Source organism: Burkholderia sp. PU8-34 (assembly GCF_053427725.1).
The window spans coordinates 335,237-390,621 of the sequence record NZ_JBSAXC010000006.1; the positions used below are offsets into that span (position 1 = coordinate 335,237).

At 65.6% G+C, this 55,385-nt stretch carries 57 protein-coding genes and 1 tRNA gene; 37 read left to right on the top strand and 21 right to left on the bottom strand.

Features of this window, described 5'->3' with window-relative positions:
- Positions 1-2 precede the first annotated feature (2 nt).
- The 11 genes from ACV22Z_RS17690 to ACV22Z_RS17740 form a co-directional block, all read right to left on the bottom strand.
- Complete coding sequence (locus ACV22Z_RS17690) at positions 3-1,895, bottom strand: ArnT family glycosyltransferase (protein ID WP_448077572.1); 1,893 nt, start codon at positions 1,893-1,895, stop codon at positions 3-5.
- 227 nt (positions 1,896-2,122) lie between these two features.
- Positions 2,123-2,884: an SDR family oxidoreductase gene (locus tag ACV22Z_RS17695; RefSeq protein WP_448077636.1), complete on the bottom strand. Its 762-nt coding sequence runs from the start codon at positions 2,882-2,884 to the stop codon at positions 2,123-2,125.
- Positions 2,885-2,898: 14 nt separating this feature from the next.
- Complete coding sequence (locus tag ACV22Z_RS17700) at positions 2,899-3,480, bottom strand: LOG family protein (RefSeq protein WP_448077573.1); 582 nt, start codon at positions 3,478-3,480, stop codon at positions 2,899-2,901.
- Complete coding sequence (locus tag ACV22Z_RS17705; protein WP_448077574.1) at positions 3,477-4,220, bottom strand: TetR/AcrR family transcriptional regulator; 744 nt, start codon at positions 4,218-4,220, stop codon at positions 3,477-3,479. Before ACV22Z_RS17705 ends, ACV22Z_RS17700 begins: the two co-directional genes overlap by 4 nt.
- Before the next feature lie 314 nt (positions 4,221-4,534).
- Complete coding sequence (locus ACV22Z_RS17710) at positions 4,535-5,071, bottom strand: diacylglycerol kinase (protein WP_448077637.1); 537 nt, start codon at positions 5,069-5,071, stop codon at positions 4,535-4,537.
- Positions 5,072-5,082: 11 nt separating this feature from the next.
- The gene (locus ACV22Z_RS17715) at positions 5,083-6,117 is read right to left on the bottom strand and encodes a glycosyltransferase family 4 protein (RefSeq protein ID WP_448077575.1); all 1,035 of its coding nucleotides are present in this window, start codon (positions 6,115-6,117) and stop codon (positions 5,083-5,085) included.
- 26 nt (positions 6,118-6,143) lie between these two features.
- Positions 6,144-7,079 carry a UDP-2,3-diacylglucosamine diphosphatase gene (locus tag ACV22Z_RS17720; RefSeq protein WP_448077576.1) on the bottom strand — a complete coding sequence of 312 codons (936 nt, stop codon included), beginning with the start codon at positions 7,077-7,079 and terminating at the stop codon, positions 6,144-6,146.
- A 203-nt stretch (positions 7,080-7,282) separates the two neighbouring features.
- Positions 7,283-7,792 (bottom strand): RDD family protein, encoded by a 510-nt coding sequence (locus ACV22Z_RS17725; RefSeq protein ID WP_448077577.1) that lies wholly within the window; start codon positions 7,790-7,792, stop codon positions 7,283-7,285.
- Positions 7,793-7,798: 6 nt separating this feature from the next.
- Entirely contained in the window at positions 7,799-8,551 is a 753-nt protein-coding gene (locus ACV22Z_RS17730) for a DUF3106 domain-containing protein (RefSeq protein WP_448077578.1), read from the bottom strand.
- Between the two features lie 28 nt (positions 8,552-8,579).
- Positions 8,580-9,008, bottom strand: coding sequence for a DUF3619 family protein (locus ACV22Z_RS17735; protein ID WP_448077579.1), 429 nt, complete (start codon positions 9,006-9,008; stop codon positions 8,580-8,582).
- Positions 9,005-9,568, bottom strand: coding sequence for an RNA polymerase sigma factor (locus tag ACV22Z_RS17740; protein WP_448077580.1), 564 nt, complete (start codon positions 9,566-9,568; stop codon positions 9,005-9,007). The genes ACV22Z_RS17735 and ACV22Z_RS17740 overlap by 4 nt, the downstream gene beginning before the upstream one ends.
- 352 nt (positions 9,569-9,920) lie before the next feature.
- Between ACV22Z_RS17740 and ACV22Z_RS17745 the strand changes: the two genes are divergently transcribed.
- The 6 genes from ACV22Z_RS17745 (at position 9,921) to ACV22Z_RS17770 (ending at position 16,931) form a co-directional block, all read left to right on the top strand.
- On the top strand, positions 9,921-11,684 hold the full coding sequence (locus tag ACV22Z_RS17745; RefSeq protein ID WP_448077581.1) for an acetolactate synthase 3 catalytic subunit: 1,764 nt from the start codon (positions 9,921-9,923) through the stop codon (positions 11,682-11,684).
- Between the two features lie 112 nt (positions 11,685-11,796).
- Entirely contained in the window at positions 11,797-12,288 is a 492-nt protein-coding gene (gene ilvN, locus ACV22Z_RS17750) for an acetolactate synthase small subunit (RefSeq protein ID WP_006750445.1), read from the top strand.
- A 94-nt stretch (positions 12,289-12,382) separates the two neighbouring features.
- On the top strand, positions 12,383-13,399 hold the full coding sequence (gene ilvC / locus ACV22Z_RS17755) for a ketol-acid reductoisomerase (protein WP_448077582.1): 1,017 nt from the start codon (positions 12,383-12,385) through the stop codon (positions 13,397-13,399).
- Between the two features lie 127 nt (positions 13,400-13,526).
- Positions 13,527-14,171, top strand: coding sequence for a phosphatidylserine decarboxylase (locus ACV22Z_RS17760; protein ID WP_448077583.1), 645 nt, complete (start codon positions 13,527-13,529; stop codon positions 14,169-14,171).
- 15 nt (positions 14,172-14,186) lie between these two features.
- Positions 14,187-15,059: a CDP-diacylglycerol--serine O-phosphatidyltransferase gene (gene pssA, locus ACV22Z_RS17765; protein ID WP_448077584.1), complete on the top strand. Its 873-nt coding sequence runs from the start codon at positions 14,187-14,189 to the stop codon at positions 15,057-15,059.
- A gap of 327 nt (positions 15,060-15,386) precedes the next feature.
- The gene (locus ACV22Z_RS17770; protein WP_448077585.1) at positions 15,387-16,931 is read left to right on the top strand and encodes a 2-isopropylmalate synthase; all 1,545 of its coding nucleotides are present in this window, start codon (positions 15,387-15,389) and stop codon (positions 16,929-16,931) included.
- 100 nt (positions 16,932-17,031) lie between these two features.
- Here the strand turns inward: ACV22Z_RS17770 and ACV22Z_RS17775 are convergent, their stop codons facing one another.
- Entirely contained in the window at positions 17,032-17,532 is a 501-nt protein-coding gene (locus ACV22Z_RS17775; RefSeq protein ID WP_448077586.1) for a hypothetical protein, read from the bottom strand.
- A 214-nt stretch (positions 17,533-17,746) separates the two neighbouring features.
- Here ACV22Z_RS17775 and ACV22Z_RS17780 point away from each other — a divergent pair, with 214 nt between their 5' ends.
- Together ACV22Z_RS17780 and rpsO are read left to right on the top strand one after the other, a co-directional pair.
- Positions 17,747-19,006 (top strand): branched-chain amino acid ABC transporter substrate-binding protein, encoded by a 1,260-nt coding sequence (locus ACV22Z_RS17780; protein WP_448077587.1) that lies wholly within the window; start codon positions 17,747-17,749, stop codon positions 19,004-19,006.
- 118 nt (positions 19,007-19,124) lie between these two features.
- The gene (gene rpsO, locus ACV22Z_RS17785) at positions 19,125-19,394 is read left to right on the top strand and encodes a 30S ribosomal protein S15 (protein ID WP_006398792.1); all 270 of its coding nucleotides are present in this window, start codon (positions 19,125-19,127) and stop codon (positions 19,392-19,394) included.
- A gap of 15 nt (positions 19,395-19,409) precedes the next feature.
- On the opposite strand, the gene ACV22Z_RS17790 is transcribed toward rpsO, so the two are convergent.
- Positions 19,410-19,694 carry a hypothetical protein gene (locus tag ACV22Z_RS17790; RefSeq protein WP_448077588.1) on the bottom strand — a complete coding sequence of 95 codons (285 nt, stop codon included), beginning with the start codon at positions 19,692-19,694 and terminating at the stop codon, positions 19,410-19,412.
- Between ACV22Z_RS17790 and pnp the strand changes: the two genes are divergently transcribed.
- The 26 genes from pnp to ACV22Z_RS17920 all read left to right on the top strand — a co-directional run bounded on the left by pnp (position 19,687) and on the right by ACV22Z_RS17920 (position 44,598).
- Positions 19,687-21,828: a polyribonucleotide nucleotidyltransferase gene (pnp, locus tag ACV22Z_RS17795; RefSeq protein WP_448077589.1), complete on the top strand. Its 2,142-nt coding sequence runs from the start codon at positions 19,687-19,689 to the stop codon at positions 21,826-21,828. The two genes, ACV22Z_RS17790 and pnp, sit on opposite strands and share 8 nt — an antisense overlap.
- A 186-nt stretch (positions 21,829-22,014) precedes the next feature.
- Entirely contained in the window at positions 22,015-23,034 is a 1,020-nt protein-coding gene (locus tag ACV22Z_RS17800; protein ID WP_448077590.1) for an NAD(P)H-quinone oxidoreductase, read from the top strand.
- A gap of 119 nt (positions 23,035-23,153) precedes the next feature.
- The gene (tpiA, locus tag ACV22Z_RS17805; protein WP_448077591.1) at positions 23,154-23,909 is read left to right on the top strand and encodes a triose-phosphate isomerase; all 756 of its coding nucleotides are present in this window, start codon (positions 23,154-23,156) and stop codon (positions 23,907-23,909) included.
- 73 nt (positions 23,910-23,982) lie between these two features.
- The gene (gene secG, locus ACV22Z_RS17810; protein WP_448077592.1) at positions 23,983-24,360 is read left to right on the top strand and encodes a preprotein translocase subunit SecG; all 378 of its coding nucleotides are present in this window, start codon (positions 23,983-23,985) and stop codon (positions 24,358-24,360) included.
- 111 nt (positions 24,361-24,471) lie between these two features.
- A tRNA-Leu gene (locus tag ACV22Z_RS17815) sits at positions 24,472-24,556 on the top strand.
- 154 nt (positions 24,557-24,710) lie between these two features.
- The gene (locus ACV22Z_RS17820; protein ID WP_010091191.1) at positions 24,711-25,070 is read left to right on the top strand and encodes an NADH-quinone oxidoreductase subunit A; all 360 of its coding nucleotides are present in this window, start codon (positions 24,711-24,713) and stop codon (positions 25,068-25,070) included.
- A gap of 62 nt (positions 25,071-25,132) precedes the next feature.
- A complete protein-coding gene (locus ACV22Z_RS17825) occupies positions 25,133-25,612 on the top strand; it encodes a NuoB/complex I 20 kDa subunit family protein (protein WP_006398799.1) in 480 nt (159 codons plus the stop codon).
- Positions 25,613-25,633: 21 nt separating this feature from the next.
- The gene (locus ACV22Z_RS17830) at positions 25,634-26,236 is read left to right on the top strand and encodes an NADH-quinone oxidoreductase subunit C (protein ID WP_448077593.1); all 603 of its coding nucleotides are present in this window, start codon (positions 25,634-25,636) and stop codon (positions 26,234-26,236) included.
- A 9-nt stretch (positions 26,237-26,245) separates the two neighbouring features.
- Positions 26,246-27,499, top strand: coding sequence for an NADH-quinone oxidoreductase subunit D (locus ACV22Z_RS17835; protein ID WP_448077594.1), 1,254 nt, complete (start codon positions 26,246-26,248; stop codon positions 27,497-27,499).
- Positions 27,500-27,677: 178 nt separating this feature from the next.
- Entirely contained in the window at positions 27,678-28,163 is a 486-nt protein-coding gene (nuoE, locus tag ACV22Z_RS17840) for an NADH-quinone oxidoreductase subunit NuoE (protein ID WP_059537343.1), read from the top strand.
- Complete coding sequence (gene nuoF, locus ACV22Z_RS17845; RefSeq protein WP_448077595.1) at positions 28,160-29,482, top strand: NADH-quinone oxidoreductase subunit NuoF; 1,323 nt, start codon at positions 28,160-28,162, stop codon at positions 29,480-29,482. The genes nuoE and nuoF overlap by 4 nt, the downstream gene beginning before the upstream one ends.
- 85 nt (positions 29,483-29,567) lie before the next feature.
- Entirely contained in the window at positions 29,568-31,898 is a 2,331-nt protein-coding gene (gene nuoG / locus ACV22Z_RS17850; RefSeq protein WP_448077596.1) for an NADH-quinone oxidoreductase subunit NuoG, read from the top strand.
- The gene (gene nuoH / locus ACV22Z_RS17855) at positions 31,899-32,966 is read left to right on the top strand and encodes an NADH-quinone oxidoreductase subunit NuoH (protein WP_448077597.1); all 1,068 of its coding nucleotides are present in this window, start codon (positions 31,899-31,901) and stop codon (positions 32,964-32,966) included.
- Positions 32,967-32,981: 15 nt separating this feature from the next.
- Positions 32,982-33,470, top strand: coding sequence for an NADH-quinone oxidoreductase subunit NuoI (nuoI, locus tag ACV22Z_RS17860; protein WP_321788816.1), 489 nt, complete (start codon positions 32,982-32,984; stop codon positions 33,468-33,470).
- 115 nt (positions 33,471-33,585) lie between these two features.
- Complete coding sequence (locus ACV22Z_RS17865; RefSeq protein ID WP_448077598.1) at positions 33,586-34,239, top strand: NADH-quinone oxidoreductase subunit J; 654 nt, start codon at positions 33,586-33,588, stop codon at positions 34,237-34,239.
- A gap of 17 nt (positions 34,240-34,256) precedes the next feature.
- A complete protein-coding gene (gene nuoK, locus ACV22Z_RS17870) occupies positions 34,257-34,562 on the top strand; it encodes an NADH-quinone oxidoreductase subunit NuoK (protein WP_004185739.1) in 306 nt (101 codons plus the stop codon).
- Between the two features lie 17 nt (positions 34,563-34,579).
- Positions 34,580-36,634 carry an NADH-quinone oxidoreductase subunit L gene (gene nuoL, locus ACV22Z_RS17875; protein ID WP_448077599.1) on the top strand — a complete coding sequence of 685 codons (2,055 nt, stop codon included), beginning with the start codon at positions 34,580-34,582 and terminating at the stop codon, positions 36,632-36,634.
- 17 nt (positions 36,635-36,651) lie between these two features.
- On the top strand, positions 36,652-38,142 hold the full coding sequence (locus ACV22Z_RS17880) for an NADH-quinone oxidoreductase subunit M (RefSeq protein ID WP_448077600.1): 1,491 nt from the start codon (positions 36,652-36,654) through the stop codon (positions 38,140-38,142).
- Between the two features lie 36 nt (positions 38,143-38,178).
- Positions 38,179-39,633, top strand: a complete 1,455-nt coding sequence (nuoN, locus tag ACV22Z_RS17885) for an NADH-quinone oxidoreductase subunit NuoN (protein WP_448077638.1) — start codon at positions 38,179-38,181, stop codon at positions 39,631-39,633.
- A complete protein-coding gene (locus ACV22Z_RS17890) occupies positions 39,633-39,929 on the top strand; it encodes a DUF2818 family protein (RefSeq protein WP_448077601.1) in 297 nt (98 codons plus the stop codon). The genes nuoN and ACV22Z_RS17890 overlap by 1 nt, the downstream gene beginning before the upstream one ends.
- A gap of 50 nt (positions 39,930-39,979) precedes the next feature.
- Positions 39,980-40,570 carry an NUDIX domain-containing protein gene (locus ACV22Z_RS17895; RefSeq protein WP_448077602.1) on the top strand — a complete coding sequence of 197 codons (591 nt, stop codon included), beginning with the start codon at positions 39,980-39,982 and terminating at the stop codon, positions 40,568-40,570.
- A gap of 136 nt (positions 40,571-40,706) precedes the next feature.
- A complete protein-coding gene (locus ACV22Z_RS17900; RefSeq protein WP_448077603.1) occupies positions 40,707-41,132 on the top strand; it encodes a DUF1178 family protein in 426 nt (141 codons plus the stop codon).
- Positions 41,133-41,186: 54 nt separating this feature from the next.
- Positions 41,187-42,383 carry an acyl-CoA dehydrogenase family protein gene (locus tag ACV22Z_RS17905; protein ID WP_448077604.1) on the top strand — a complete coding sequence of 399 codons (1,197 nt, stop codon included), beginning with the start codon at positions 41,187-41,189 and terminating at the stop codon, positions 42,381-42,383.
- A 106-nt stretch (positions 42,384-42,489) separates the two neighbouring features.
- On the top strand, positions 42,490-43,623 hold the full coding sequence (locus ACV22Z_RS17910) for an acyl-CoA dehydrogenase family protein (RefSeq protein WP_448077605.1): 1,134 nt from the start codon (positions 42,490-42,492) through the stop codon (positions 43,621-43,623).
- Positions 43,624-43,660: 37 nt separating this feature from the next.
- Positions 43,661-44,122, top strand: coding sequence for a MaoC family dehydratase (locus tag ACV22Z_RS17915; RefSeq protein WP_448077606.1), 462 nt, complete (start codon positions 43,661-43,663; stop codon positions 44,120-44,122).
- Positions 44,119-44,598, top strand: a complete 480-nt coding sequence (locus ACV22Z_RS17920; RefSeq protein ID WP_448077607.1) for a MaoC family dehydratase — start codon at positions 44,119-44,121, stop codon at positions 44,596-44,598. The genes ACV22Z_RS17915 and ACV22Z_RS17920 overlap by 4 nt, the downstream gene beginning before the upstream one ends.
- A gap of 96 nt (positions 44,599-44,694) precedes the next feature.
- Here the strand turns inward: ACV22Z_RS17920 and ACV22Z_RS17925 are convergent, their stop codons facing one another.
- The 5 genes from ACV22Z_RS17925 to ACV22Z_RS17945 form a co-directional block, all read right to left on the bottom strand.
- The gene (locus tag ACV22Z_RS17925; RefSeq protein WP_448077639.1) at positions 44,695-45,387 is read right to left on the bottom strand and encodes a glutathione binding-like protein; all 693 of its coding nucleotides are present in this window, start codon (positions 45,385-45,387) and stop codon (positions 44,695-44,697) included.
- A gap of 103 nt (positions 45,388-45,490) precedes the next feature.
- Complete coding sequence (locus ACV22Z_RS17930) at positions 45,491-46,708, bottom strand: acyl-CoA dehydrogenase family protein (protein WP_448077608.1); 1,218 nt, start codon at positions 46,706-46,708, stop codon at positions 45,491-45,493.
- A 48-nt stretch (positions 46,709-46,756) separates the two neighbouring features.
- Positions 46,757-47,926 carry a phosphotransferase gene (locus tag ACV22Z_RS17935; protein ID WP_448077609.1) on the bottom strand — a complete coding sequence of 390 codons (1,170 nt, stop codon included), beginning with the start codon at positions 47,924-47,926 and terminating at the stop codon, positions 46,757-46,759.
- Between the two features lie 350 nt (positions 47,927-48,276).
- A complete protein-coding gene (locus tag ACV22Z_RS17940; protein ID WP_448077610.1) occupies positions 48,277-48,993 on the bottom strand; it encodes a histidine phosphatase family protein in 717 nt (238 codons plus the stop codon).
- 6 nt (positions 48,994-48,999) lie between these two features.
- On the bottom strand, positions 49,000-49,791 hold the full coding sequence (locus tag ACV22Z_RS17945) for an oxepin-CoA hydrolase, alternative type (RefSeq protein ID WP_448077611.1): 792 nt from the start codon (positions 49,789-49,791) through the stop codon (positions 49,000-49,002).
- A 201-nt stretch (positions 49,792-49,992) separates the two neighbouring features.
- Here ACV22Z_RS17945 and ACV22Z_RS17950 point away from each other — a divergent pair, with 201 nt between their 5' ends.
- Positions 49,993-50,649: a glutathione S-transferase family protein gene (locus ACV22Z_RS17950; RefSeq protein WP_448077612.1), complete on the top strand. Its 657-nt coding sequence runs from the start codon at positions 49,993-49,995 to the stop codon at positions 50,647-50,649.
- Between the two features lie 137 nt (positions 50,650-50,786).
- On the opposite strand, the gene ACV22Z_RS17955 is transcribed toward ACV22Z_RS17950, so the two are convergent.
- Both ACV22Z_RS17955 and ACV22Z_RS17960 read right to left on the bottom strand, forming a co-directional pair.
- On the bottom strand, positions 50,787-51,959 hold the full coding sequence (locus ACV22Z_RS17955; protein ID WP_448077613.1) for a pyridoxal phosphate-dependent aminotransferase: 1,173 nt from the start codon (positions 51,957-51,959) through the stop codon (positions 50,787-50,789).
- A 34-nt stretch (positions 51,960-51,993) separates the two neighbouring features.
- Positions 51,994-52,491 carry a putative toxin-antitoxin system toxin component, PIN family gene (locus tag ACV22Z_RS17960; RefSeq protein ID WP_448077614.1) on the bottom strand — a complete coding sequence of 166 codons (498 nt, stop codon included), beginning with the start codon at positions 52,489-52,491 and terminating at the stop codon, positions 51,994-51,996.
- A gap of 57 nt (positions 52,492-52,548) precedes the next feature.
- Here ACV22Z_RS17960 and yaaA point away from each other — a divergent pair, with 57 nt between their 5' ends.
- Entirely contained in the window at positions 52,549-53,331 is a 783-nt protein-coding gene (gene yaaA / locus ACV22Z_RS17965; protein WP_448077615.1) for a peroxide stress protein YaaA, read from the top strand.
- Positions 53,332-53,469: 138 nt separating this feature from the next.
- A complete protein-coding gene (locus tag ACV22Z_RS17970; RefSeq protein WP_448077616.1) occupies positions 53,470-54,624 on the top strand; it encodes a M14 family metallopeptidase in 1,155 nt (384 codons plus the stop codon).
- Between the two features lie 79 nt (positions 54,625-54,703).
- Here ACV22Z_RS17970 and ACV22Z_RS17975 read toward each other — a convergent pair whose 3' ends face one another.
- Complete coding sequence (locus tag ACV22Z_RS17975) at positions 54,704-55,360, bottom strand: BspC domain-containing protein (protein ID WP_448077617.1); 657 nt, start codon at positions 55,358-55,360, stop codon at positions 54,704-54,706.
- Positions 55,361-55,385 lie beyond the last annotated feature (25 nt).

A 55,385-nucleotide genomic window follows, 5' to 3' on the forward strand; every position in this document is an offset into this window, starting at 1 on the left:
GGTCAATGCAGGTGCTGCTCGGGCGTGCGCATGTACACGCGCAGCAATTCCTCGTCGTCGCCGGGGCGCGCGCCCGACCAGAACAGCTGCCATTCGCTGCCGGGCTTCGGGTCGACCGCGCGCACGCCCTGGACGATCATCCACGTGCAGCGCGTCGTCTTCGCATTCGAGATCGGCGTGTGCTGGATGCCGGAGAAGTAGTACAGCATCGGCGCTTCCGATTCGCCGAGCCCGTGGAGGCTCGCCATGCAGTCGCCGTCGTTCCATTCGAGCGCGAGGTGCGTGTTCAGGTCGTCGAACACCGAGCGATAGCTCTTCGCGACATCGAGCCACGGCAGCAGCAGCGTATAGACGAGTCCCCACGCGACGAGTGCACCCGCGGCCCACGACAACGCGCCGCGCCAGCGGCCCGTCGTGCGCAGCGTCGGCAGCAGCCAGAGCCAGCCGATCGTCAGCGCGAGCGCGCCGAGCACGAAGCCGGGTTCGATCGGCAGCGTCCAGTCGAGCGGCAGCCAGCGGCCGAGCGGCGCGAGCCGCGCACGAGACGCGGCCGGATCGGCCATCACCGACCAGATCGTCCACGCGAGCACGATGAAGGTGCCGAACAGTGCGCGGCTCAGGTAGTCCCAGCCGGTGTGCAGCGCGCGCGGCAGGCGGTCGATTGCCTGCGCGGCGACCAGCGCGAGCGGCGCGATGAACGGCAGGATGTAGAGCTGGCGCGACGTCGCGGACATCTGCAGCACGAGCAGCCCGACACCGGCAAACACGACCGGCAGCGCGATGCGCGGCGCGCGCCAGTCGCGCCATGCGCCGCGCGCGAGCGCAACGATCGCGAGCGGCGCGACCGGGAAGCCGACGGTCAGGAATACGCGCAGGATGTACAGCGGCTTGTCGTTTTCGGCGCCGAGCTCGGGCACGGAGAAGCCGAAGAAGCGGCCGAAGTTGTTATCCCAGAACCATGCGAGAAACAGCGTCTCCGAGCGCAGGAACAGCGCCGTCGGCCAGATGATCGCGAACGGCGCGAACACGAGCGCGGCGACGCCGAGCGCGCGCGCGAACGCACGGGTACGGCAGGCGGGGTACAACACCAGCACGGCGACGAGCGTGGCCGCGAACACGAGCGGCACGAACAGTCCCTTCGTCATCAGCGCGATGCCGACGCCTGCGCCGAACATCGGCGCGGCCCAGCGGTTCAGCGGCTGCGCCGGCAGCCCGAGCTGCACCTGTCGTGCGCGGGCCCGGTGCAGGATCACGAGTTCGAGCAGGCCGCAAAAGCCGATCGCCGTGCCGGCGAACAGCGCGACGTCCGTCATCATGTCGTGTACGTGCTTGATCACGACGAGGCTGCTCGCGCACAGCGCGACCGGCCCGATCACCTTCGCGTCGAACCAGCCGGCCGCGCCGCTCGCAATGCGCGCCGCGCGGGCCGTGAAGCCGAACGCGAGCACGGCGAACAGCGCGCTCGCGAGCCGCGCCGCGTCGTGCAGCGGCAGCACGCGCTGCAGCAGCCATGCGAGGCTCGTCGCGACCCACGCGTAGAGCGGCGGCTTTTCCATGAACGGCTGGCCGGCATTGGTGGGCACGACGAAATCGCCGGTCTCGAGCATGTGCTGGATGATCCCGAACGTATAGGTTTCGTCCTGTTTCCACGGGTCGTGACCGAGCACGCCGGGCAGCACGTACGCGCAGAGCACGGCGGCGACCAGCAGCCAGACGCGCCAGCCGAGCCGCTCGGCGCGGCTGCGCGCAGGCGTCGCCGCGGCGGCGCCGGCCGCGGCAGGCGTGCCGCCGGCACGAAGGGAGGCGGAAAGGGCGGCTTCGGTGCTCGAATGGACGTGCTGAGCCGTGGCGGGCACGGACGTGCGTCGCCGGCTGGGCGCTGCGGTTCCCTGCATGGAAAAGATCTCTGGTCACGCCGGCCGGACGGCATGGGCCAGGCCGATTGGGGGCCACACTTCGGCGGCGGAGGACAGGCGGCGGCGCCGGCTGTCGTGAACGATGGCCGCTAGTAAATCACGGATTTGTTACGGGTGTTTACGAAAACTGTCGCGGAATTGTGGAGATTTGTGGTGGCTTGATCAAGTGTTGCTCGGATGCAACACTTTGGGCGGAAACGGCCGGGTTACCGGCCGCCGCCGACGTCGAGGAGCGCGCCCGTCGTGTACGACGCGGCGTCGCTGAGCAGCCAGACGATCGCCTCGGCAATTTCATGCGCTTCGCCCGCGCGGCCGAGCGGCGTCTGCGCGCCGAGGCGGGCGGCGCGCCCCGGCTGGCCGCCGCTTGCATGGATCTCGGTCTCGATCAGGCCCGGCCGCACTGCATTGACGCGCACGCCGTGCGGGCCGAGCTCCTTCGCGAGGCCGATCGTCAGCGCATCGACCGCACCCTTCGAGCCTGCATAGTCGACGTATTCGTTCGGCGAGCCGAGCCGCGCGGCGATCGACGACACGTTGACGATCGCGCCGCCGCGGCCGCCGCGATCGGTCGACAGGCGGCGCGCGGCTTCCCGCGCGCACAGGTACGCGCCGAGCACGTTCGTGTCGAACATCCGCTGCAGCCGCTCGAGCGGCATGTCGGCGAGCGGCAGCGACGGTGCGACGATGCCCGCGTTGCTAACGAGCGCGTCGAGCCGGCCGAGCGTCGCAGTGACGGTGTCGAACATCGCGATGACGTCCGCTTCGTTCGATACGTCGCCTGCCACGACGCAGGCGCGGCCGCCCGCGCTGCGCACGGCATCGGCCGTCGCGAGCGCCGCCGCCGCATCGCGCGCGTAGTTGATGCCGACGTCCCAGCCGCGCGCGGCCGCGAGCACGGCGGTCGCACGGCCGATGCCGCGGCTCGCGCCGGTGATGAGGACGACTTTGCGTTCGGACGGTTCGGTCATCGCACGGGGCGCGATCATTCCGTTTCGTCGGGCGCCCACTTGTCGCGCGCGGGCGGCTGGTAGCGGCGCAGGCGTTCGATCAGCGCAGTCGGGTCGGCGTCGATGCACAGTGCATCGAAATAGGCCGGCCGCATGAAGCCTTCGTCGACCGTATGCCTGAGCAGCGCGATCAGCGGATCGTAGAACGCATCGATGTTGTAGAGCGCGACCGGCTTGCGGTGATAGCCGAGCTGCGCCCACGTGTAGACCTCGAAGAACTCCTCGAGCGTGCCGGCGCCGCCGGGCATTGCGACGAACCCGTCGGCGAGGTCGGCCATCATCTTCTTGCGGTGATGCATGTCGGGCACGACGTGCAGTTCCGACAGGCCCGTGTGGCCGACTTCCTTGTCGACGAGCAGTTCGGGGATCACGCCGACGGCACGGCCGCCGGCCGCCATCACTTCGTCGGCGATCGTGCCCATCAGCCCGACGCGGCCGCCGCCATAGACCAGCGTGAGATCCGCCGCGACGAGCGCGCGGCCGAATGCGCGCGCGGCTTCCGCGTAGACGGGCCGCACGCCGGGCGACGACCCGCAATAGACGCATACAGCCTTCATTGCTTCGCGTCCTTCGCCGTGGCCGCGCCGCCGGCTGCGCGCGGCGAACCGTCGCGCGGCGGCAGGTAGTCGTAGAACTCGCGCTTCGGCAGCTTGCCGGATGCGAGGTCGTCGAAGATCTGCCGCGAGCGGCCGCGCAGGTACGGCGCCATCACGGAAATCACGTGCATGCTGACCTGGTGCAGTTCCTCGCGGATCGCATCCTGGTCGTTGTACTTGCGCGGGTGCATCACGTACTGGTACGACAGCCAGTAGGTCGAGATCACGGCCATGTTGGTTGCGATCACCTCGATCTCGGCGGGCGTCGCGACCATCTCGGCATCGGAGACGAGCAGCTCGCACATGTCGCGCGCGAAGCGCACCTTGTGGCTGATGATCTGCTTGAAATGCGTCTCGAGCGTGCGGTTGCGCGCGAGCAGGTCGTTGAGGTCTCGATACAGGAAGCGGTACGTCCACATGAAGTCGGCCATGTACTGCAGGTACGACCATGTCTCGTCGATTGTCGGACGGTGATCTTCGGGAAAGCGCAGGCGCTTTTCGATCGCCTGCTCGAACTGCGCGAAGATGCTGTTGATGATGTCGTCCTTGTTGCGGAAATGGTAGTACAGGTTGCCTGGACTGATTTCCATTTCCTCGGCGATCGTCGTCGTGGTGACGTTCGGTTCGCCGATCTCGTTGAAGAGTTTCAACGACAACTCGAGAATCCGTTCGCGCGTGCGGCGGGGAGGTTTCGCTTCCATGTCGTCCGGCCCTGTGAGTGCCGGACTGGCGGGCGCTGCAATCGATGCTGCGTGATTCGTCCGGCGCGGGTTACTGTTCTATGTCTAGCGGACGATTATAAACCGGGGTTTTGCCGGCCCGGGTGCATTTCCGCATCGGGGCATACCCGGCGACGATGCGCTGCCGCATCGGACGCCTGCGGCTGTTCGCGCTGAAGGCGCTGAAGGCGCTGAAGGCGCTGAAGGCGCTGAAGGCGCTGAAGGTGCTGAAGGTGCTGAAGGTGCTGAAGGTGCTGAAGGTGCTGAAGGTGCTGAAGGTGCGAAAGGGGCCTGGCCTAGTAGCCGAGCCAGCGCGCGACGACCGGGCCGAGCACGAAGCCCCACGTCGTCACGCACGCGAACAGGGCGACCGTCACCGCCGCACTGCCGAGATCCTTCGCGCGCTTCGACAACTCGTGGCGCTCGAGCGAGATGCGGTCGATCGCGGCCTCGACGCTCGAGTTCAGCAGCTCGACGATCAGCACCAGCAGCACCGACGCGATCAACAGCGCGCGCGACGCGGCCGGCACCGGCGCGAACGCGCCGATCGGCAGCATCAGCGCGGCGAGCGTGAGCTCCTGGCGGAACGCGCTTTCCTCGCGGATCGCCACCTTGAAGCCGTTCAGCGAATGCTTGAGCGCATACCAGGCACGCGTGAGGCCGCGATTGCGCTTGTACGGGTTCGGCGCCAGCGGCGCGAGCGGATCGTCGGGGCCGAGCGGCTCGTGCGGGCCCGCGTCCGCGTGATGCGCAGCGTCGTCCTCGTCGAACGGCGCGTGCCGTTGCGCGCGTGTGGCGGCAGACAGTGTCCGGTCGTGCGGGTCTCGTTTCAGCGGGTCTCGTTTCAAACGGCAGCACCTTCGGGAGTCGTGTAGGCGTCCTTCGGCAGCGGCTGCAGATGCGATGCGAACTGTTCGGATGCCGCGCGCCACGAGAAGCGTTCGGCCCACTCGCGGGCCGTCGTGCGCTCGATCTTCAGCGCTTCGAGGCAGGCCTCCTGCAGGTCCTCGTGCATCGCGCCCGCGGTACCGTCGGCGAGCACGTCGATCGGCCCGGTGACCGGGTACGCGGCGACCGGCGTGCCGCATGCGAGCGCTTCGAGCAGCACGAGGCCGAACGTGTCGGTGCGGCTCGGGAACACGAACACGTCCGCGGCCGCGTACACCTTCGCGAGTTCGGCCTGCGACAGCACGCCGAGGTAGTTCGCTTCCGGATAGCGCGATTTCAGTTCCGCGAGCGCGGGGCCTTCGCCCGCGACCCACTTCGAGCCGGGCAGGTCGAGCCGCAGGAACGCCTCGACGTTCTTTTCGATCGCGACGCGCCCGACGTACAGGAAGATCGGCCGGGCGGTGTTGAGGACCTTGGATTCCATGGGACGGAAGATATCGAGATCCACGCCGCGTGTCCACAGCACGACGTTCGTGAAGCCGTACTGCTCGAGGTCGTGCTTGACGACCGGGGTCGGCGCCATCACCGCGCGCGACGGGCCGTGGAACCAGTGCAGGAAGCGATAGGTCGCGGCCAGCGGAATGCCGAAGCGGGCCTGCACGTATTCCGGGAAGCGCGTGTGATACGCAGTCGTGAACGGCAGCTTGCGCGCGCGCGCATAGCGGCGCGCGGCGAGGCCGAGCGGCCCTTCGGTCGCGATGTGCAGCGCATCGGGCGCGAACGCGTCGATCCGCGCGCGCAGCTTGCGGTACGGCAGGATCGACAGGCGGATTTCCGGGTAGGTCGGGCAGGGCACCGTGCGGAATTCCTGCGGCGTCAGCAGTTCGACGCGGTGGCCGAGCGCGGAGAGTTCGCGGGTCGTGCTCTTCAGCGTGCGCACGACGCCGTTGACCTGCGGTTCCCACGCGTCGGTGACGATCATGATCTTCATCGCGGCATGTGTCCTGTAAGTGTGAGTCAGGCGGTGGCTTTGGTCTTGCGCGATGCGGATTCGGACGGCGTGCGCATCACCGTCCAGTAGACGACCTTCAGCTCGCCCTCCATCGTTTCGACGAGCGCGGACAGGCTTTCGACCCAGTCGCCGTCGTTGCAGTACAGCACGCCGTCGATGTCGCGGATCTCCGCCTTGTGGATGTGGCCGCACACGACGCCGTCGCAGCCGCGCCGGCGTGCCTCGTCGGTCATCACGGTCTCGAACTGCGAGATGAAGTTGACCGCGTTCTTCACCTGGTGCTTCAGGTACTGCGACAGCGACCAGTACTGGAAGCCGAGGCGGCTGCGGATGCGGTTGAACCAGCGGTTCAGCACGAGGATCAGCGTGTACAGCGTGTCGCCGAGATAGGCGAGCCACTTCGCATGTTGGATCACGCCGTCGAACAGGTCGCCGTGCACGATCCACAGGCGCTTGCCCGCGAGCGTCGTGTGGAATGCCTCGCCGCGTACCTGGATGTCGCCGAACGCGAGGTCGCAGAACTGCCGCGCGCCTTCGTCGTGGTTGCCGGGGATGTAGACGACCTGCGTGCCCTTGCGCGCCTTGCGCAGGATCTTCTGCACGACGTCGTTGTGCGCCTGCGGCCAGTACCAGCCTTTCTTCAGCTGCCAGCCGTCGATGATGTCGCCGACGAGATACAGGTATTCCGAGTCGTTGTGGCGCAGGAAGTCGAGCAGGTACGGCGCCTGGCAGCCGCTCGAGCCGAGGTGGATGTCGGACAGCCAGATGGTGCGGTAGCGATGGGCGGACGGTTCGTGGTCGTCGTGCTGCCTCGCGTGCGCGGCAGGCGGGTCTTGCGCGGCGAGGGCGTCGGCCGCGGCCGGGCCGGACAGGAAAGCGGTGGCGGCGCGGGCGCCGAGAGGGTGACGAAACAGGGAGGTCGCAGACGATTTCTGGCCCATGCATGACTCGCGCCGGTTGACATTACCGGCATTCCGCCATGCGGGCGTGACTGTGCCATGACAGTCACGAGACGTTCTTATTACCGCGTGCAAACCGCGTTCAGGGGCGAATTTTCAGGTGCCGCGGCACGGCGGGCCGGATCGGTCTGCGAGCGTCGAAACCGCTGGCCGCCGGCGTGCGCGTGGCACGGGCGATGCGGGGGTCAGCGCGGCAGCGCGACGATGCGGGTGCGCGCGAGCAGGTCGTGCGCGAACTGGCGCGCAGGGTGCAGCCGCGCGGCACCGGCCCAGACGGCGATCCACGCGCCGGCCAGCGCCAGCGTGACGGGCACCGACAGTCCGGCGAGCGGATGCAGCGCGAGCGGGGGCAGGAACCACAGCCAGCCGAGCACGTAGCGCACGAGCGCATGCGCGGCGGTCAGCGGCCGGCCGGCGGCCGATTCGATCCGCAGGCGCCATGTCTTCATCGGCAGCGTCTGGCCGCCGTGGGTCCAGAACCAGACGAAGTACGCGCCGACGACGAGTGCGATCCACGCGGCAAGCAGGTTGTGATGGACGAGGCCGTTGCGCTGCCGGGTCGCGAGGCTGAACGCGAGGCCGGCGAAGAACACGACGCCGAACAGCAGCACGCCCTCGTACAGCATCGCGGCGAGGCGCCGCCGGACGGACGGCGGGGCGGTGAGCACGGGCGGGTGCGCGGGGGCGTGCGGCACGGCCGCTCAGGATCCCTTGAACAACGACGGCGCGTCGGCGGGCGACACGGGCGTCACCGCGGCCGGCGCCGGCGCGCTGCCGGCGGTGGACGAAGCGACGGCCGGCGGCGCGCCGGCGCTGCTCGACGCGGCCTGCTGCGACACAACGTTCGGGTTGCTGGCCGGATGGTCGTGCGCGTTGACGAGGCGGCGGACGTCACGGTCGCTCTTGGCGGTCGGCGGCGCGCTGACGACGGATGGCCGGCGGCGGCGCTCGGCGGCCGCGAGGCGCTCCTTCTGCTCCTCGGGCAGCTGCTGGTAGGCCTTCCACGCGCGCTCGCGCGCCTGCGCGGACAGCCCGGTCGCGACCTGGTAGTTTTCGCGCGCGACGCGGCGCTGATCGGGAGTCATCTTGACCCATTCGGTCATGCGCTCCTGCAGGCGCTTCTGCGCATCAGGCGTCATTTTCGGGAAGCGCGACGCGATCTTCAGCCATTTCCGCTTGCGGGCGTCGCTGAACGAATCCCATTGGTCGGCGAACGGCGCGAGCGCGACGTGCTGCGCAGGCGACAGGCGTGCCCACGACAGCGGGCCGCTCGCCGCGGGGAGCGGCGCGAGATCGGTGGAGAGCGCGATGGCGGCGGACGCGATGGCGGGCGCGCCGGTCGCGGCAGCGACCGCCGCGGGTTCCGGGTGAAAGCGCGAATACGTGGCGACGTAGGCGACGGCGATCGCGATCACGCATCCGAAGAATACGGCCAGGCCGTGTTTCTGACTCACCCGTGCGGTCCCCTCGTTGCGTATTGGTTTAGTGGGCGTGCGAAAGATACGCGTTGAACCCGTGATCGAGATAGGCGTTGAGCGGCAGGTCGTCGCTGAGCATCGCCGCATCGATATCGGCCAGCTCGGCGGTGCGCTGCATGTCTTCCCAGTACGCGATGCCGACGAGCCCTGCGAGCAGCAGCGCGAGCGGCCACGCGCGCAGCAGGCGGCGCGCGAACGATGCCGGCGGGCGGGCAGGCGTGCGGACCGGCCCGTAGGCACCGGCCGCGCCGGCCAATGCGGGCACGAACACCGGCGCCGTCGCGGGCTCGGGTTTCTTGCGCGCGAGCGCGGCCCGGCGGGCGGCAGCCAGCCGGTCGGTGGTGGCGGCGGGCAGCGCGGCGGAACGCTCGTCGAGCGCGCGGCGCACCTTCAGCGCGAATTCGAGTTCTCGGTTTTCGGGAGCGGAGCTCATAGCGTGATTCCTTTGGCCTTGAGCGCGTGTGCCAGCGTGTGGGTGGCTCGCGAGCAATGCGTCTTGACGCTGCCTTCGGAGCACCCCATTGCGGCGGCAGTCTCGGCGACATCCATATCTTCCCAATAACGCATCAGGAACGCTTCCCGTTGACGCGCCGGAAGCTTCTGGATTTCCTCGTCGATCAGGGCCAGAACCTGCTCCCGTTCGAGCTGGTGCTCGCTGCTCTCGACGCCCGGCGTATGGTCCGCCGATTCGAGCGTCTCGAGGGGGTCGAAGTCTTCGTCGTCCGTATTGTTGAGCGACGAAAAAAGCGTGACCCAGGTGTTGCGCACCTTCTGCCGGCGGAACCAGTCGTGGATCGTGTTCTGCAGGATACGCTGGAACAGCAGCGGCAACTCCGCGGCCGGGCGGTCGCCGTATTTTTCCGCCAGCTTGATCATCGCGTCCTGCACGATGTCGAGCGACGCGTCGTCGTCGCGCACCGCGTACGCGGCCTGCTTGAACGCGCGCCTTTCGACGCCCGCCAGAAAGTCGGCGAGTTCCTTGTCTGATGCCATTCCGTGAAGGTATGCGCTGCGGACTGCGGCGTGAAGAGGGGTCGAAAAATTTCGTAAAACCCGCGGATGCTAACAAATTTTCGCGATGCTTGACACCGGGGCCGGATCGGCACGTTGCGCGCGAGCCGCGGGACGCGTGCGCGGCCGGGCGTCGATGGTGCGCTGCGGGACATTTCACTTGACGGCGTTCGCTCGACCCGCTATCGTCGTCCGTTCGCAACATAAGTGATGGTCTCATTTGAGGCTGGCCCAAGAAGCCCGCCCTTCAAACTGGACGCGCCGCTTGAACCCGAGCCACAAGCCCGGCAGAGAGCACCCGATCAATTTTTTGCCGAAAATTCGAAAGGTCAAAATGAACATGCCCAGCGCGGAATTCTCCACGTCGGAACCCCTTTCCCCTCCCGATAGCGACTCGATCGGCGCCACCGTGCTCATGAAGGCACTGGCCGACGAAAACGTCGAATTCATCTGGGGCTACCCCGGCGGCTCGGTACTCTACATCTACGACGAGCTGTACAAGCAGGACAAGATTCAGCACGTGCTGGTGCGCCATGAACAGGCGGCCGTGCACGCAGCCGACGCGTATGCGCGTTCCACCGGCAATGTCGGCGTCTGTCTCGTGACGTCCGGCCCCGGCGTCACCAACGCGGTGACCGGCATCGCGACGGCCTATATGGATTCGATCCCGATGGTCGTGATCAGCGGCCAGGTGCCGACTGCGGCGATCGGCCAGGATGCGTTCCAGGAGTGCGACACGGTCGGCATCACGCGTCCGTGCGTGAAGCACAACTTCCTCGTGAAGGACGTGCGCGAACTCGCGGAAACCGTCAAGAAGGCGTTCTACATCGCGCGCACCGGCCGCCCGGGCCCGGTGCTGATCGACATCCCGAAGGACATCTCGAAGACGCCGTGCGAGTACGTGCCGGTCAAGAGCGTGTCGCTGCGCTCGTACAACCCGGTCACGAAAGGCCACTCGGGCCAGATCCGCAAGGCCGTGTCGCTGCTGCTGTCGGCGAAGCGCCCGTATATCTACACCGGCGGCGGCATCATCCTCGCCGACGCGTCGCGCGAGCTGAACCAGTTCGCGGACCTGCTCGGCTACCCCGTCACCAACACGCTGATGGGCCTCGGCGGCTATCGCGCGTCGGACAAGAAGTTCCTCGGCATGCTCGGCATGCACGGCACCTACGAAGCGAACATGGCAATGCAGCACTGCGATGTGCTGATCGCGATCGGCGCCCGCTTCGACGACCGCGTGATCGGCGACCCGGCGCACTTCGCGTCGCGTCCGCGCAAGATCATCCACATCGACATCGACCCGTCGTCGATCTCGAAGCGCGTGAAGGTCGATATCCCGATCGTCGGCGACGTGAAGGAAGTGCTGAAAGAGCTGATCGAGCAGCTGCAGACGGCCGAGCACGGCCCGGACACCGAGGCGCTCGCGCAATGGTGGAAGGACATCGAGGAGTGGCGTGCGAAGGACTGCCTGAAGTACGACCGTGAAAGCGAGATCATCAAGCCGCAATACGTGGTCGAGAAGGCGTGGGAGCTGACGGACGGCAACGCGTTCGTGTGTTCCGACGTCGGCCAGCACCAGATGTGGGCCGCGCAGTTCTACCGCTTCAACAAGCCGCGCCGCTGGATCAATTCGGGCGGCCTCGGCACGATGGGCTTCGGCCTGCCGGCGGCGATGGGCGTCAAGATGGCGCACCCGGACGACGACGTGCTGTGCATCACGGGCGAAGGCTCGATCCAGATGTGCATCCAGGAGCTGTCGACCTGCCTGCAGTACGACACGCCGGTGAAGATCATTTCGCTGAACAACCGCTACCTCGGCATGGTCCGCCAGTGGCAGCAGATCGAATACAGCAAGCGCTATTCGCATTCGTACATGGATGCGCTGCCGGATTTCGTGAAGCTCGCCGAGGCATACGGCCACGTCGGCATGCGTATCGAAAAGACTGCGGACGTCGAGCCGGCGCTGAAGGAAGCGCTGCGCCTGAAGGATCGCACCGTGTTTCTCGACTTCCAGACCGATCCGACCGAAAACGTCTGGCCGATGGTCCAGGCCGGCAAGGGCATCACCGAGATGCTGCTCGGATCGGAAGACCTGTAACGGCGCGACGCGCGCCCGGTGCGCGGGCGGCCGCCTTCACGAAGGGCGGCACGGCACGCGGCGGTGCGCGGCGCAGGCTAATCGACACGGACATATTCTGGAAGAAGCGAACATGAGACACATCATTTCCGTCCTGCTGGAAAACGAACCGGGCGCGCTGTCGCGCGTGGTCGGTCTGTTCTCCGCACGCGGCTACAACATCGAAACCTTGACGGTGGCGCCGACCGAAGACCAATCGCTGTCGCGGCTCACCATCGTTTCCATCGGCTCCGACGACGTGATCGAACAGATCACGAAGCATCTGAACCGCCTGATCGAGGTGGTGAAAGTGGTGGACCTGACCGACGGTGCACACATCGAACGCGAGCTGATGCTGATCAAGGTACGTGCAGTGGGCAAGGAGCGCGAAGAAATGAAGCGGATGTCGGACATTTTCCGCGGCCGCATCATCGACGTGACCGAAAAGACCTACACGATCGAATTGACGGGCGCGAGCGACAAGCTCGACGCATTCATCCAGGGGCTGGACGCGAGCGCGATCCTCGAGACCGTGCGCACCGGCAGCTCCGGCATCGGACGCGGCGAGCGCATCCTGAAGGTGTGATGCCAGAGAGGCACGCCGGGTGCGCCGTCATGTCCCGGCCCGCAGTACTCAATCGAACGAATTTTTGAATATCTGAATTAGCGAAGGAACAATCATGAACGTTTTCTACGACAAAGACGCCGATCTCTCCCTCATCAAGGGCAAGCAAGTCACGATCATCGGCTACGGCTCGCAAGGCCACGCACATGCGCTGAACCTGAAGGACAGCGGCGTGAACGTGACGGTCGGCCTGCGCAAGGGCGGCGCGTCGTGGAGCAAGGCCGAGAACGCCGGCCTCGCGGTGAAGGAAGTCGCCGAAGCCGTGAAGGGCGCCGACGTCGTGATGATGCTGCTGCCGGACGAGCAGATCGCCGACGTGTACGCGAAAGAAGTGCACGCGAACATCAAGCAGGGCGCAGCGCTCGCATTCGCGCACGGCTTCAACGTCCACTACGGCCAGGTGATCCCGCGCGCGGACCTCGACGTGATCATGATCGCGCCGAAGGCACCGGGCCACACCGTGCGCGGCACGTACTCGCAAGGTGGCGGCGTGCCGCACCTGATCGCGGTTGCACAGAACAAGTCGGGCGCGGCACGCGACATCGCGCTGTCGTACGCAGCGGCGAACGGCGGCGGCCGTGCCGGCATCATCGAAACGAACTTCCGTGAAGAGACCGAAACCGACCTGTTCGGCGAGCAGGCCGTGCTGTGCGGCGGTACCGTCGAGCTGATCAAGGCTGGCTTCGAGACGCTGGTCGAGGCAGGCTACGCGCCGGAAATGGCGTACTTCGAGTGCCTGCACGAGCTGAAGCTGATCGTCGATCTGATCTACGAAGGCGGCATCGCGAACATGAACTACTCGATCTCGAACAACGCCGAATACGGCGAGTACGTGACGGGCCCGCGTGTCGTCACGGAAGAGACGAAGAAGGCAATGAAGCAGTGCCTGACCGACATCCAGACCGGCGAATACGCGAAGAGCTTCATCCTCGAGAACAAGGCCGGCGCGCCGACGCTGCAGTCGCGCCGCCGCCTGACGGCCGAGCACCAGATCGAGCAGGTCGGTGCGAAGCTGCGCGCGATGATGCCGTGGATCGCGAAGAACAAGCTCGTCGACCAGTCGAAGAACTAAGCTCCGCGTGCTGTTCCGGCCCTTCGAGTGGAGGGTCGGTATCAAAAAGCCGTCCGAAGGCAGCAGTGCCCCGGGCGGCTTTTGCTATGCTACGGGCTTTGCAATTCACCGAATACAGAACGAATCCATGAACTATCCTCATCCGATCATCGCGCGCGAAGGCTGGCCGTTCATCGCGATTGCAGCTGTCGTCGCGCTGTTGATCCATGCCGTCGGGGGCTTCGGCTTCGCGTGGCCGTTCTGGCTGCTGGTCGTCTTCGTCGTCCAGTTCTTCCGCGACCCGCAGCGCCCGATCCCGGCGCAGCAGAACGCCGTGCTGTGCCCGGCCGACGGCCGCATCGTCGCGGTCGAGACCACCCAGGACCCGTACGCGAACCGCGAAGCGCTGAAGATCAGCGTGTTCATGAACGTCTTCAACGTTCACTCGCAGCGTTCGCCGGTCGACGGCGCGGTGACCAAGGTCGAGTATTTCCCGGGCGCGTTCCTGAACGCGGCGATCGACAAGGCGTCGACCGAGAACGAGCGCAATGCGGTCGTGATCCAGACGGCGAGCGGCAAGACCGTCACCGCGGTGCAGATCGCCGGCCTCGTCGCGCGCCGCATCCTGTGCTACGTGCGGGCCGGCGAGCCGCTGTCGCGCGGCCAGCGCTACGGCTTCATCCGCTTCGGTTCGCGCGTCGACGTGTACCTGCCGCTCGGCAGCCGCGCGAAGGTGTCGATCGGCGAGAAGGTCTACGCGTCGTCGACGATCCTCGCCGAGCTGGAACTGTAAGCGGCGGGGCGCACGATGGCCGCATTCAAACCGCGCCGGCCGCGCAACGGCAACACCCAGGTGCCGCGGCCGTTCCGCCGCAACAAGTCGATCACGCCGGATCCCGCGCCGCTCGAAGGCCGCCGCGTCGCGCGCCAGCAGTTCCTGAGGACGCGCGGCATCTACCTGCTGCCGAACGCATTCACGACCGCCGCGCTGTTCTGCGGGTTCTTCGCGGTCGTGCAGGCGATGAACGTGCGCTTCGAGATCGCCGCGATCGCGATCTTCGCGGCGATGGTGCTCGACGGGATGGACGGGCGGGTCGCACGGATGACGCACACGCAAAGCGCATTCGGCGAGCAGTTCGACAGCCTGTCCGACATGGTGTCGTTCGGCGTCGCGCCGGCGCTCGTGATGTACGAATGGGTGCTGAAGGATCTCGGCCGCTGGGGCTGGCTCGCCGCGTTCGTCTACTGCTCGGGCGCCGCGCTGCGTCTCGCGCGCTTCAACACGAACATCGGCGTCGTCGACAAGCGCTTCTTCCAGGGGCTGCCGAGCCCGGCCGCCGCGGCGCTGATCGCCGGCTTCGTGTGGCTCGCGACCGACAACCGCGTGCCGATGAAGCTCGGCTGGCTGCCGTGGGTGGCGTTCGTGCTGACCATCTATGCCGGCGTCACGATGGTGTCGAACGCGCCGTTCTACAGCGGCAAGGCGCTCGACGTGCGCCATCGCGTGCCGTTCGCGGCGACCCTGCTGGTCGTCGTCGCGTTCGTGCTGGTGTCGTCCGATCCGCCGCTGATGCTGTTCTGCCTGTTCGTGCTGTACGGGCTGTCCGGCTACGTGTTCTGGGCCTACATGGCGGTGCGCGGGCGCCCGAATCCGGCACGCTCGTCGCAGCGCGAGCATTGACGCGTAATGCTGCGTGCAATGCGCGCCTGAGCGGCGGCCTGCGGGCCGCCGTTTTTTATTTGCCCCTTTTTTGATGCGCGCTTCGCGTGTCGTCCGGGTGTCGTCCGATTGCGCGCCCCGCGGAATGCCGCTATAGTCGTCGGCATGACTGCGTTTTCCCGCCTCTCCCTCCTTCTAGCCGGTGCGCCGCTACGCGCGCTAGCGCTAGCGCGCCTGCCGCGCTGATCGTTTTCGCCCCCCGTCCAGGCTCGTCTGTCGTTCAGCGTCGCCAGCGGTGGCGCAAACCCGTCTCGTTGTACCCCCGAACAAAGAGCCTTGGAGCCCCCCATGACAGACAAGCTGATCATTTTCGATACGACGTTGCGTGACGGCGAGCAGTCGCCCGGCGCGTCGATGACGAAGGAAGAGAAAATCCGGATCGCGAAGCACCTCGAACGGATGAAGGTCGACGTGATCGAGGCTGGCTTCGCGGCCAGCTCGAACGGCGATTTCGACGCGATCCACACGATCGCGGGCCTCGTGAAGGACAGCACGATCTGCTCGCTGGCGCGGGCCAACGACAAGGACATCCAGCGCGCGGCCGACGCGCTGAAGCCGGCCGAGAGCTTCCGGATCCACACGTTCATCGCGACGTCGCCGCTGCACATGGAGAAGAAGCTGCGGATGACGCCCGACCAGGTGTTCGAGCAGGCGCGTCTCGCGGTGCGCTTCGCGCGCAAGTTCACCGACGACGTCGAATTCTCGCCGGAAGACGGCAGCCGCTCCGACATGGACTTCCTGTGCCGCGTGCTGGAAGCCGTGATCGCCGAAGGCGCGACGACGATCAACATCGCCGACACGGTCGGCTACGGCGTGCCGGAGCTGTACGGCAACCTCGTGAAGACGCTGCGCGAGCGCATTCCGAACTCGGACAAGGCGATCTTCTCGGTGCATTGCCACAACGACCTCGGGATGGCGGTCGCGAACTCGCTCGCCGGCGTGAAGATCGGCGGTGCGCGCCAGGTCGAATGCACGATCAACGGTCTCGGCGAGCGCGCGGGCAACACGTCGCTCGAGGAAATCGTGATGGCGGTGAAGACCCGCAAGGACTACTTCGGTCTCGACGTCGGCATCGACACGACGCAGATCGTGCCGACGTCGAAGCTCGTGTCGCAGATCACCGGTTTCGTCGTGCAGCCGAACAAGGCGGTGGTCGGCGCGAACGCGTTCGCGCATGCGTCGGGCATCCACCAGGACGGCGTGCTGAAGGCGCGCGACACGTACGAGATCATGCGCGCGGAAGACGTGGGCTGGACCGCGAACAAGATCGTGCTCGGCAAGCTGTCGGGCCGCAATGCGTTCAAGCAGCGTCTGCAGGAGCTCGGCATCGCGCTCGACAGCGAAGCCGACCTGAACGCCGCGTTCATGCGCTTCAAGGACCTGGCCGACCGCAAGGCGGAGATCTTCGACGAGGACATCATCGCGATCGTGTCCGAGGAAGCGGCGCAAGCGGCCGAGCAGGAGCACTTCAAGTTCGTGTCGCTCGCGCAGCATTCGGAGACGGGTGAGCAGCCGCATGCGAAGGTCGTGTTCGCGGTCGAAGGCAAGGAAGTGACCGGCGAGGCGCGCGGCAACGGCCCGGTCGATGCGACGCTCAATGCGATCGAAAGCGAAGTCGGCAGCGGCTCCGAGCTGCTGCTGTACTCGGTCAACGCGATCACGACCGGCACGCAGGCGCAGGGCGAAGTGACCGTGCGCCTGTCGAAGAGCGGGCGGATCGTCAATGGCGTCGGCACCGATCCGGACATCGTCGCGGCGTCCGCGAAGGCTTACATCGCAGCGCTGAACAAGTTGCACGCGAAGGACGACAAGGTGAATCCGCAGCGCTCGTAAGCGCAGCGCGCACGATCAAAACGCCCCGGGCGGCTCGCGGCTGCCCGGGGCGTTTTTCGTGGGCCGCTCATTTGGCGGCCGGCGCAATGCGGCCGCGATTTCAGAACAGATTGCGGCGGTCAGGATCGTGCAGCGGGTCGGGCGTTTTCTGCGTGAGCCGCAGGATGCCCTGGCTGTCGAAGTAGAAGCTGTACATCATGTACCAGACGTTGTCCTCGAGGTAGCGGTAGGTCCACGCCTCGCGCTTCATCAGCGGGAAGTACGATGTCTCGACCGGGCGCCCGAAATTGACGAGCACGTCGGTCTTCGTCCATTTGCCGATCTCCGCGCGATAGAACTCGCTCGGCTGCAGCACCTGGCGCACGTTGACGATCTTGCCGGATCCGTCGACGTCGGCTGCGACCGTGACCTCGCCCATCGGCTGGGTCGGCCACATCAGGCGCTTGCCGCCGCCGGGCAGATCGTAGATCTCGCGCGGCGGCCCCATGCGTGCGACGATCGCCGACTGGTCCTGGCCAGCCTGATATTGCTGCCACGGCTGCGCGCAACCGGCGAAGAGCGCCGCAGTGCAGGCGAGCAGCACCGGGAGACGAATACGCATGGGGTTCTCCAGAAGACACGGGGATACGGTTGTTGTATCACGGACCGCGCACGCCGGCACATTGGCCCGAAAAAATCGGTGCGGGATCGCCGGCGGGCCCGCGCGCTTGCCCGCACGGGGCCGGCAAGCCTATGATCCGCGCGTCTCAAGTAAATTTCTCACGCAAATTTCTCACGCAGATTTCTCACGCAGATTCGGGAGGGCGGGAAAAACGATGCAGGTCTGGAAGCGTTGCGCGCTCGCATTGAGCGCAGGGTGGCTGCTCGCGACGTCCGCGTTCGCGGCGGGCGAGCCGGTGCGGATCGCACTGATCGAGGGGATGTCCGGCCCGTTCGCGAACGCGGGCGCTGCGGTCGAGCGCAACCTGCGGTTCGGCATCGAGCGGGTCAACGCGGCCGGTGGCGTGAAGCTTGGCGACGGCGTGCATCCGCTCGAGCTCGTCGTGCTCGACAGCAAGGGCAGCCCCGAAGAGGCGCTGGTCCAGCTGCGCGCGGCGGCGGACCGGCACATCGGCTTCGTCGCGCAGGGCAACAGCTCGGCGGTCGCGACCGCGCTCGTCATGGCGCTGGACAAGCAGAACGCGCGCAATCCGGACGCGCAGATGCTGTTCCTCAATTACTCGGCCGACGACCCGGCGCTGACCGGCGCGCGCTGCAGCTTCTGGCACTTCCGCTTCGACGCGCACGCGGGAATGCGGATGGCGGCGCTCGCCGACGTGATGGCGCGCGACCGCGCGCTGCGCAAGGTCTATCTGCTGAACCAGGACTACAGCTTCGGCCACGACGTCAGCACGCTCGCGCGGCAGGCGCTGGCGGCGCGGCGGCCCGACGTCGCGGTGGTCGGCGACGAGTTCCATCCGATCGGGCGGATCAAGGATTTCGCGCCGTACGTCGCGAAGATCCGTGCGAGCGGCGCGGACGCGGTCGTGACGGGCAACTGGGGCAACGACCTGACGCTGCTCGTGAAGGCCGCGCGCGAGCAGGGGCTGAACGCGAAGTTCTACACGTTCTACGGCAACAGTCTCGGCGCGCCGGCGGCGCTCGGCGACGCGGGCGTCGGGCGCGTGGTCGCCGTCGCGGACTGGCATCCGAACGCGGGCGGCGCGAAGTCGGATGCGTTCTACCGAGCGTTCCGGACCCGTTTCCCGTCCGCGCAGGACGATTATCCGGTGCTGCGGATGAGCCTGATGATCGAGATGCTCGCGGCCGCGATGAACCGCACGGGTTCGGCCGATCCGGTGGCGGTTGCGCGCGCGCTCGAAGGGCTGTCGTTCGACAACGGTTTCCATCCGTCCCGGATGCGCGCGCAGGACCATCAGCTGATCCAGCCCCTTTACGTGATCGACATGGACAAGGCCGGCGCGCCCGGCGTGCGCTTCGACAACGAGGGTTCCGGCTACGGCTTTCGCACGGCACTGGCGGTGCCGCCGCAACAGACGGAGATGCCGTCCACCTGCTCGATGACGCGCCCGTGACAAACCGGTTCGGCATGGCGCAGACTTGTGTTACAATGCCGCCCGGTTGTAAGTCAGGTTGTAAATCACGGCACGGCCATTCTTCCGTGTCCGCCTGTTCAGTTAGAAAGGAAATCAAATGTCTGTCGCAGATATCAAGAAGTCGGAAGTCGTTGCTCAGTTCGCCCGTGGCACCAATGACACGGGTTCGCCCGAAGTCCAGGTCGCGCTGCTGACCGCGCGCATCGTTGAACTGACGGGTCACTTCAAGACCCACGCGAAGGATCACCACAGCCGCCGCGGCCTGCTGCGCATGGTGAGCCGCCGCCGCAAGCTGCTCGACTACCTCAAGGGCAAGGATGCCGACCGTTACCGCGCGCTGATCGAGAAGCTGGGTCTGCGTAAGTAATCGGCGCGATTGCCGTCAGCAAGATGCCTGTGTCAGTGCGCTGATACAGGCATTTTGTTTTTGCGCGGTGCGTAGCGTCACGCGCACCGCGGGCTGCCAGGCCATTTTGCGCCGGGCTGCCCGAACGGTCGATACCGGGGTCAGGATTTGTGTCATTCCAGCGCGCCGCTCGCGCGAGCGCTGCGCTGGAATGGCATAAAAAACACACCTTGCTCCGGGTGAATCGGCCGGGACGCCGCCGCATCGGTTTGCCGGCGCGGCGAATGTTATGAACGAATCGAAAGGAGCAACCATGTCCATGTTCAACAAGGTCGTGAAGGAATTCCAGTGGGGCCAGCACAAGGTGCGCCTCGAAACCGGTGAAATCGCGCGCCAGGCAAGCGGTGCCGTGATCGTCGACGTCGAAGACACCGTCGTGCTCGCGACCGTCGTCGGCGCGAAGTCGGCGAAGCCGGGCCAGGATTTCTTCCCGCTGACCGTCGACTACATCGAAAAGACCTACTCGGCCGGCAAGATCCCGGGCGGCTTCTTCCGCCGCGAAGGCCGTCCGTCGGAGCATGAGACGCTGACGTCGCGCCTGATCGACCGTCCGCTGCGCCCGCTGTTCCCGGAAGGCTTCTACAACGAAGTGCAGGTCGTGATCCACGTGCTGTCCGTGAACCCGGAAATCCCGGCGGACATCCCGGCGCTGATCGGCGCGTCGGCTGCGCTCGCCGTGTCGGGCCTGCCGTTCAACGGCCCGGTCGGTGCCGCCCGCGTCGCCTACATCGACAATGCCTACGTGCTGAACCCGACGCGTGACCAGATCAAGGCGTCGAGCCTCGATCTCGTCGTTGCGGGTACGGAGCGCGCGGTGCTGATGGTCGAGTCGGAAGCCGACCAGTTGTCGGAAGACGTGATGCTGGGCGCGGTCGTGTTCGGCCACGAGCAGATGCAGGTGGCGATCGACGCGATCCACGAACTGGTGCGCGAAGGCGGCAAGCCCGAGTGGGACTGGCAGCCGGCGCCGAAGAACGAGGCGCTGATTGCCCGCGTGACCGAGCTGGCGCAGAACGACCTGCTCGCCGCTTACCAGCTCCGCGACAAGCAGGCCCGCTCGACGAAGCTGAAGGAAGTCTACGCGGCGACTTCGGCGAAGCTCGAGGAAGACGCGCAGGCGGCCGGTACGGCCGCGGCCGACAAGGCCACCGTCGGCAACGTCCTGTTCGACATCGAGGCGAAGATCGTCCGTTCGCAGATCCTGAACGGCGAGCCGCGCATCGACGGTCGCGACACGCGCACCGTGCGCCCGATCGAGATCCGCACGGGCGTGCTGCCGCGCACCCACGGCTCGGCGCTGTTCACGCGTGGCGAGACGCAGGCGCTCGTCGTCGCGACGCTCGGCACGAAGGGTGACGAGCAGATCATCGACGCACTCGAAGGCGAATACCGCGAGCGCTTCATGCTCCACTACAACATGCCCCCGTTCGCGACCGGCGAAACGGGCCGCGTCGGCTCGCCGAAGCGCCGCGAAATCGGCCACGGCCGCCTCGCGAAGCGCGCGCTGGTCAAGTGCCTGCCGAGCGCTGACGAATTCGGCTACTCGATCCGCGTCGTGTCGGAAATCACCGAATCGAACGGCTCGTCGTCGATGGCATCGGTGTGCGGCGGCTGCCTCGCGCTGATGGACGCCGGCGTGCCGATGAAGGCGCACGTCGCGGGCATCGCGATGGGCCTGATCCTCGAAGGCAACAAGTTCGCGGTGCTGACCGACATCCTCGGCGACGAAGATCACCTCGGCGACATGGACTTCAAGGTTGCGGGCACCGAGCAAGGCGTGACCGCGCTGCAGATGGACATCAAGATCCAGGGCATCACGAAGGAAATCATGCAGGTCGCGCTCGCGCAGGCGAAGGAAGGCCGCATGCACATCCTCGGCAAGATGACGTCGGCAGTGGCGGGTGCGAACACGCAGCTGTCGGAATTCGCGCCGCGCATGATCACGATCAAGATCAACCCGGAAAAGATCCGCGACGTGATCGGCAAGGGCGGTTCGGTGATCCGCGCGCTGACCGAAGAAACCGGCACGACGATCGACATCTCGGATGACGGCGTCGTGACGATCGCGAGCACGAACAGCGAAGGCATGGCCGAAGCGAAGAAGCGCATCGAGAACATCACGGCCGAGATCGAAGTCGGTCAGGTGTACGAGGGCACGGTGCTGAAGCTGCTCGATTTCGGCGCGATCGTGAACCTGCTGCCGGGCAAGGACGGCCTGCTGCACATCTCGGAAATCGTCAACGAGCGTGTGAAGGACATCAACGACTACCTGAAGGAAGGCCAGCAGGTCAAGGTCAAGGTGATCCAGACGGACGAGAAGGGTCGCGTGCGCCTGTCGGCGAAGGCGCTGCTGAACGAGGCAGCGTCGCAATCGGATACGCCGCCGCAGCAGTAAGCGAGCGGACGTACGAACGGCCGGCAGCGCGAAAGCGCGCCGGCCGTTTTTTCTGTAGGATCGGCACGCGCGTAGCAGGCGCACGCAGTAAACGCGCAGCAGGTGCGAGCAGCAAGCCGGCCGCGCCCGTGCTGTCAGCGCCGCGTATTCGGCGCGCAATCCGATCCCGTTTCTGGAGCCACGCACATGAAAGCCATCGAAATTACCGAATTCGGCGCCCCCGACGTCCTGAAGCTCGGCGAGCGTCCGCGCCCCGAGCCGCAGCGCGGCGAAGTGCTGATCAAGGTGGCGGCGTCCGGCGTCAATCGTCCGGACGTGTTCCAGCGCAAGGGCGCGTATGCGCCGCCGCCGGGCGCGTCGGACCTGCCGGGCCTCGAGGTCGCGGGCGAGATCGTCGGCGGCGACCTGTCCGATGCCGCGCTCAATCCGTTCGGCCTGAAGCTGGGCGACCGCGTGTGCGCACTGCTCGCGGGCGGGGGCTACGCGGAATACGCGGTCGCGCCGCTGCCGCAATGCCTGCCGGTGCCGGACGGCCTGACCGACATCGAGGCCGCGTCGCTGCCGGAGACGTTCTTTACGGTGTGGAGCAACGTGTTCGACCGCGCGCAACTCGGCGCGGGCGAAGGCGGTGCGCAGGAAACGCTGCTCGTGCAGGGTGGCTCGAGCGGCATCGGCGTGACGGCGATCCAGATCGCGCATGCGCTCGGTTTCCGCGTGTTCGCGACGGCCGGCAATGCGGACAAGTGCCGCGCGTGCGAGGCGCTCGGCGCTGAACGCGCGATCAACTACAAGACCGAGGATTTCGTCGAAGTCGTGAAGTCGCTGACGCACAATCGTGGCGTTGACGTGATTCTCGACATGGTCGCGGGCGCGTACGTGCCGCGCGAGCTTTCCGCGCTCGCGGACGGCGGTCGCCTCGTGCTGATCGCGCTGCTTGGCGGCGCGAAGGCCGAGATCAACCTGAACGAGATCCTGCGCCGCCGGCTGACGGTGACCGGCTCGACGCTGCGGCCGCGCCCGGTGGAGTTCAAGGCGCGCATCGCCGCGCAGCTGAAGGCGCGCGTGTGGCCGCTGATCGGCGAGGGCCGCATCAAGCCCGTGATCTACCGCGTGCTGCCGGCCGCGGAAGCCGCGCACGCGCATGCGCTGATGGAAAGCGGCGAGCATATCGGCAAGATCATGCTCGATTGGGGTGCGAACACCTGATGGCGACGCTTGACATCCGCGGTTTGACCGGTTCCTGCACGGCGCAGTAAAATCGCGGGTTTGCTTCGCCGGATCAAACCTGACGGCCGGTTTCCGGCCCGTCGATGACGAGACAAACGATGTCGAAACAGAGAACAAAGCGTGTGATCGGCAACTGGAAGATGCACGGCCGGCTGGCCGGCAACCAGGCATTGCTGAACGAAGTGGTGCAGGGCGCAGATTCGGTGCCGGCGGAAACGGCGATCGGCGTGTGCGTGCCGTTCCCGTATCTCGCGCAGGTTCAGGGCCAGCTCGACGGCGGCCGCGTCGCCTGGGGCGCGCAGGACGTGTCCGCGCACGAACAGGGTGCGTACACGGGCGAGGTTGCCGCGGCGATGGTCGCGGAATTCGGCGCGCGCTATGCGATCGTCGGGCACTCGGAGCGTCGCGCGTATCACGGCGAGCGCAGCGAGACGGTCGCGGCGAAGACGCAGCGTGCGCTCGCGGCCGGGCTCACGCCTGTCGTGTGCGTCGGCGAGACGCTCGACGAGCGCGAGGCGGGGGCGACCGAGCAGGTCGTCGGCGCCCAGCTCGATGCGGTGCTGTCCGTGCTGTCGACGGACGAGGCCGTGCGTATCGTCGTCGCATACGAGCCGGTCTGGGCGATCGGCACCGGCAAGAGCGCGACGTCGGCGCAGGCGCAGCAGGTGCATGCGTTCCTGCGCGCACGGCTCGCGGCCAAGGGCGCGGCCGACGTGTCGGTGCTGTATGGCGGCAGCGTGAAGCCGGACAATGCGGAAGAGCTGTTTGCGCAGCCGGACATCGACGGTGGCCTGATCGGCGGCGCGTCGCTGAAGGCGGAAGATTTTCTGGCGATCTGCCGGGCCGCGCGCTGAGCGGGCCGGGATCGAATCGAACCATGATGGCTGCCGGCGCGAGCCGGTCGCCTGATCCAATCGGGTGGATGTGATGCTGTATTTGAAAACGCTGATTATTGTGGTGCAGGTGCTGTCTGCGCTCGGTGTGATTGGTCTCGTGCTGCTTCAGCACGGCAAAGGCGCCGACATGGGTGCCGCGTTCGGCAGCGGTGCGTCGGGCAGCCTGTTCGGTGCGACGGGCTCGGCGAACTTCCTGTCGCGCACGACTGCGGTGCTGGCAACGATCTTTTTCGTCGCGACGCTCGCGCTGACGTACCTCGGTTCGTACAAGTCGCAGCCGTCGGCCGGCGTGCTCGGCGCGGCAGCAACCGCACCGGCGTCGGCGCCCGCCGCGTCCGCGCCCGCCGTTGCAGCCTCCGCGGCAGCAGGCTCGGCTGCGAGCGCGCCGGGCCAGGACGTCCCGAAATAAAAAGTTAGAATTTTTGCGTTTGTGCGTTGAACAATTCTGGCAGTCAGGTTAGAATTTAATTCTTGAAGCGATTCGCGGGAAACAGTAGTTACCACCCGAGTTGCATGCAGTGCCGACGTGGTGAAATTGGTAGACACGCTATCTTGAGGGGGTAGTGGCGAAAGCTGTGCGAGTTCGAGTCTCGCCGTCGGCACCAAAGTTACTCAATGCCAGCCGCTTCTAGTGGCTGGCATTTTTCATTTGTGGGGTACGCTTGCGGTTGTCTTGCGATCGCAGGTAGTCCGAAATGATTCCTTCCGCCGGATAGTGTTATTCTCCGGACGCTCAGAACTAACCGATAGAGGATTGCCTTGAACCTCGCAGCCTATTACCCCGTCTTGTTGTTCCTCCTTGTGGGCACTGGTTTAGGTATAGCGCTGGTCAGTATCGGCAAGCTTCTCGGTCCCAACAGGCCCGACGTCGAAAAGAACGCGCCATACGAATGCGGCTTCGAAGCCTTCGAAGACGCGCGGATGAAGTTCGACGTCCGGTACTATCTCGTCGCCATCCTGTTCATCATCTTCGATCTCGAAACCGCGTTCCTGTTTCCGTGGGGCGTCGCGCTGCGCGACATCGGCTGGCCCGGTTTCATCGCAATGATGATTTTTCTGCTCGAATTCCTGCTGGGCTTCGCCTACATCTGGAAGAAAGGCGGCCTCGACTGGGAGTGATGGGTTAATCGCCGGTTTGCATGGGTGGCCACGCTCGGTCGCCCGTCTGGAGTGGAAAGCAAATGAGTATCGAAGGGGTCTTGAAGGAAGGGTTTGTCACCACCACGGCTGACAAGCTGATCAACTGGACGCGTACGGGCTCCCTGTGGCCGATGACGTTCGGGCTTGCGTGTTGCGCGGTCGAGATGATGCATGCGGGCGCGGCCCGCTACGATCTGGACCGGTTCGGGGTCGTGTTCCGTCCGAGCCCGCGCCAGTCGGACGTGATGATCGTCGCCGGCACGCTGTGCAACAAGATGGCGCCCGCGCTGCGTCGCGTCTACGACCAGATGGCCGAGCCGCGCTGGGTGATCTCGATGGGGTCGTGCGCAAACGGCGGCGGCTACTACCACTACTCGTATTCGGTGGTTCGCGGCTGCGATCGCATCGTGCCGGTCGACGTCTACGTGCCGGGCTGTCCGCCGACGGCCGAGGCGCTGGTCTACGGCGTGATCCAGCTGCAGGCGAAGATCCGCCGCACCAATACCATCGCCCGTCAATAAAGCCCCGAGCGTCCCCTCAATATGGCAAGCAAAATCGAGACCCTCAAGGCGAACCTCGAAGCCGCGCTCGGCGCGCGCGTGGTGAGCCTCACCGAAGCAATCGGTGAACTGACGCTCGTCGTGAAGGCGAGCGATTACCTCGAAGTCGCGAAGACGCTGCGCGACGATCGCAAGCTCGGCTTCGAGCAGCTGATCGACCTGTGCGGCATCGACTACCAGACGTACGGCGACGGCGCGTACGACGGCCCGCGTTTCGCGGCCGTGTCGCACCTGCTGTCGGTGACGAACAACTGGCGCCTGCGCGTGCGTGTGTTCGCGCCGGACGACGATCTGCCGATCGTGCCGTCGCTCGTCGATATCTGGACCTCCGCGAACTGGTACGAGCGCGAAGCGTTCGACCTGTATGGCATCGTGTTCGAAGGCCATCCGGACCTGCGCCGCCTCCTGACCGACTACGGCTTCATCGGCCATCCGTTCCGCAAGGACTTCCCGGTGTCGGGCTACGTCGAAATGCGCTACGACCCGGAAGAGAAGCGGGTCGTCTACCAGCCGGTCACGATCGAGCCGCGCGAAATCACGCCGCGCGTGATCCGCGAGGATCGCTATGGCGGTCTGAAACATTAAGAGGGCGTCATGGCAGAGATCAAGAACTACACGCTCAACTTCGGCCCGCAGCACCCGGCAGCGCACGGCGTGCTGCGCCTCGTGCTCGAGCTCGACGGCGAAGTCATCCAGCGTGCCGATCCGCACATCGGGCTGCTGCACCGCGCGACCGAGAAGCTCGCGGAATCCAAGACCTTCATCCAGTCCGTGCCGTACATGGACCGTCTCGACTACGTGTCGATGATGGTCAACGAGCACGGCTACGTGCTCGCGATCGAGAAGCTGCTCGGCATCGACGTGCCGGAGCGTGCGCAATACATCCGCGTGCTGTTCGACGAAATCACGCGCGTGCTGAACCACCTGATGTGGATCGGCGCGCACGCGCTCGACGTCGGCGCGATGGCGGTGTTCCTGTACGCGTTCCGCGAGCGCGAAGACCTGATGGACGTGTACGAAGCGGTGTCCGGCGCCCGGATGCACGCGGCGTATTACCGTCCGGGCGGCGTCTACCGCGATCTGCCTGACGCAATGCCGCAATACAAGGCGTCGAAGATTCGCAACGAGAAGGCGCTCGCGAAGATGAACGAAGCGCGCCAGGGCTCGGTGCTCGACTTCATCGACGATTTCTTCACGCGCTTCCCGAAGTGCGTCGACGAATACGAAACGCTGCTGACCGACAACCGGATCTGGAAGCAGCGTCTGGTCGGGATCGGCGTCGTCAGCCCGGAACGTGCGCTGCAGATGGGCCTGACGGGCCCGATGCTGCGCGGCTCGGGCATCGCGTGGGACCTGCGCAAGAAGCAGCCGTACGAAGTGTACGACCGCCTCGACTTCGACATCCCGGTCGGCGTGAATGGCGACTGCTACGACCGCTACCTGGTGCGTGTCGAGGAAATGCGTCAATCGGTCCGCATCGCGAAACAATGTATTGAGTGGCTCCGCAAGAATCCGGGCCCCGTGATGACGGACAATCACAAGGTTGCGCCGCCGTCGCGCGTCGGCATGAAGACCAACATGGAGGACTTGATTCACCATTTCAAGCTCTTCACCGAAGGTTTTCACGTGCCGGAAGGCGAGGCGTATGCGGCTGTCGAACACCCGAAGGGCGAATTCGGCATCTATCTCGTGTCGGACGGCGCGAACAAGCCGTACCGCCTGAAGATCCGCGCACCGGGCTTCGCGCATCTGGCGTCGCTCGACGAAATGGCGCGCGGCCACATGATCGCCGATGCCGTCACGATCATCGGTACGCAGGACATCGTGTTCGGCGAAATCGATCGCTGACGGTTGCGCCGCCCGCCGGCCGGGCGGCGAGCAGTAAGTCACACGCGAAGTCACATGCGGTATGCGCTGAACCGGCGCGGCTTCGCAAGCTGTCAACAGTGAGCGCCAGGTCTGCCGTCCACGCACTTCGTGCGGCAGGTTGTTCGTTCGGTAGGAATTGAAAGAGTCGTGTCTGAAAATGATCTCAGCTGAAGGCCTGAAGGAAATCGATCGAGCGTTGACGAAGTATCCCGCCGATCAGAAACAGTCCGCCGTGATGTCGGCGCTGGCCGTTGCTCAGGAAGAGCATGGCTGGCTGTCGCCCGAACTGATGCAGTTCGTCGCGGACTATCTCGGCATGCCGGCCGTTGCCGTGCAGGAAGTCGCGACGTTCTACACGATGTACGAGCTCAAGCCGGTCGGCAAGCACAAGATCACGCTCTGCACGAACCTGCCGTGCCAGCTTGGCCCGCACGGCGGCGCGGAAGCGACCGCCGACTACCTGAAACAGAAGCTCGGCATCGACTTCGGCGAAACCACGCCGGACGGCAAGTTCACGCTGAAGGAAGGCGAATGCATGGGCGCGTGCGGCGATGCGCCGGTGCTGCTGGTGAACAATCACAAAATGTGCAGCTTCATGAGCCGCGAGAAGATCGACCAGCTGCTTGAGGAGCTCTCGAAATGACGTCCCTCCACGACCGTCACATCAAACCGCTGATCCTCGCTGGTCTGAACGGCGAGAACTGGCATCTCGAAGACTACGTTGCGCGCGGCGGCTACAAGCAGCTGCGCCGCATTCTCGAAGAAAAGATTTCGCCCGAGCAGGTGATCGCCGACGTCAAGGCGTCGGGCCTGCGCGGCCGCGGCGGTGCGGGCTTCCCGACCGGCCTGAAGTGGAGCTTCATGCCGCGTCAGTTCCCGGGGCAGAAGTACCTCGTCTGCAACTCGGACGAAGGCGAGCCGGGCACGTTCAAGGATCGCGACATCCTGCGCTGGAACCCGCACGCGCTGATCGAGGGCATGGCCATCGGCGCGTACGCGATGGGCATCACCGTCGGCTACAACTACATCCACGGCGAGATCTTCGAAGTGTATCGACGCTTCGAGGCCGCGCTGGATGAAGCGCGCGCGGCCGGGTTCCTCGGCGACAACATCATGGGCTCGGAATTCTCGTTCCAGCTGCACGCGCACCACGGTTACGGCGCGTACATCTGCGGCGAGGAAACGGCGCTGCTCGAGTCGCTCGAAGGCAAGAAGGGCCAGCCGCGCTTCAAGCCGCCGTTCCCGGCGAGCTTCGGCGTGTATGGCAAGCCGACCACGATCAACAACACCGAGACGTTCGCCGCGGTGCCGTTCCTGCTGACGGTCGGCCCGCAGACCTACGCCGAGATGGGCAAGCCGAACAACGGCGGCACGAAGATTTTCTCGGTGTCGGGCGACGTCGAGCGTCCGGGCAACTATGAAGTGCCGCTCGGCACGCCGTTCGCGACGCTGATGGAGCTCGCCGGCGGGATGCGCGGCGGCAAGAAGATCAAGGCCGTGATTCCGGGCGGTTCGTCGGCACCGGTGATCCCGGGCGACATCATGATGCAGACCGACATGGACTACGACTCGATCGCGAAGGCGGGCTCGATGCTCGGTTCCGGCGCGGTGATCGTGATGGACGAGACGCGCTGCATGGTGCGCTCGCTGCTGCGCCTGTCGTACTTCTACTACGAGGAATCGTGCGGCCAGTGCACGCCGTGCCGTGAAGGCACCGGCTGGCTGTATCGCGTCGTGAATCGCATCGAGCACGGCGAAGGCCGCCAGGAAGATCTGGACCTGCTGAATTCGGTTGCCGAGAACATCATGGGCCGCACGATCTGTGCGCTCGGCGATGCGGCGGCGATGCCGGTGCGCGGGATGCTCAAGCACTACTGGGACGAATTCGCGTACCACGTCGAGCACAAGCACTGCATGGTCGGCGGCCACGTACCGCACCTGGCTTCGGCCGCGGCGGCCTGAAGCGAAACACCCGGTTGCAGAAATTGAGCGCGCGGTCGAGCGAATGCGCGAACGAGCGGAAATAGGTTAAGGACCATTCACCATCATGGTTGAACTTGAAATAGACGGCAAGAAGGTCGAGGTGCCCGAAGGCAGCATGGTGATCCAGGCTGCGCACAAGGCGGATACGTACATTCCTCACTTCTGCTATCACAAGAAACTGTCGGTTGCGGCCAACTGCCGGATGTGTCTCGTCGAAGTCGAGAAGATGCCGAAGGCCGTGCCTGCCTGTGCGACGCCCGTGTCGGCCGGCATGATCGTCCACACCCAGTCCGACAAGGCGGTGAAGGCGCAGCAGTCGGTGATGGAATTCCTCCTCATCAACCACCCGCTCGACTGCCCGATCTGCGACCAGGGCGGCGAATGCCAGCTGCAGGATCTCGCGGTCGGCTACGGCAAGTCGTCGTCGCGCTACTCGGAAGAGAAGCGCGTGGTGTTCCACAAGAACGTGGGCCCGCTGATCTCGATGGAAGAAATGTCACGCTGCATCCACTGCACGCGCTGCGTCCGCTTCGGCCAGGAAATCGCCGGCGTGATGGAGTTCGGCATGCTGGGCCGCGGCGAGCACTCGGAAATCACGACGTTCGTCGGCAAGACGGTCGACTCCGAAATGTCGGGCAACATGATCGACCTGTGCCCGGTCGGCGCGCTGACCAGCAAGCCGTTCCGCTACAGCGCCCGCACGTGGGAACTGTCGCGCCGCAAGTCGGTGAGCCCGCACGATTCCGTCGGTGCGAACCTCGTCGTGCAGGTGAAGAACAACCGCGTGATGCGCGTGCTGCCGTTCGAGAACGAAGCGATCAACGAATGCTGGATCTCGGACAAGGACCGCTTCTCGTATGAAGGCCTCAACAGCGAAGAGCGCCTGACGAAGCCGATGCTGAAGCAGGGCGGCCAGTGGATCGAGACCGACTGGCAGACCGCGCTCGAATATGTCGCGAAGGGCCTGAAGGGCATCAGCGCGGATCACGGCGCCAATGCGCTGGCGATGCTCGCGAGCGCGCACAGCACCGCTGAAGAGCTGTTCCTCGTGAAGCAGCTCGCGCAAGAACTGAAGACGCCGAACGTCGACTTCCGCCTGCGCCAGCTCGATTTCTCGGCACCGGTCCAGGGCGCACCGTGGCTCGGCATGCCGATCGCGGACCTGTCGACCGTGAACGCCGCATTCGTCGTCGGCTCGTTCCTGCGCCGCGACCACCCGCTGTTCGCTTCGCGGCTGCGTCAGGCTGCGAAGAGCGGCGCGAAGCTCCACTTCCTGCACGCGACCGGCGACGACGCGCTGATCCCGAGCGCGCAACGCATCGTCGCAGCGCCGTCGGCATGGCTCGACGAGCTCGCCGGCGTGGCTGCGGCGGTCGCGCAGCTGCGTGGCGTCGCGCTGCCCGACACGCTCGCGGGCGTCACGGCATCGCCGGCCGCGCAGGCTGTCGCGCAATCGCTCGCGAACGGCGAGCGCCGCGCGGTGCTGCTCGGCAACGCTGCGGTCCGTCATCCGGAATTCGCGAAGCTGCACGCCGTCGCGCAGTGGATCGCCTACAACACCGGCGCCACGTTCGGCTTCCTGACGGAAGCGGCGAACACCGTCGGCGCGCACGTCGTGGGCGCGCTGCCGGGCGAAGGCGGCCTGAACGCGCGCGAAGCGTTCGCGCAGCCGCGCAAGGGCTACGTGCTGGTCAACGTCGAGCCCGAATTCGACACCGTCGATCCGGCGCAAGCGCTCGCCGCGCTGAACCAGGCTGAAATGGTCGTCGTGATGTCGCCGTTCAAGCACGGCCTCGACTACGCGGACGTGCTGCTGCCGATCGCGCCGTTCACCGAGACGGCCGGCACGTTCGTCAACGCGGAAGGCACCGTGCAGAGCTTCAACGGCGTCGTGCGCCCGCTCGGCGACACGCGTCCGGCGTGGAAGGTGCTGCGCGTGCTCGGCAGCCTGCTCGGCCTGCCGAACTTCGAATACGAAACCGCGGAAGAGGTACGCATCGCGGCGCTCGGCGACGCGAACGTCGCAAGCCGCCTGTCGAACAAGACGACCGTCGCTCCGTCGCGCGCTGCGGCGCAAGCGGCGAACGGCAGCTTCGAGCGCCTCGCCGACGTGCCGATCTATCACGCCGACGCGCTGGTGCGCCGCGCGGGTGCGCTGCACCTGACGGTCGCCGCGAAGGCGGCGAACGCCGCGGGCCTGCCTGCCGCGCTGTTCGACAAGCTGGGCTTGAAGGAAGGCGACGCGGTGCGCGTGCGCCAGGGCGATCGTACGGTGCAGTTGCCGGCCGTGCGTGACGAGAATCTTGCGGAGACGGTCGTTCGCGTGTCGGCGGCCACGCCTGCCGGCGCAGCGCTCGGCAGCCTGTCCGGTGAACTGGTGGTGGAGAAGGCGTAAATGAGCTTGTTCGATACGATCAACTCGGGCGGAGCCCAGCTTCTCGGCTTCGCATGGCCGACGGTGTGGGCGCTCGTGCGCATCCTCGTCGTCGCCGTCGTGATCCTGCTGTGCGTCGCGTACCTGATTCTGTGGGAACGCAAGCTGATCGGCTGGATGCACGTGCGTCTCGGTCCGAACCGAGTCGGCCCCGGCGGCCTGCTGCAGCCGATCGCCGACGTGCTGAAGTTGCTGCTGAAGGAAGTCATCCAGCCGACCGCGGCGAGCCGCTGGCTGTACCTGATCGCGCCGGTCATGACCGTGGTGCCGGCGTTCGCGGTGTGGGCGGTGATTCCGTTTCAGGCCCAGGCCGTGCTCGCGAACATCAACGCGGGCCTGCTGTACGCGATGGCGATCTCGTCGATCGGCGTGTACGCGGTGATCCTCGCCGGCTGGGCGTCGAACTCGAAGTACGCGTTCCTCGGCGCAATGCGCGCTGCCGCGCAGATGGTCTCGTACGAAATCTCGATGGGCTTCGCGCTGGTGCTCGTGCTGATGACGGCCGGCAGCCTGAACATGTCGGAAATCGTCAACTCGCAGCAGCACGGCTTCTTCGCGGGCCACGGCGTCAACTTCCTGTCGTGGAACTGGCTGCCGCTCCTGCCGGCGTTCGTCGTCTACTTCATCTCGGGCATCGCTGAAACGAACCGTCACCCGTTCGACGTGGTGGAAGGGGAGTCGGAAATCGTTGCCGGTCACATGATCGATTACTCGGGCATGGCGTTCGCGCTGTTCTTCCTCGCCGAGTACATCAACATGATCGTGATCTCGGCGCTGGCGGCGACGCTGTTCCTCGGCGGCTGGGATGCACCGTTCGAATTCCTGTCGTTCATTCCGGGCATCTTCTGGCTGGTGCTGAAGGTATTCGCGCTGCTGTCGGTGTTCATCTGGGTTCGTGCGACGTTCCCGCGGTACCGTTACGACCAGATCATGCGCCTGGGCTGGAAGGTGTTCCTGCCCGTCACCGTGATCTGGGTGGTCGTGGTCGGCTTCTGGATGATGTCGCCGCTCAACATCTGGGTGAAGTAAAGATCGGACGAAATCATGACGGCTATCCAACACTTCTTTAAGACCTTCTTCCTGACCGAACTGCTGAAGGGGCTCGCGATAACGGGGCGTTACACGTTCAAGCGCAAGTTCACCGTGCAGTTCCCGGAAGAAAAGACGCCGATTTCGCCGCGTTTCCGCGGGCTGCACGCGCTGCGCCGCTACGAAAACGGCGAAGAACGCTGCATCGCGTGCAAGCTCTGCGAAGCCGTGTGCCCGGCGATGGCGATCACGATCGAATCGGAAACGCGCGCGGACAACACGCGCCGCACGACGCGCTACGACATCGACCTGACGAAGTGCATCTTCTGCGGTTTCTGCGAGGAAAGCTGCCCGGTCGATTCGATCGTCGAGACGCAGATTCTCGAGTACCACGGCGAGAAGCGCGGCGACCTGTATTTCACGAAGGAAATGCTGCTCGCGGTGGGCGATCGCTACGAGAAGGACATCGCAGCGGCGAAGGCTGCCGACGCGCCGTATCGTTGATTGTGTATGCAGTGCCGGCCCGACATGCGCGGGCCGAGCCGCCGCGACGGGTGCGGCACGCGACCTGCGTTTTGCAAGCCGCGCCTGACTATGGCCTAACGATGAACCGGTAATCATGGAATTCACGACCGTACTGTTCTACATCTTCGCGCTGCTCCTGGTGGTATCAGGGCTGAAGGTGATCACTTCGCGCAACCCGGTGGCGTCTGCGCTTTTCCTTGTGCTGGCGTTCTTCAACGCCGCTGCGATCTGGATGCTGCTGGAAGCGGAGTTCCTCGCGATCCTGCTGGTGCTGGTCTACGTGGGCGCCGTGATGGTGTTGTTCCTGTTCGTCGTGATGATGCTGGACATCAACATCGACTTCCTGCGGCGCGACTTCAAGCGCTTCGTGCCGATGGCGACCGTCGTCGGCGCGATCATCGTCGTCGAGACCGCACTGATCCTGTGGCGCGGCTACGGCGCGACGGAAGCGCCGGTCCACGCGATGGCGTCGGGCCCGTTCGCCGACTGGTCGAACACGCGCCTGATCGGCAAGATCATCTACACCGACTACATCTTCGCGTTCGAAATCGCCGGCCTCGTGCTGCTCGTCGCGATCATCGCCGCGGTCGCACTGACCGAGCGCAAGGGCAAGGACAGCAAGCGCCAGCGCGTGTCGGATCAGGTCAAGGTGCGTCGCAACGACCGCGTGCGCCTCGTGAAGATGGAAGCGGACAAGCCGCAGCCGGAAACGGCCCAGAGCGAAGCCGGCACGAGCGCCAACGGCTAAGCGGAGGAGAGAAAAACATGTTGACCCTTGCTCACTACCTCGTGCTCGGCGCGATCCTGTTCGCGATCGCCATCGTCGGGATTTTCCTGAACCGCCGCAACATCATCATCATCCTGATGGCGATCGAACTGATGCTGCTCGCGGTGAACACCAACTTCGTCGCGTTCTCGCATTACCTCGGCGACGTGCACGGCCAGATCTTCGTGTTCTTCGTGCTGACCGTCGCCGCAGCGGAAGCTGCGATCGGTCTCGCGATTCTGGTGACCCTGTTCCGTAAGCTCGACACGATCAATGTCGAGGATCTCGATCAGCTCAAAGGTTAATTTCAGGCAACGCTGTTATGTCAACGACACTCAATGAAAACCTGCTGCTGGCGGTTCCGCTCGCTCCGCTGGCCGGCTCGCTGATTGCGGGGCTGTTCGGGAACGCAGTCGGGCGCAAGGGCGCACACCGGATCACGATCCTCGGCGTAATGATCGCGTTCCTGCTGTCGGCGAAAGTCTTCGTCGACGTGATGGGCGGCGCGAGCTTCAACGCGACCATCTACGAATGGATGCGCGTCGGCTCGCTGAAGCTCGAAGTCGGCTTCCTCGTCGATTCGATGACCGCGATGATGATGGCCGTCGTGACCTTCGTGTCGCTGATGGTGCACATCTACACGATCGGCTACATGTCGGAAGAAGACGGCTACCAGCGCTTCTTCTCGTACATCTCGCTGTTCACGTTCTCGATGCTGATGCTCGTGATGAGCAACAACTTCCTGCAGCTGTTCTTCGGCTGGGAAGCGGTGGGTCTGGTGTCGTACCTGCTGATCGGCTTCTACTTCACGCGTGAGAGCGCGATCTACGCGAACATGAAGGCGTTCCTCGTGAACCGCGTCGGCGACTTCGGCTTCCTGCTCGGCATCGGCCTGCTGCTCGCGTTCGCCGGCTCGATGAACTACGGCGAAGTGTTCGCGAAGCGCGCGGAACTCGCGAGCCTGCACTTTCCGGGCACCGACTGGGGCCTGCTGACGGTTGCCTGCATCTGCCTGTTCATCGGCGCGATGGGTAAATCGGCACAGTTCCCGCTGCACGTGTGGCTGCCGGATTCGATGGAAGGCCCGACCCCGATCTCGGCGCTGATTCACGCGGCGACGATGGTGACGGCCGGCATCTTCATGGTGTCGCGCATGTCGCCGCTGTTCGAGCTGTCGGATACCGCGCTGTCGTTCGTCACGGTGATCGGCGCGATCACGGCGCTGTTCATGGGCTTCCTCGGCATCATCCAGAACGACATCAAGCGCGTCGTCGCGTATTCGACGCTGTCGCAGCTCGGCTACATGACGGTCGCGCTCGGCGTGTCCGCGTATCCGGTCGCGCTGTTCCACCTGATGACGCACGCGTTCTTCAAGGCGCTGCTGTTCCTCGGCGCGGGCTCGGTGATCATCGGCATGCACCACGACCAGGACATCCGCAACATGGGCGGCCTGCGCAAGTACATGCCGATCACGTGGATCACGTCGCTGATCGGCTCGCTGGCCCTGATCGGCACGCCGTTCTTCGCGGGCTTCTACTCGAAGGATTCGATCATCGAGGCCGTGAAGGAATCGCATCTCGCGGGTTCGGGCTTCGCGTACTTCGCGGTCGTCGCGAGCGTGTTCGTCACGGCGCTGTACTCGTTCCGCATGTACTTCCTGGTGTTCCACGGCGAAGAACGCTTCCGCGGGCCGAAGCATCCGGAATCGCCGATGGGCGCAGCGGCCGCGCACGGTCACGACGATCACGGCCACGGCCATGGTCACGACGATCACGCGCACGAACCGCACGAGACCCCGTGGGTCGTGTGGCTGCCGCTCGTGCTGCTTGCGATTCCGTCGGTCGTCATCGGTGCGATCGCGATCGGCCCGATGCTGTACGGCAGCTTCTTCGAGCATGGCGTCGCGTTCGACAAGGTGATCTTCATCGGCGAGAACCACCCGGGCCTCGAGGAACTCGGCAAGGAATTCCATGGCTGGGCCGCGATGGGCCTGCACTCGCTGACGACGCTGCCGCTCTGGCTCGCGATTGCCGGCGTTGCAACCGCATGGTTCCTGTACCTGAAGCGTCCTGAGCTGCCTGCCGTGATCCGCCGCGCGTTCGGCCCGATCTACACGCTGCTCGACAACAAGTACTACATGGACAAGATCAACGAGGTGGTGTTCGCCCGCGGTTCGGTGGCGATCGGCCGCGGCCTGTGGAAGGAGGGCGATGTCGTGGTGATCGACGGCCTCGTCAACGGCAGCGCCCGGTTCGTCGCCTGGTTCGCCGGCGTGATCCGCTTCCTCCAATCCGGTTACATCTATCACTACGCGTTCGCCATGATCATCGGCATGCTGGGGCTCCTGACCCTGTTTGTAACGCTCGGCGGCAAATAAGGCGGGGGACAAGAACAATGCACGCTTTTCCGATTCTGAGTACCGCGATCTGGTTGCCGATCGTTTTCGGCCTCCTCGTGCTTGCGGTGGGTAACGACAAAAATCCGGGGCCGGCCCGCTGGGTCGCGCTGATCGGCTCGCTGCTCGGCCTCGCCGTGACGGTTCCGCTGATCACCGGCTTCGATTCGAGCACGGCCGCGCTGCAGTTCGTCGAGCAGTCGACGTGGATCGAGCGCTTCAACATCACATATCACCTCGGCGTCGACGGCATCTCGATGTGGTTCGTCGTGCTGACCGCGCTGATCACCGTGATCGTCGTGATCGCGGGCTGGGAAGTGATCACCGAGCACGTGGCGCAGTACCTCGCGGCGTTCCTGATCCTGTCCGGGATCATGGTCGGCGTGTTCGCAGCGGCTGACGGCTTGCTGTTCTACGTGTTCTTCGAGGCGACGCTGATCCCGATGTACATCATCATCGGCGTGTGGGGCGGCCCGAACCGCGTGTACGCGGCGTTCAAGTTCTTCCTGTACACGCTGTCCGGCTCGCTGCTGATGCTGGTCGCGCTGGTCTACCTGTACACGGAAACGCATTCGTTCGACCTCGCAACGTGGCAGAACGCGAAGATCGCGATGACGCCGCAGATCATGCTGTTCATTGCGTTCTTCCTCGCGTTCGCGGTGAAGGTGCCGATGTGGCCGGTGCATACGTGGTTGCCGGACGCGCACGTGGAAGCGCCGACGGGCGGCTCGGTCGTGCTGGCGGCGATCATGCTGAAGCTCGGCGCGTACGGTTTCCTGCGCTTCTCGTTGCCGATCACGCCTGACGCGAGCCACTTCCTGGCGCCCGTCGTGATCACGCTGTCGCTGATCGCGGTGATCTACATCGGCCTCGTCGCGATGGTGCAGGCCGACATGAAGAAGCTGGTCGCGTATTCGTCGATCGCGCACATGGGCTTCGTCACGCTCGGCTTCTTCATCTTCAACCAGCTCGGCGTCGAAGGCGCGATCGTCCAGATGATCTCGCACGGCTTCGTGTCGGGCGCGATGTTCCTTTGCATCGGCGTGCTGTACGACCGCGTGCACTCGCGCGAGATCGCCGACTACGGTGGCGTCGTGAACGTGATGCCGAAGTTCGCGGCATTCGCGATGCTGTTCTCGATGGCCAACTGCGGCCTTCCGGGTACGTCGGGTTTCGTCGGCGAGTTCATGGTGATCCTCGCGTCGGTCCAGTACAACTTCTGGATCGCGTTCGGCGCGGCATTCACGCTGATCCTCGGCGCGGCCTACACGCTGTGGATGTACAAGCGCGTGTACTTCGGTGCGGTCGCGAACGACCACGTCGCGAAGCTCGCGGACATCAACCGCCGCGAGTTCACGATGCTGGCGATCCTCGCCGCGTTCACGCTGCTGATGGGCCTGTATCCGAAGCCCTTCACCGACGTGATGCACGTTTCCGTGGAAAACCTCCTCTCCCACGTCGCGCAGTCGAAGCTGCCGCTGGCCCAGTAATCGCGAGCGGAGGAAATCAAGATCATGAACGCTCCTATGAATGTCCTGTTGCCTGACGCGCTGGTGATGGCCGCCATCGTCGTCGCATGGCTGAACGACACCTTTACCGGTGCGGCCGGCCGCCGCCTGACCTATCTGATCGCGGTGGTGTCGTCGGTGATTGCCGGCGTCTGGTTCGCGGTGCAGGCACTCGACCCGCAGCAGTACTACTTCTTCTCGAAGATGGTCGTCGTCGACTCGTTCGCGAGCACGATGAAGGCCGTCGTGTCGTTCGGCTTCGCGGTGTCGCTCGTCTACTCGCGCAAGTACCTCGAGGACCGCGACCTGTTCCGCGGCGACGTGTTCCTGCTCGGGATGTTCTCGCTGCTCGGCCAGCTGGTGATGGTGTCGGGCAACAACTTCCTGACGCTGTACCTCGGCCTCGAACTGATGTCGCTGTCGCTGTACGCGATCATCGCGCTGCGCCAGGATGCCGCGCAGTCGAGCGAAGCCGCGATGAAGTACTACGTGCTGGGCGCGCTCGCGTCGGGCTTCGTGCTGTACGGCATCTCGATGCTCTACGGCGCGACCGGCTCGCTCGAGCTCGGCGAGGTCTACAAGGCCGTCGAGGGCAACACCGACCCGGCCGTGCTGATGTTCGGCGTGATCTTCATCGTCGCCGGTATCGCGTTCAAGCTCGGCGCCGTGCCGTTCCACATGTGGGTGCCCGATGTCTACCAGGGCGCACCGACCGCGATGACGCTGTTCGTCGGCGGCGGCCCGAAGGTGGCGGCTTTCGGCTGGGGCCTGCGCTTCCTCGTGATCGGCCTGCTGCCGCTTGCGCAGAACTGGCAGACGGCGCTCGTGATCCTGGCCGCGCTGTCGCTGATCGTCGGCAACATCACCGGTATCGTCCAGCGCAACATCAAGCGGATGCTCGCGTACTCGGCGATCTCGAACATGGGCTTCGTGCTGCTCGGCCTGCTCGCGGGCATCGTGAAGGGCGACGCGACGGCACCGGCGAGCGCATACAGCTCGGCGATGTTCTACGCAATCGTCTACCTGATCACGACGCTCGGCGCGTTCGGTGTGATCATGCTGCTCGCCCGCCGCGATTTCGAAGCGGAAACGATCGACGACTTCAAGGGCCTGAACAAGCGCAGCCCGGTGTTCGCGTTCGTGATGATGGTGATGATGTTCTCGCTCGCCGGCATCCCGCCGACCGTCGGTTTCTACGCGAAGCTGGCGGTGCTCGAGGCGATCGTCAACGCCGGCCTCACGTGGCTCGCCGTGCTCGCCGTGATCACGTCGCTGTTCGGCGCGTTCTACTACCTGCGCATCGTCAAGCTGATGTATTTCGATGCACCGCAGGATACGACCCCGATCACCGGCGATTTCTGCAAGCGCACGATCCTGGTGCTGAACGGCGTCGCAGTCGTCGTGCTCGGTCTGATCCCGAGCCCGCTGCTGACGGCCTGCCTGCAGGCAATTCGTCACACGCTGACGATCTGATGTCGGCAGCCGGCTGGTTTATCGTGCTGTTGGCGCTCGCGGGCGCCAACCTGCCGTTCCTGAACCAACGCCTCTTCGCCGTCGTGCCGCTGCGCGCGGCGAAGAAGAGCGCGTGGGTGCGGATCGGCGAGCTGATCGCCCTGTACTTCGTTGTCGGCGCCCTCGGCTTCTGGCTCGAGTCGCGCGCCGGCAACCGCTTCGAACAAGGCTGGCAGTTTTACGCGATCACGTTCAGTCTTTTCGTCGTGTTCGCGTTTCCCGGCTTCACGTTCCAGTATCTCGTCAAACGACGCTGACGGCACAGGGGCCGCTTCCCTGGCCGTCGCGCTCAACCTTGGAGCCGCCGATGGCCGAATTGCCCAATCACGACGCCGCACTGACCGAAACGTGCCTCGAAAGCGAGGCCATCTTCGACGGCGCATTCCTCAAGCTCAAACGTGACACCGTGCGCCTGCCCGACGGCAAGCACGCGACGCGCGAATACGTGCAGCACCCGGGCGCGGTGATGGTGATCCCGCTGTTCGACGACGGCCGCGTGCTGATGGAAAGCCAGTACCGCTACCCGATCGGCAAGGTGATGGCCGAATTCCCGGCCGGCAAGCTCGACCCGAACGAAGGGGCGCTTGCGTGCGCGGTGCGCGAACTGCGCGAGGAGACGGGCTACACCGCGCGCGAATACGTGTTCCTCACGCGCATTCACCCGATCATTTCCTACTCGACCGAGTTCATCGACCTGTACCTCGCGCGCGGCCTGACAGCCGGCGAGCGCAAGCTCGACGACGGCGAATTCCTCGAGACCTTCACCGCGACGCTGCCCGACGTGCTCGAATGGGTACGGACCGGCAAGATCACCGATGTGAAGACGATCATCGGCACGATGTGGCTCGAGAAGGCGTTGTCCGGCACGTGGCCGCTCGGCCCGGTGGTGACGCCCTGAGGAGGGCGTCAGCGGCGCCGCAAGCGCAGCGCTACAATTCGATCAGACGGCGCTGCGGCGCCGTCTGATTCTCGTTTAGCACGACCGTTCACAAAATCGTTTTTTGCGATACACTCGTCCCACGCCCTGATTCAGCATGAAGGTCCTCGATTTACAGTGCCCGCACGGTCATCGGTTCGAAGGCTGGTTCGCTTCCGCCGATGAATTCGAAGCGCAGTTGTCCCGCAAGCTGGTCGAATGTCCGGTGTGCGGGGCGACCGAGGTCAGTCGCATGCCGTCCGCGCCGCGCCTGAACCTGTCGGGTGCGACGCAGGCAAAGCCGGCCGCCGATCCGCGCGCGCTGCAGGCGCAGGTGATGCGCGCGCTGCGCGAGGTACTGGAGAAGACCGAGAACGTGGGCGAGCGCTTCGCCGAGGAAGCGCGGCGCATTCACTACAACGAAGCGCCGGCGCGCAGCATCCGGGGTGTCACGACGCCGGAGGATGCGCAAGCCTTGGTCGAAGAAGGCATCGACGTGATGCCGCTGCCGATTCCTGCCGCGCTGAAAGAACCGCTGCAATAAGCTGCGCAGCGTGTCCTTGCCGGGCCGGTCGGCCGCGGCGAGGAGACACTTCGCATGGATCTGGATTATTCCCCCGCCGACGACGCATTCCGCGCCGACGTTCGCGCATGGCTCGAGGCCAACCTGCCTCACGCGCTGCGCGCCAAGGTTCTCGATCACAAACGACTGAATCGCGACGACTACGCGAGCTGGCACCGGATTCTCGGCCAGCGCGGGTGGTCCGCGCCTGCGTGGCCGGCCGAATATGGCGGCCCGGGCTGGAACGCGACGCAACGGCACATCTGGGACGAGGAGTGCGCGCGCATCGGTGCGCCGACCGTGCTGCCGTTCGGCGTGTCGATGGTCGCGCCGGTGCTGATGAAATACGGCAACGACGCGCAGAAGCGCCGCTACCTGCCACGCATTCTCGACGGTTCGGACTGGTGGTGCCAGGGCTACTCGGAGCCGGGCTCCGGCTCGGATCTCGCGTCGCTGCGCACGCGGGCCGAGCGCCACGGCGATCATTACGTCGTCAACGGACAGAAGACCTGGACGACACTCGGCCAGTACGCCGACATGATGTTCTGCCTCGTGCGCACCGATCCCGCCGCGAAGAAGCAGGAGGGTATCTCGTTCCTGCTGATCGACATGAAGACGCCCGGCATCACCGTGCGGCCGATCATCACGCTCGACGAGGATCACGAAGTCAACGAGGTGTTCTTCGAAGACGTCAAGGTGCCGGTCGAGAACCTCGTCGGCGACGAGAACCGCGGCTGGACCTATGCGAAATACCTGCTCGGCCATGAGCGCACCGGGATCGCCCGCGTCGGCGCGTCGAAGCGCGAGCTCGCATTCCTGAAACGGGTGGCGCTGAACCAGCGGAAAAACGGCAAGCCGCTGCTGGCCGATCCGGTGTTCGCCGCGAAAGTCGCGGCGCTCGAGGTCGAGCTGATGGCGCTCGAGGTGACGGTGCTGCGCGTCGTCAGCCGCGAGACGAGCGGCAAGGGGCCGGGCCCCGAAGCGTCGATGCTGAAGATCAAGGGCACCGAGGTGCAGCAGGCGCTCACCGAACTGATGTTCGAGGCGATCGGCCCGCTCGCGGCGCCGTTCGACGTGCCGTTCCTCGAAGGCGAGCGCGAGCGCAGCGTTTCCGGCGACGATGATGCCGCGCCGCTCGCCGCTTACTACTTCAACTACCGCAAGACGTCGATCTACGGTGGCTCGAACGAAATTCAGAAGAACATCATCGCGCAGATGATTCTCGGACTGTGAGCTTGGCATCGGATCGGAGCGCGCTGATGCGCGAACTCGGATCGACCGCGAAGCATGGGACCAGAGTAAGCGCTAAAGCGCTAACTCTGATCGACAGGAGACGACGATGGATTTCAGCTTTACCGATGAGCAGCAGCAATTCGCCGACGCGCTGCGTCGTTATCTCGACGAGCAGTACGGCTTCGAAGCGCGCCAGGCGATCGTGCGCAGCGACGCCGGCGTGTCGGACACGCAGTGGCAGGCATTTGCGGAACTCGGCCTGACGGCGCTGCCGGTGCCGGACGCGCAGGGCGGCTTCGGCGGGAGCGCGGTCGACATGCTGGTCGCGATGCAGGAACTCGGCCGCGCGCTCGTCGTCGAGCCGTACTGGGCGACGGCGGTCGGCATTGAGGCGCTGCGCGTCGCCGGGTCCGGAGCCGGCGACGATGCCGCGTTGCTGGAGCGTGTCGCGCAAGGTCGCATGCGCCTGGCGGTCGCATTCCACGAGCCGCACGCGCGCTATGACCTGTTCGCGATCGATACGCATGCGCGCGGGCAGGGCGGTACAGTTCGCGTGACCGGCACCAAGTCGATCGTGCAGCACGGTGCGCAGGCCGACGCGTGGATCGTGCCCGCGCGGCTCGACGATGGCGCCGTGGGCCTGCTGGTCGTCGAGCGCGGTGCGGCAGGCACGGACGTCATCGACTATCGGACGATCGACGGGCAGCGCGCCGCGACGATCCGTTTCGACGCTACGCCGGCGCGCCTGCTGACGGGTGGCGCACGCGATGCGGCGGCGCTCGAGCAGGTGGCCGACTACGCGACCGTGCTGCTGTGCGCGGAGGCGATCGGTGCGCTCGACGAGCTGAATCGCGCGACAGTCGAATACACGAAGACGCGCGAGCAGTTCGGCGTGCCGATCGCGCGTTTCCAGGCGCTGCAGCACCGGATGGTCGACATGCTGATTCACGCGGAGCAGGCACGTTCGCTGACCTATCTGGCCGCGGTGCGCTACGCAAGCGCCGATGCGGATGCGCGACGCAAGGCCGTGTCGGCGGCGAAGGCGCGCGTCGGGCAGGCCGCGCGCTTCGTCGGCCAGCAGGCGGTCCAGCTGCACGGCGGGATGGGCGTCACCAACGAAGTCGCCGCCGCGCATCTGTTCAAGCGGCTGGCCATCATCGAGACGACGCTTGGCGACACCGACCATCATCTCGCGCGGATCGCGGCATTGCCCGATTTCATGCAGGCCGAAGTGGCATGACGGCGACGTGCGTGGCCGTGACACAAGGAGAAACAACGTGGGAATCAGTTACGAAGATCTGGTAGTGGGCAGCACCACCGAAATCGGCCGCTATACGTTCGAGGCGGACGACATCAAGACCTTCGCCGAGCGCTACGATCCGCAGCCGTTCCATCTCGACGAGGCCGCCGGGGCGGCGTCGCCGTTCGGCGGGCTCGTCGCGAGCGGCTGGCATACCTGTTCGGTGTTCATGAGCATGCTGGTGCGCAACCTGCTGCCGGGCTCGACGAGCATGGGGTCGCCCGGCATCGACGAAATCCGCTGGCTCAAGCCCGTGCGCGCCGGCGACACGATCACGATGTACCAGAAGATCCACGACAAGCGCGTGTCCGCGAGCAAACCCGATCGCGGCATCGTGTCGACCGAGTGGATCGGTGTCAACGGCAGCGGCGAGACGGTGATCACCGTGCGTTCGAAAGTGATTTTCGGCCTGCGCGATCCGGCGGGAGGGACCGCATGACTGACGCAACGCTGCCGCTGATCGCATCGGCACCGGCGCTCGCGGCGCGCGTCGGGGACGCGCCGTTCGCAAGCGGCTGGATCGACGTCGATCAACGCCGCGTCGACGGGTTCGCCGACGCGACGGGCGACCATCAGTGGATCCACGTCGACCCCGAGCGCGCGCGGCGCGAATCGCCGTTCGGCGGTCCGATCGCGCACGGTTTCCTGACGCTGTCGCTGATTCCGGCGCTGATGGCCGACGCGATGCGTTTCGAACAGAAGATGGGCGTGAACTACGGCCTGAACCGCGTGCGCTTCCTGAAGCCGGTGCCGGTCGGTGCGCGCGTACGCGCGCTGTTTGCGGTCAAGGAAACCGCCGAGGCGGGGCAGGGTGGCGTGCAGGTGACGTGGGGCGTCACGATGCAGGTCGAACGTCCGGACGACGCGCCACTACCCGTGTGCGCGGCGGAGTTCATCACGCTGCACTACTTCTGACGCGGTTGCGGGTTCGCGCATGGGGCGGGCACGCAAGCGCGACCCCATGCGCAACACGGGCGATACGCGCGATATGCGTGCTGTTCGGCGCGACGCTCAGTGCTTCGCGTACTGCGTCGCGCCGAACAGCACCTCGCGCGCCTTGTCGTCCTGCAGCGGCTGACGCAGCGACGCGAGCATCTCGACACCGCGCTGCACGGCGGGACGCGCGGCGATCGCTTCGTGCCAGCGCTTCACGTTCGGCAATTCGTCGAGCACGATTCCCTGGTTCTGCCACGAACGTGTCCAAGGGAACGTCGCAATATCCGCGATCGTGTACGCGTCGCCGGCGAGATATTCGGTTTCGCCGAGCCGCTTTTCCATCACGTTGTAGAGGCGCTTCGCTTCGTTCGTGTAGCGGTTGACTGCGTAGTCGATCTTCTCTGGCGCGTAGAGACGGAAGTGATGCGCCTGCCCGAGCATCGGGCCGATGCCGCCCATCTGGAACATCAGCCATTGCAGTGTCTCGTAGCGCGCGGCCGGATCCGCCGGCAGGAAGCGGCCGGTTTTCTCCGCGAGATAGATCAGGATCGCGCCCGACTCGAACAGCGCGATCGGCTTGCCGCCGGGGCCGTCCGGGTCGACGATCGCCGGGATCTTGTTGTTCGGGCTGATCTTCAGGAATTCAGGCGTGAACTGGTCGCCCTTGCCGATATCGATCGGGTGCACGCGATAGTCGAGGCCGGTTTCCTCGAGCAGGATATGCACCTTGTGGCCGTTCGGGGTCGCCCAGCTATAGACGTCGATCATCGTCAGCTCCATGGTTGCGTCCGCGCAAGCGGCGCCGCACGGGCGCCGCGACAGGCGGTCATTAGAGCATGGATCGGCGCGCGCTGCAGACGCCCGCGCCGCGCTATCCCGTGTAGCGCGCGAGTTCCAGCTTCGCGATCGCGATGCGGTGCACTTCGTCGGGGCCATCGGCGAAGCGCAGCGTGCGCGCCGATGCGTACGCATACGCGAGCGGAAAGTCGTCGCTGACGCCGCCGCCGCCGTGCGCCTGGATCGCCCAGTCGATCACCTGGCATGCCATGTTCGGCGCGACGACCTTGATCATCGCGATCTCGCCGCGCGCGGCCTTGTTGCCGACGGTGTCCATCATGTAGGCCGTCTTCAGCGTGAGCAGGCGTGCCTGCTCGATCAGGCAGCGCGCTTCGGCGATCCGCTCCTGCGTGACCGTGCGGTCGGCGATCGGCTTGCCGAACGCAACGCGCTTCAACGCACGCTTGCACATCAGCTCGAGCGCGCGCTCGGCGAGCCCGATGAGCCGCATGCAGTGATGGATGCGGCCGGGCCCGAGGCGGCCCTGCGCGATCTCGAAGCCGCGCCCCTCGCCGAGCAGAAGGTTCGATGCCGGCACGCGCACGTTCTTCAGCGTGATTTCCATATGGCCGTGCGGCGCATCGTCATAGCCGAACACGGAGAGCGGCCGGTTCACGGTGACGCCGGGGGCGTCGGACGGCACGAGGATCATCGACTGCTGAGCATGGCGCGGCGCCGCGTGATCGGTCTTGCCCATCACGATGTACAGCTTGCAGCGCGGGTCGCCCGCGCCCGACGACCACCACTTGTGGCCGTTGATCACGTAGTCGTCGCCGTCGCGTTCGATGCGTGTGCGGATGTTCGTCGCATCCGACGACGCGACTTCGGGCTCCGTCATCAGGAATGCCGAGCGGATCCGCCCGTCGAGCAGTGGTTCGAGCCACTTGCGCTTGTGCTCGTCGCTGCCGTAGCGCTCGAGCGTTTCCATGTTGCCGGTGTCCGGCGCATTGCAGTTGAACACTTCGGGCGCCCACGGTACGCGCCCCATGATTTCGCACAGCGGCGCGTATTCGACGTTGGTCAGGCCGGCGCCGTGCGCCGAATCGGGCAGGAACAGGTTCCACAGGCCCGCCTGGCGGGCTTCGGCCTTCAGCGTCTCGATCAGCGCGACAGCGCGCCATGCGTTGCCGTCGCGGCGATTCCGGGCAATCTCTTCGTAGAACGCCGGTTCGTTCGGATAGATGTGCGTATCGAAGAACGCAAGCAGCTTCTCGCGTAACGCCTGGACTTTCGGGGAATAGTCGAAGTGCATCGTCGGCCTCGCTGTCGGAAAACGTCGGGGAGTGGGGCGGTGCGCGCGTCAGCGCACCTTCTGCGCGTACTGCCACGCCAGTTCCGCCATCGGCCGTGCGCGCCGGCCGGCGTCCAGCGCCTGTGCGCTCGACGCGGTGCCGTCGACGGCCCGCTTCATGATCCCCTGCAGGATCGCCGCGATGCGGAACATGTTGTAGGCAAGGTAGAAATTCCAGTCGGCCCGGATCGACAGGCCGGTGCGTTCGCAGTAGCGCGCGACGTACTGCGCTTCGTCCGGGATGCCGAGCGCGCGCCAGTCGAGGCCGGCGATCCCGCGGAACTGCTGCGGATCGACGTGCCACGTCATGCAGTGGTACGCGAAATCGGCGAGCGGATCGCCGAGCGTCGACAGTTCCCAGTCGAGCACCGCGAGCACGCGCGGCTCGTCGGGGTGGAAGATCAGGTTGTCGAGACGATAGTCGCCGTGCACGATGGAAGCGGTCGGCTTAGATGCGGTCGGCTCAGACGCGGTTGGCTCAGATGCGGTCGGCCCGGACGCGGCGCGGCCGTCGTCTGCGGTGTCGGGCGGCATGTGCTGCGGGAGCCAGTCGATCAGGCGGTGCATCGCGTCGATCGGCTCGGTCTCCGACGCGAGATACTGCTTGCTCCAGCGGCCGATCTGCCGCGCGAAGTAGTTGCCGGGCTTGCCGTAGTCCGCGAGCCCGACCGCCGCCGGATCGAGCGCATGCAGCGCGGCGATCACGCGGTTCATCTCGTCGAAGTGCGCGGCCCGCGCGTCGGGCGACATGCCCGGAAGCGACGGATCCCACAGCACGCGCCCGCTGACGAACGCCATCACGTAGAACGCGCGGCCGATCACGCTTTCGTCCTCGCACAGCGCGTGCATCTGCGCAACCGGCACGTCGGTGCCGGCCAGCGCGGCCATCACGCGGAATTCGCGTTCGATCGCATGCGCGGACGGCAGCAGCTTCGCGGCCGGCGCGGGCTTCGCGCGCATCACGTAGCTGCGAGACGGCGTGACGAGCTTGAAGGTCGGGTTCGACTGGCCGCCCTTGAACTGCTCGACGCTCAGCGGGCCCGCGAAGCCATCGACGTGCGCGGCGAGCCAGCGCGACAGCGCAGCGGTGTCGAAGCGCTGCCGCTCGCCGACGGGCGCGGTGCCCTCGAATGCGGCGTAGTCGGTGCCGCGCGGCGCGGAATCGTTCGGATGTGCCATCGTGTCTCCTGTCGACCAGAGTTAGCGCTTTAGCGCTTACTCTGGTCCCATGCTTCGCGGTCGACCAGATCAAAGCATTAACGCTTTAGCGCTTACTCTGGTCCCATGCTTCGCGGTCGACCAGATCAAAGCATTAACGCTTTAGCGCTTACTCTGGTCCCATGCTTCGCGGTCGACCAGATCAAAGCTTTAACGCTTTAGCGCTTACTCTGGTCCCATGCTTCGCGGTCGACCAGATCAAAGCCTTAACGTTTCCGCGCTTACTCTGGTCCCACGCTTCGCGGTCGATCGGAGTTGGCGCTTCCGCGGCCTGCTCCGATCCCATGCAAGGCGTCCGGCCGATGTGACGATCAGGGTTGCGCGAACGTGAGGTACTGCTGATAAAGGACTTCCATCGTGGTGTTGCGCGTGTCCCGGTGCAGCGCTTCGGGTGGCGAGTAGTTGAGCAGGCGGATCACCCAGTCGTGCGCTTCGTCGCCGACGTCGAGTGCGTTGATGCAGCCGGTCGATTGCGACAGGTGGCCGATGAAGATCCGCTGGCCGGGCACCGTCGCATGCGACAGCAGCGCGCAGTTGACGCCGCCGTGCAGCACGAGCAGCACCGTGTCCCACGTGAGGTCGGCGCGCAGCGCGTCGAGCGGCGGCTGCACGCGGTCGATCAGTTCGCCGATCGTCTCGCCGCCGAGAAAGCGCGTGTCCTCGGGCACGATGCCGTCGAGCACGCGCAGGAATGCGTCGCGATGCTGGTCCGTCGGAATCTCCGACAGATGCCCGCCGCGGATCTCGCGCCACGCGGGCTCGATCTCGATGTCGATGCGTTGCCCGGTTTCAGCGAGCACGCGTTGCGCGGTTTCGATCGTGCGCGGCAGGCCGCTCGCGATCACGCGGTCGAAGCGAATGTCCTGTTCGGCGAACACGCGTCCGGCGGCGCTCGCCTGGTCGCGGCCGCGCGCGTTGAGCGGCACGCTGTCGGGGTCGATCGCGCGTCCGGATGCATCGAAGTAGGTGACGTCGCCGTGCCGCATCAGGTAGATGCGGCGGCGTCGGGGCAGTTCGAAACGTGACATGGCAGGTTAGCGTTTGTAGATGGGCGGACGTTTTTCGAGGAACGCGGTGATGCCTTCGTGCGCGTCCGCGTGATACAGCGCCGCGACGAAATGGTCGCGTTCGGTCATGAGATGCGCGTCGAGCGGCTGCGTGGCGGCGTCGTCGAGCAAGGCCTTGATACGCGTCAGCGCGTTCGGCGAGATGCCGGCGAGCGTGTCCGCCCACGCGAGTGCGTCGGCGAATGCGGCACCGGGCGCCGCGACGCGATTGACCACGCCGAGCGCGTGCAGGCGCTCGGCCATCACCGGCTTGCCTTCGAACAGGATCTCGGCGGCGAGCGCGCGCGGCAGCGCGCGGGCAAGGAACCACGAGCCGCCGCCGTCCGGCGTCAGGCCGACGCGGGCATACGACATCACGAACTTCGCGTCGCGCGCAGCGACGATCAGGTCGCACGCGAGCGCGAGCGAGAAGCCGGCGCCGGCCGCGGCGCCTTCGACCGCCGCGATGACCGGCTTCGTCGCCGCGCGGATCGCGGCGACCCACGCGCCGAGCAGGTCGATGCTGTCGGCCTGGTACGACGGCTCCTTCGAGCGGTTGTCGAGCAGCCGGTTCAGGTTGCCGCCCGCGCAGAAAAACCGGTCGGCGCCCGTGAGTACGACCGCGCGAATCGCGGGATCGCGTTCGGCGGTGGCAAGCGCTTCGATGCCGGCCGCGTACATGTCGGGGTGCAGCGCATTGCGTGCGCCGGGATTGGATAACGTGAGGACGAGCGTCGATTCGCTTTCGGGGGGGCGTGATGCCAGCAGTTCAGCACTCATGCGAGTGTGTCTCCATCGGATGGTGCGGCCATGATGCCGAATCCGTTGCATCGTCGGCCGACAATGCTGCTACGGTGGATGCAGGGATGTCGTGACGGACGCGAAACTGTTTTAGACTAGCACGAACGTGCTTTTCAGCGCGACGAATCCCCGCGAACCGGGCATCGTTCCGGCCGCATTCCAGCGAGGAAGGAGACTGTGATGCTACAGCTGTGCGGTATTCCGTTGTCCAACTATTACAACAAGGTGAAATTCGTCCTGCTCGAGTACGGCATTCCGTTTGAGGAATCGCCGTGCGGCCTGCCGATCAACGATCCGGCCGTGCTGGCCGATACGCCACTCGGCAAGATTCCGTTCCTGAAGACCGAGCAGGGCGCGCTGTTCGAGTCGCAAGTGATCATCGAGTATCTTGCCGCGCGCTATCCGGACAGGGCCATTTTCCCGTCCGACCCGTTTGCGGCCGCGAAGGTGCGCGAGCTGGTCGAGACGCTCGAGCTGTATCTCGAATGGACCGCGCGTGAGGTCTATACGGAAGCGTTCTTCGGCGGGAAAGTCAGCGACGGGATGAAGGCGCACGTCGAGCGGCGTCTGCCGCACGCGATCGAAGCGTTCAAGCGAATGACGCGTTTCTCGCCTTATGTGCTCGGCGACACGTTCGGTCTTGCCGATATCGCCGCATCGATCCATCTGCCGTTGATCGGCATGGCGACGAAGGCGGTGTTCGGCCGCGATTTCGTGCTCGAAGCCGGCATCGACTGGAAGGCACATGCGCAGAAGGTCGGCGAGCGCCCGGCGGCGCGACGCGTCGCCGACGATCGCAAGGCCTATCTCGCGGCGGCGAACGGCAAGCGCCCGTGAGCGCAGCGCAGGGGTAATGCCTGCCCCGCGAGGTGCGGGGCAGCGGCGGCAGCGTGCCGTGCGTGCGCGAGGGGCGGGATGCGGGCCAAGCGGTTGCGGGCTACACGCTCGCCCATCCGAGGCTTGCAGGCACCAGCTTACAGGCGCGCGAGGCGTTCGAGCGCGGTCGCGAGCGTGCCTTCCTGCTTCGCGAAGCAGAAGCGCACGACGCCCGATTCGTGCGGCTCGTGATAGAACGCGGACACCGGAATGGCGGCGACGCCGATCTCCGACGTGAGCCACTTCGAGAACTCGGCTTCGGGCAGATCGCTGATCGCCGAATAATCGACGCACTGGAAATACGTGCCCGAGCACGGCAGCAGCTTGAAGCGCGTGCGTTCGAGGCCGGCGCGGAAGAAGTCGCGCTTCTCCTGGTAGAAATCGGCGAGCGTCAGGTAGGGTGCCGGATCGCGCATGTAGTTGGCGAGCCCGTGCTGCATCGGTGTGTTCACCGTGAACACGTTGAACTGATGGACCTTGCGGAACTCCGCGGTCAGCGCGGCGGGCGCGGCGACGTAGCCGACCTTCCAGCCCGTCACGTGATAGGTCTTGCCGAAGCTCGACACGATGAAGCTGCGCGCGGCCAGCTCCGGATAGCGCGCGACGCTCTCGTGGCGCGCGCCGTCGTACACCATGTGCTCGTACACCTCGTCGGACACGACCAGCAGGTTGGTGCCGCGCACGATCTCATTAAGCTTGCGCATATCCGCCTCGCGCCACACGGTGCCGGTCGGATTGTGCGGCGTGTTGATCAGGATCATGCGCGTCTTCGGCGTGATCGCGGCCGCGAGGCGATCGAACGGGATCGCGTAGTCCGGCGCTTCCAGCGTGACGAATACCGGCGTGCCGCCCGCGAGTTCGATCGACGGCAGATAGCTGTCGTAGGTCGGCTCGACGACGATCACTTCGTCGCCGGGATGCACCGCGCACAGGATCGCGGTGAGCAGCGCCTGCGTCGCGCCGGCCGTCACCGTAATCTCGGTGGCCGGATCGTAGCGGCGGCCGTAGACGTGCGCGATCTTGTCCGCGATCGCTTCGCGCAGCGTCGCGATGCCGGCCATCGGCGGGTACTGGTTGTGGCCGCCGCGCATCGCGGCCGCGACCGCATCGACGATGCGCGGGTCGCAATCGAAATCCGGAAAGCCCTGGCCGAGGTTCACGGCGCCTTTCTCGGCGGCGAGCGCGCTCATGACCGTGAAGATCGTCGTGCCGACGTTCGGCAGGCGCGAAGGGAAAGCGGGAGTCGTAGGCATGTCGGAGGGAGCGTTCATCGGGACAGTCGGAAGAAATGGGCGTGGGCGCGCGTCAGGCCGGCGCGGTGGTTTCGGCCTGCGCCGTATCGAGCGCGCAGGCATCGACGAACGGCGCGGGCTGCGCGATCCGGAAGCCGAAGTCGCGCGCGGTGCGTTTCGCGAGTTTCAGCAGCGCCCGGTCCTTCGAGACGAGCCATTCGGCCTGCGCGGCGCGTGCGAGTTCGAGAAACTTCTGGTCGTCGCGGTCCTTGCACTTCGGCAGCGGCGGCGCGTCCGCGTCGACGGGCGGCGGCTCGATGCCGCGGGCGAGGCGGGCGACGGTCGAGAGCGCTGCCGCCTTGTCGACCGCGCGCGCCTGGAATTGCGGGTAGTCGAGCACATGCTCGAGCTCGGTCAGGCAGCGGCCGTCGATCATCGCGACAAGCGCGCCGCGCTCCAGCGCGGCCCGGATCGGGCGGGTGGCGGGATCGTCGAAGACGAGAATGTCGATCCAGACGTTCGAATCGAGCACGACGCGGCATTCGGCGCGTGGGGCGGGGGAGCTGGGCATTCGTTACAATCGGTGGTTTTCGTCTGTCCGCACGGCACGGCGTGCCAGCGAGCCTCTATGATAATCGTTCTCTCTCCCGCGAAATCCCTCGACTACGACACCGCCGCCCATGTCCCGACCTACACCGAGCCGGCGTTCGTCGACGATGCGTCGGAGCTGATCGACGGCCTGCGCAAGCTGTCGCCGCAGGACATCGCGACGCTGATGGATATCTCCGATCCGCTCGCGCGCCTGAATTTCCAGCGTTACGCGGACTGGTCGCCGATCTTCTCGACGGCGAACGCGAAGCAGGCGGTGCTCGCGTTCAACGGCGACGTCTACGAGGGATTCGACGCGAAGTCGCTGTCGGCCGCGGATCTCGATTATGCGCAGCGGCATGTGCGGGTGCTGTCGGGGCTGTACGGGCTGCTGCGCCCGCTCGACCTGCTGCAGCCCTACCGGCTCGAAATGGGGACGCGTTTCGCGAACGCGCGCGGCAAGGATCTGTATGCGTTCTGGGGCGACCGGATCACCCGCGCATTGAACGAGCAGCTGGAGGCCCGCAGCGGCGCCGCGCGCGTGCTGGTCAATTGCGCGTCGACCGAATATTTCAAGTCGGTCAGGCCGAAGCTGCTGGCCGCGCCGGTCATCACGCCGGTGTTCGAGGACTGGAAGGGCGGCCGCTACAAGATCATCAGCTTCCATGCGAAACGCGCGCGCGGCCTGATGGCACGCTATGTTGTCGAGAACCGCATCGCCGAGCCGCAGGCGCTGAAGGATTTTGCAGTGGAAGGCTATGCGTTCGACGAAGCTGCGTCGAACGATTCGACTTACGTATATCGCCGGCGTGTCGGCGAGTAACCATCCGGGCGGTTCACGAGACTGCCGCGGAGCTTTGCATGGGGCCCGAGCAAGCGCTAAAGCGCCAACCGGGTCGACCGCGAAGCATGGGACCAGAGTAAGCGCCAAAGCGCAACTCTGGTCGACAAAGGAGAGAAGATGACCCTTTCGATCACCAGTAATTTCGACGCCGGCGCGATCGACGTCGTGTCGGCCGAGCAGCCGGACGCGATCCGTTTGCGCGTGCGCGGCGACAAGCACGCGGAGTTCGCGCAATGGTTCTACTACCGCGTGACGGGCGTGCGCGGCGAGCGGTGCGTGATGACGTTCGAGAACGCCGCCGAATGCGCGTATCCGTCCGGCTGGCGCAATTACAGCGCGGTTGCGAGCTATGACCGCGTCGACTGGTTCCGCGTGCCGACGACGTTCGACGGCAAGACGATGACGATCGACCATACACCCGAGTTCGACAGCATCTACTACGCGTATTTCGAGCCGTATTCGGAAGAGCGGCACGCGGCATTTCTCGGCGCGGTCCAGCAATTGCCGCAGGCGAGCATCACCGAACTCGGCCGGACCGTCGAGGGGCGGCCGATGTCGCTGCTGACGCTCGGCACGCCCGAGACCGACGGCGCGCCGAAGAAGAAGGTGTGGATCATCGCGCGTCAGCATCCGGGCGAGTCGATGGCCGAATGGTTCGTCGAAGGGCTCGTGAAGCGCCTGGCCGGATGGGGCGACTGGGCGGGCGATCCGGTCGCGCGCAAGCTCTATGACCACGTGACATTCCATATCGTGCCGAACATGAACCCGGACGGCAGCGTGCAAGGCAACCTGCGTACCAACGCCGCGGGCGCGAACCTGAACCGCGAATGGATGGAGCCGGACGCCGCGCGCAGCCCCGAAGTGCTGGTCGTGCGCGACGCGATTCACGCGATCGGCTGCGACATGTTCTTCGATATTCACGGCGACGAGGATCTGCCCTATGTGTTCGTCGCGGGTTCGGAGATGCTGCCGAGCTTCACCGAGGAACAGGGGAAAGCGCAGGCTGCGTTCATCGATGCATTCAAGGTGGCGAGCCCGGACTTCCAGGACGAGCACGGCTACGCGGCGAGCAAGTACAAGGAGGACGCGCTCAAGCTCGCGTCGAAATACATCGGGCACCAGTTCGGCTGCCTGTCGTTGACGCTCGAGATGCCGTTCAAGGACAACGCAAACCTGCCGGACGAGCGCGTCGGCTGGAACGGCGAGCGCAGCGCGGCGCTCGGCGCGGCGATGCTCGCTGCGATCCTGCGCCACGTCGAAACTTTCGCGTAAACGTGTATTCGGCAGAAAAAAGCCGGGGCATCGGAAGATGCCCCGGCTTTTTTACGTCTGTCGTTGTTGCCCGGTCGTATCAGGACTTCTTCGCCGTCGATTTCTTCTTCACGGCCTTCTTCTGGCCGGTGGATTTCTTTGTAGCGACGGCCTTTTTGGTGGTGCGGCCCGAGGATTTTGCCTTGGCCTTGCCCTTGGCCGACTTGCCCTTGATTTTCTTCGTCGTCGGCTCGGCTCGTTCGACGCGCGGTTTCAGTGCCGGAACCGGATCGTTCCAGCTGAATGCGAGCATCTGCTGGCCGACGTAGCCGCAGCGAAATTTCAGCGGAGCCGGGTTGCCGCCGTCCTTGGGGATGCCGAGCCCGTCGACGGTGACGATATTGTCGACCTTGACGCGCTGCTTTCCCTGATCGAACGAGTCATTCCATGGCGTGATCGTCGCGTTGCCGCTGTCGAATGCGTTCGGCGCGAAATCGACACGATCGAAAGCCGACGATGTGCTGGCGATGAAGCTGCCGTGTGCCGCGCAGTCCGCGACGAGCGGGTCGGCGTGCATATCGTTGACGAATTTGTTGATCAGTTCGGAGCGCTGGTCGAGTAGGTCGGCGAGTACCGGCGCCGGGAGCGCAAGCGACAGACCCGCGACGCAGGCTGCCAGCTTGCCGAACGCTCTGAGAATCCGGAGCGAGGCGGGTGAGCTGTCCATCTGGTTATTGGTGAGGAGCGAATGAGACATCGGGCACGTATAGAGGCCCGATGAA

What these genes read in the sequence shown, in the direction of transcription:
- ACV22Z_RS17905 (WP_448077604.1), top strand. Translation starts at nt 41,187, where the DNA reads ATGGATCTGGATTATTCCCCCGCCGACGACGCATTCCGCGCCGACGTT.
- ACV22Z_RS17775 (WP_448077586.1), bottom strand. Translation starts at nt 17,532, where the DNA reads ATGCGTATTCGTCTCCCGGTGCTGCTCGCCTGCACTGCGGCGCTCTTC.
- ACV22Z_RS17720 (WP_448077576.1), bottom strand. Translation starts at nt 7,079, where the DNA reads ATGGGCCAGAAATCGTCTGCGACCTCCCTGTTTCGTCACCCTCTCGGC.
- ACV22Z_RS17910 (WP_448077605.1), top strand. Translation starts at nt 42,490, where the DNA reads ATGGATTTCAGCTTTACCGATGAGCAGCAGCAATTCGCCGACGCGCTG.
- nuoG (WP_448077596.1), top strand. Translation starts at nt 29,568, where the DNA reads ATGGTTGAACTTGAAATAGACGGCAAGAAGGTCGAGGTGCCCGAAGGC.
- nuoF (WP_448077595.1), top strand. Translation starts at nt 28,160, where the DNA reads ATGACGTCCCTCCACGACCGTCACATCAAACCGCTGATCCTCGCTGGT.
- ACV22Z_RS17895 (WP_448077602.1), top strand. Translation starts at nt 39,980, where the DNA reads ATGGCCGAATTGCCCAATCACGACGCCGCACTGACCGAAACGTGCCTC.
- nuoI (WP_321788816.1), top strand. Translation starts at nt 32,982, where the DNA reads ATGACGGCTATCCAACACTTCTTTAAGACCTTCTTCCTGACCGAACTG.
- ACV22Z_RS17925 (WP_448077639.1), bottom strand. Translation starts at nt 45,387, where the DNA reads ATGATCGACGTCTATAGCTGGGCGACCCCGAACGGCCACAAGGTGCAT.
- ACV22Z_RS17735 (WP_448077579.1), bottom strand. Translation starts at nt 9,008, where the DNA reads ATGAGCTCCGCTCCCGAAAACCGAGAACTCGAATTCGCGCTGAAGGTG.
- ACV22Z_RS17780 (WP_448077587.1), top strand. Translation starts at nt 17,747, where the DNA reads ATGCAGGTCTGGAAGCGTTGCGCGCTCGCATTGAGCGCAGGGTGGCTG.
- ACV22Z_RS17865 (WP_448077598.1), top strand. Translation starts at nt 33,586, where the DNA reads ATGGAATTCACGACCGTACTGTTCTACATCTTCGCGCTGCTCCTGGTG.
- tpiA (WP_448077591.1), top strand. Translation starts at nt 23,154, where the DNA reads ATGTCGAAACAGAGAACAAAGCGTGTGATCGGCAACTGGAAGATGCAC.
- ACV22Z_RS17835 (WP_448077594.1), top strand. Translation starts at nt 26,246, where the DNA reads ATGGCAGAGATCAAGAACTACACGCTCAACTTCGGCCCGCAGCACCCG.
- ACV22Z_RS17930 (WP_448077608.1), bottom strand. Translation starts at nt 46,708, where the DNA reads ATGCACTTCGACTATTCCCCGAAAGTCCAGGCGTTACGCGAGAAGCTG.
- ACV22Z_RS17960 (WP_448077614.1), bottom strand. Translation starts at nt 52,491, where the DNA reads ATGCCCAGCTCCCCCGCCCCACGCGCCGAATGCCGCGTCGTGCTCGAT.
- ACV22Z_RS17695 (WP_448077636.1), bottom strand. Translation starts at nt 2,884, where the DNA reads ATGACCGAACCGTCCGAACGCAAAGTCGTCCTCATCACCGGCGCGAGC.
- pssA (WP_448077584.1), top strand. Translation starts at nt 14,187, where the DNA reads ATGGCCGCATTCAAACCGCGCCGGCCGCGCAACGGCAACACCCAGGTG.
- ACV22Z_RS17890 (WP_448077601.1), top strand. Translation starts at nt 39,633, where the DNA reads ATGTCGGCAGCCGGCTGGTTTATCGTGCTGTTGGCGCTCGCGGGCGCC.
- ACV22Z_RS17940 (WP_448077610.1), bottom strand. Translation starts at nt 48,993, where the DNA reads ATGTCACGTTTCGAACTGCCCCGACGCCGCCGCATCTACCTGATGCGG.
- nuoE (WP_059537343.1), top strand. Translation starts at nt 27,678, where the DNA reads ATGATCTCAGCTGAAGGCCTGAAGGAAATCGATCGAGCGTTGACGAAG.
- ACV22Z_RS17830 (WP_448077593.1), top strand. Translation starts at nt 25,634, where the DNA reads ATGGCAAGCAAAATCGAGACCCTCAAGGCGAACCTCGAAGCCGCGCTC.
- ACV22Z_RS17745 (WP_448077581.1), top strand. Translation starts at nt 9,921, where the DNA reads ATGAACATGCCCAGCGCGGAATTCTCCACGTCGGAACCCCTTTCCCCT.
- nuoK (WP_004185739.1), top strand. Translation starts at nt 34,257, where the DNA reads ATGTTGACCCTTGCTCACTACCTCGTGCTCGGCGCGATCCTGTTCGCG.
- ACV22Z_RS17970 (WP_448077616.1), top strand. Translation starts at nt 53,470, where the DNA reads ATGACCCTTTCGATCACCAGTAATTTCGACGCCGGCGCGATCGACGTC.
- secG (WP_448077592.1), top strand. Translation starts at nt 23,983, where the DNA reads ATGCTGTATTTGAAAACGCTGATTATTGTGGTGCAGGTGCTGTCTGCG.
- ACV22Z_RS17975 (WP_448077617.1), bottom strand. Translation starts at nt 55,360, where the DNA reads ATGTCTCATTCGCTCCTCACCAATAACCAGATGGACAGCTCACCCGCC.
- ACV22Z_RS17945 (WP_448077611.1), bottom strand. Translation starts at nt 49,791, where the DNA reads ATGAGTGCTGAACTGCTGGCATCACGCCCCCCCGAAAGCGAATCGACG.
- ACV22Z_RS17740 (WP_448077580.1), bottom strand. Translation starts at nt 9,568, where the DNA reads ATGGCATCAGACAAGGAACTCGCCGACTTTCTGGCGGGCGTCGAAAGG.
- ACV22Z_RS17800 (WP_448077590.1), top strand. Translation starts at nt 22,015, where the DNA reads ATGAAAGCCATCGAAATTACCGAATTCGGCGCCCCCGACGTCCTGAAG.
- ACV22Z_RS17955 (WP_448077613.1), bottom strand. Translation starts at nt 51,959, where the DNA reads ATGAACGCTCCCTCCGACATGCCTACGACTCCCGCTTTCCCTTCGCGC.
- rpsO (WP_006398792.1), top strand. Translation starts at nt 19,125, where the DNA reads ATGTCTGTCGCAGATATCAAGAAGTCGGAAGTCGTTGCTCAGTTCGCC.
- yaaA (WP_448077615.1), top strand. Translation starts at nt 52,549, where the DNA reads ATGATAATCGTTCTCTCTCCCGCGAAATCCCTCGACTACGACACCGCC.
- ACV22Z_RS17690 (WP_448077572.1), bottom strand. Translation starts at nt 1,895, where the DNA reads ATGCAGGGAACCGCAGCGCCCAGCCGGCGACGCACGTCCGTGCCCGCC.
- ACV22Z_RS17700 (WP_448077573.1), bottom strand. Translation starts at nt 3,480, where the DNA reads ATGAAGGCTGTATGCGTCTATTGCGGGTCGTCGCCCGGCGTGCGGCCC.
- ilvN (WP_006750445.1), top strand. Translation starts at nt 11,797, where the DNA reads ATGAGACACATCATTTCCGTCCTGCTGGAAAACGAACCGGGCGCGCTG.
- ACV22Z_RS17920 (WP_448077607.1), top strand. Translation starts at nt 44,119, where the DNA reads ATGACTGACGCAACGCTGCCGCTGATCGCATCGGCACCGGCGCTCGCG.
- ACV22Z_RS17900 (WP_448077603.1), top strand. Translation starts at nt 40,707, where the DNA reads ATGAAGGTCCTCGATTTACAGTGCCCGCACGGTCATCGGTTCGAAGGC.
- ACV22Z_RS17790 (WP_448077588.1), bottom strand. Translation starts at nt 19,694, where the DNA reads ATGGACATGGTTGCTCCTTTCGATTCGTTCATAACATTCGCCGCGCCG.
- ACV22Z_RS17950 (WP_448077612.1), top strand. Translation starts at nt 49,993, where the DNA reads ATGCTACAGCTGTGCGGTATTCCGTTGTCCAACTATTACAACAAGGTG.
- ACV22Z_RS17715 (WP_448077575.1), bottom strand. Translation starts at nt 6,117, where the DNA reads ATGAAGATCATGATCGTCACCGACGCGTGGGAACCGCAGGTCAACGGC.
- nuoN (WP_448077638.1), top strand. Translation starts at nt 38,179, where the DNA reads ATGAATGTCCTGTTGCCTGACGCGCTGGTGATGGCCGCCATCGTCGTC.
- ACV22Z_RS17935 (WP_448077609.1), bottom strand. Translation starts at nt 47,926, where the DNA reads ATGGCACATCCGAACGATTCCGCGCCGCGCGGCACCGACTACGCCGCA.
- pnp (WP_448077589.1), top strand. Translation starts at nt 19,687, where the DNA reads ATGTCCATGTTCAACAAGGTCGTGAAGGAATTCCAGTGGGGCCAGCAC.
- ACV22Z_RS17880 (WP_448077600.1), top strand. Translation starts at nt 36,652, where the DNA reads ATGCACGCTTTTCCGATTCTGAGTACCGCGATCTGGTTGCCGATCGTT.
- ACV22Z_RS17760 (WP_448077583.1), top strand. Translation starts at nt 13,527, where the DNA reads ATGAACTATCCTCATCCGATCATCGCGCGCGAAGGCTGGCCGTTCATC.
- ACV22Z_RS17705 (WP_448077574.1), bottom strand. Translation starts at nt 4,220, where the DNA reads ATGGAAGCGAAACCTCCCCGCCGCACGCGCGAACGGATTCTCGAGTTG.
- ilvC (WP_448077582.1), top strand. Translation starts at nt 12,383, where the DNA reads ATGAACGTTTTCTACGACAAAGACGCCGATCTCTCCCTCATCAAGGGC.
- ACV22Z_RS17825 (WP_006398799.1), top strand. Translation starts at nt 25,133, where the DNA reads ATGAGTATCGAAGGGGTCTTGAAGGAAGGGTTTGTCACCACCACGGCT.
- nuoH (WP_448077597.1), top strand. Translation starts at nt 31,899, where the DNA reads ATGAGCTTGTTCGATACGATCAACTCGGGCGGAGCCCAGCTTCTCGGC.
- nuoL (WP_448077599.1), top strand. Translation starts at nt 34,580, where the DNA reads ATGTCAACGACACTCAATGAAAACCTGCTGCTGGCGGTTCCGCTCGCT.
- ACV22Z_RS17770 (WP_448077585.1), top strand. Translation starts at nt 15,387, where the DNA reads ATGACAGACAAGCTGATCATTTTCGATACGACGTTGCGTGACGGCGAG.